The sequence below is a fragment of the Cupriavidus sp. IDO genome (genome assembly GCF_000812465.1).
Taxonomy (GTDB): Bacteria; Pseudomonadota; Gammaproteobacteria; order Burkholderiales; family Burkholderiaceae; genus Cupriavidus.
This window is the reverse complement of record NZ_JWMA01000027.1, coordinates 114712-172382: the sequence shown is the minus strand read 5'-3', so window position 1 is coordinate 172382 and position 57671 is coordinate 114712. Positions and strand designations below refer to the sequence as shown.

Annotated in this window: 48 protein-coding genes and 1 pseudogene (2 of these 49 only partly in view); 33 read left to right on the top strand and 16 right to left on the bottom strand. The window is 67.7% G+C overall.

The features are described 5' to 3' along the window. The 3 genes from RM96_RS09130 to RM96_RS09120 all read right to left on the bottom strand — a co-directional run. On the bottom strand, nt 1–320 hold the 5' portion of the coding sequence (locus RM96_RS09130) for a ribonuclease Z (protein ID WP_039009878.1). 688 nt of this gene lie to the left of the window's left edge; only the first 320 of its 1008 coding nucleotides appear in the window; its start codon is at nt 318–320; the stop codon falls past the left edge of the window. A 6-nt stretch (nt 321–326) separates the two neighbouring features. Continuing rightward, nucleotides 327–1508, bottom strand: a complete 1182-nt coding sequence (locus RM96_RS09125) for an FIST signal transduction protein (RefSeq protein WP_039009877.1) — start codon at nt 1506–1508, stop codon at nt 327–329. Between the two features lie 87 nt (nt 1509–1595). Continuing rightward, nucleotides 1596–1940 carry a hypothetical protein gene (locus RM96_RS09120; protein WP_039009875.1) on the bottom strand — a complete coding sequence of 115 codons (345 nt, stop codon included), beginning with the start codon at nt 1938–1940 and terminating at the stop codon, nt 1596–1598. A 209-nt stretch (nt 1941–2149) separates the two neighbouring features. Between RM96_RS09120 and RM96_RS09115 the strand changes: the two genes are divergently transcribed. The 8 genes from RM96_RS09115 to RM96_RS09080 all read left to right on the top strand — a co-directional run bounded on the left by RM96_RS09115 (nt 2150) and on the right by RM96_RS09080 (nt 12020). Further along, a complete protein-coding gene (locus tag RM96_RS09115) occupies nt 2150–3412 on the top strand; it encodes an ROK family protein (protein WP_039009873.1) in 1263 nt (420 codons plus the stop codon). Next, nucleotides 3399–4988: a sugar ABC transporter ATP-binding protein gene (locus RM96_RS09110; RefSeq protein WP_052279410.1), complete on the top strand. Its 1590-nt coding sequence runs from the start codon at nt 3399–3401 to the stop codon at nt 4986–4988. Before RM96_RS09115 ends, RM96_RS09110 begins: the two co-directional genes overlap by 14 nt. 77 nt (nt 4989–5065) lie before the next feature. After that, complete coding sequence (locus RM96_RS09105; RefSeq protein WP_039009869.1) at nt 5066–6097, top strand: ABC transporter permease subunit; 1032 nt, start codon at nt 5066–5068, stop codon at nt 6095–6097. Nucleotides 6098–6197: 100 nt separating this feature from the next. Next, entirely contained in the window at nt 6198–7106 is a 909-nt protein-coding gene (locus RM96_RS09100; RefSeq protein ID WP_052279421.1) for an ABC transporter substrate-binding protein, read from the top strand. 23 nt (nt 7107–7129) lie between these two features. Further along, nucleotides 7130–8614, top strand: coding sequence for a glucose-6-phosphate dehydrogenase (zwf, locus tag RM96_RS09095; RefSeq protein WP_039009865.1), 1485 nt, complete (start codon nt 7130–7132; stop codon nt 8612–8614). Between the two features lie 58 nt (nt 8615–8672). Continuing rightward, a complete protein-coding gene (gene pgi, locus RM96_RS09090; RefSeq protein ID WP_039009863.1) occupies nt 8673–10304 on the top strand; it encodes a glucose-6-phosphate isomerase in 1632 nt (543 codons plus the stop codon). Between the two features lie 37 nt (nt 10305–10341). Then, on the top strand, nt 10342–11037 hold the full coding sequence (gene pgl / locus RM96_RS09085) for a 6-phosphogluconolactonase (protein ID WP_039009861.1): 696 nt from the start codon (nt 10342–10344) through the stop codon (nt 11035–11037). Between the two features lie 44 nt (nt 11038–11081). After that, nucleotides 11082–12020: a carbohydrate kinase family protein gene (locus RM96_RS09080; RefSeq protein WP_039009859.1), complete on the top strand. Its 939-nt coding sequence runs from the start codon at nt 11082–11084 to the stop codon at nt 12018–12020. Nucleotides 12021–12045: 25 nt separating this feature from the next. Here the strand turns inward: RM96_RS09080 and RM96_RS09075 are convergent, their stop codons facing one another. Together RM96_RS09075 and RM96_RS09070 are read right to left on the bottom strand one after the other, a co-directional pair. Then, nucleotides 12046–13041: an HpcH/HpaI aldolase/citrate lyase family protein gene (locus RM96_RS09075; RefSeq protein WP_039009858.1), complete on the bottom strand. Its 996-nt coding sequence runs from the start codon at nt 13039–13041 to the stop codon at nt 12046–12048. Nucleotides 13042–13083: 42 nt separating this feature from the next. After that, entirely contained in the window at nt 13084–14097 is a 1014-nt protein-coding gene (locus RM96_RS09070) for a MaoC family dehydratase (protein WP_052279409.1), read from the bottom strand. Nucleotides 14098–14562: 465 nt separating this feature from the next. Between RM96_RS09070 and RM96_RS09065 the strand changes: the two genes are divergently transcribed. Then, nucleotides 14563–15213 (top strand): glutathione S-transferase family protein, encoded by a 651-nt coding sequence (locus RM96_RS09065; RefSeq protein ID WP_039009854.1) that lies wholly within the window; start codon nt 14563–14565, stop codon nt 15211–15213. A 71-nt stretch (nt 15214–15284) separates the two neighbouring features. On the opposite strand, the gene RM96_RS09060 is transcribed toward RM96_RS09065, so the two are convergent. Beyond that, on the bottom strand, nt 15285–15713 hold the full coding sequence (locus tag RM96_RS09060) for a DUF427 domain-containing protein (protein ID WP_039009968.1): 429 nt from the start codon (nt 15711–15713) through the stop codon (nt 15285–15287). Between the two features lie 185 nt (nt 15714–15898). On the opposite strand from RM96_RS09060, the gene RM96_RS09055 reads away from it, so the two are divergent. From RM96_RS09055 to gabD, 4 genes are all read left to right on the top strand, one after another. After that, a complete protein-coding gene (locus tag RM96_RS09055; protein ID WP_039009852.1) occupies nt 15899–17083 on the top strand; it encodes an AI-2E family transporter in 1185 nt (394 codons plus the stop codon). Nucleotides 17084–17237: 154 nt separating this feature from the next. Continuing rightward, nucleotides 17238–17453: a hypothetical protein gene (locus RM96_RS09050; protein WP_039009850.1), complete on the top strand. Its 216-nt coding sequence runs from the start codon at nt 17238–17240 to the stop codon at nt 17451–17453. A gap of 189 nt (nt 17454–17642) precedes the next feature. Beyond that, nucleotides 17643–17849: a DUF3079 domain-containing protein gene (locus RM96_RS09045; RefSeq protein ID WP_039009848.1), complete on the top strand. Its 207-nt coding sequence runs from the start codon at nt 17643–17645 to the stop codon at nt 17847–17849. Between the two features lie 93 nt (nt 17850–17942). Beyond that, nucleotides 17943–19391 (top strand): NADP-dependent succinate-semialdehyde dehydrogenase, encoded by a 1449-nt coding sequence (gene gabD / locus RM96_RS09040; protein WP_039009847.1) that lies wholly within the window; start codon nt 17943–17945, stop codon nt 19389–19391. 37 nt (nt 19392–19428) lie between these two features. Here gabD and RM96_RS09035 read toward each other — a convergent pair whose 3' ends face one another. The 4 genes from RM96_RS09035 to RM96_RS09020 all read right to left on the bottom strand — a co-directional run bounded on the left by RM96_RS09035 (nt 19429) and on the right by RM96_RS09020 (nt 22388). Beyond that, nucleotides 19429–20271 carry a hypothetical protein gene (locus RM96_RS09035; protein ID WP_152624071.1) on the bottom strand — a complete coding sequence of 281 codons (843 nt, stop codon included), beginning with the start codon at nt 20269–20271 and terminating at the stop codon, nt 19429–19431. A 139-nt stretch (nt 20272–20410) separates the two neighbouring features. Continuing rightward, nucleotides 20411–21082, bottom strand: coding sequence for a flagellar transcriptional regulator FlhC (gene flhC / locus RM96_RS09030; RefSeq protein WP_082016473.1), 672 nt, complete (start codon nt 21080–21082; stop codon nt 20411–20413). Next, entirely contained in the window at nt 21069–21383 is a 315-nt protein-coding gene (flhD, locus tag RM96_RS09025) for a flagellar transcriptional regulator FlhD (protein ID WP_039009845.1), read from the bottom strand. Before flhD ends, flhC begins: the two co-directional genes overlap by 14 nt. 75 nt (nt 21384–21458) lie before the next feature. Then, entirely contained in the window at nt 21459–22388 is a 930-nt protein-coding gene (locus tag RM96_RS09020) for a helix-turn-helix domain-containing protein (RefSeq protein ID WP_338011405.1), read from the bottom strand. Between the two features lie 382 nt (nt 22389–22770). Between RM96_RS09020 and RM96_RS09015 the strand changes: the two genes are divergently transcribed. Both RM96_RS09015 and RM96_RS09010 read left to right on the top strand, forming a co-directional pair. Further along, a complete protein-coding gene (locus tag RM96_RS09015; protein ID WP_052279407.1) occupies nt 22771–24717 on the top strand; it encodes a PAS domain-containing hybrid sensor histidine kinase/response regulator in 1947 nt (648 codons plus the stop codon). 175 nt (nt 24718–24892) lie between these two features. After that, nucleotides 24893–25873 (top strand): tripartite tricarboxylate transporter substrate binding protein, encoded by a 981-nt coding sequence (locus RM96_RS09010; protein WP_039009844.1) that lies wholly within the window; start codon nt 24893–24895, stop codon nt 25871–25873. A 14-nt stretch (nt 25874–25887) separates the two neighbouring features. Here RM96_RS09010 and RM96_RS09005 read toward each other — a convergent pair whose 3' ends face one another. Both RM96_RS09005 and RM96_RS09000 read right to left on the bottom strand, forming a co-directional pair. Then, on the bottom strand, nt 25888–26739 hold the full coding sequence (locus RM96_RS09005; protein ID WP_039009841.1) for an IclR family transcriptional regulator: 852 nt from the start codon (nt 26737–26739) through the stop codon (nt 25888–25890). Nucleotides 26740–26749: 10 nt separating this feature from the next. Next, nucleotides 26750–27544 (bottom strand): IclR family transcriptional regulator, encoded by a 795-nt coding sequence (locus tag RM96_RS09000; protein ID WP_152624070.1) that lies wholly within the window; start codon nt 27542–27544, stop codon nt 26750–26752. Nucleotides 27545–27842: 298 nt separating this feature from the next. On the opposite strand from RM96_RS09000, the gene RM96_RS08995 reads away from it, so the two are divergent. From RM96_RS08995 to RM96_RS08960, 8 genes and pseudogenes are all read left to right on the top strand, one after another. After that, complete coding sequence (locus RM96_RS08995) at nt 27843–28802, top strand: MBL fold metallo-hydrolase (protein WP_039009836.1); 960 nt, start codon at nt 27843–27845, stop codon at nt 28800–28802. 52 nt (nt 28803–28854) lie between these two features. Continuing rightward, nucleotides 28855–30576: an FAD-dependent oxidoreductase gene (locus RM96_RS08990; protein ID WP_039009835.1), complete on the top strand. Its 1722-nt coding sequence runs from the start codon at nt 28855–28857 to the stop codon at nt 30574–30576. A 38-nt stretch (nt 30577–30614) separates the two neighbouring features. Continuing rightward, entirely contained in the window at nt 30615–30830 is a 216-nt protein-coding gene (locus tag RM96_RS08985) for a DUF2783 domain-containing protein (protein WP_039009833.1), read from the top strand. 116 nt (nt 30831–30946) lie between these two features. Then, the gene (locus RM96_RS08980) at nt 30947–32287 is read left to right on the top strand and encodes an MFS transporter (RefSeq protein WP_039009832.1); all 1341 of its coding nucleotides are present in this window, start codon (nt 30947–30949) and stop codon (nt 32285–32287) included. Nucleotides 32288–32492: 205 nt separating this feature from the next. Next, entirely contained in the window at nt 32493–33881 is a 1389-nt protein-coding gene (locus RM96_RS08975) for a cytochrome-c peroxidase (RefSeq protein ID WP_082016472.1), read from the top strand. Between the two features lie 143 nt (nt 33882–34024). Beyond that, nucleotides 34025–35312: pseudogene (locus RM96_RS08970) on the top strand (porin). 11 nt (nt 35313–35323) lie between these two features. Beyond that, nucleotides 35324–35884 (top strand): FMN-binding protein, encoded by a 561-nt coding sequence (locus tag RM96_RS08965; RefSeq protein WP_039009830.1) that lies wholly within the window; start codon nt 35324–35326, stop codon nt 35882–35884. Nucleotides 35885–35895: 11 nt separating this feature from the next. Then, nucleotides 35896–36720 carry an FAD:protein FMN transferase gene (locus tag RM96_RS08960; protein ID WP_039009828.1) on the top strand — a complete coding sequence of 275 codons (825 nt, stop codon included), beginning with the start codon at nt 35896–35898 and terminating at the stop codon, nt 36718–36720. 445 nt (nt 36721–37165) lie between these two features. Here the strand turns inward: RM96_RS08960 and RM96_RS08955 are convergent, their stop codons facing one another. Next, nucleotides 37166–37474 carry a hypothetical protein gene (locus RM96_RS08955; protein ID WP_039009827.1) on the bottom strand — a complete coding sequence of 103 codons (309 nt, stop codon included), beginning with the start codon at nt 37472–37474 and terminating at the stop codon, nt 37166–37168. Between the two features lie 246 nt (nt 37475–37720). Between RM96_RS08955 and RM96_RS08950 the strand changes: the two genes are divergently transcribed. Next, nucleotides 37721–37942 (top strand): DUF2188 domain-containing protein, encoded by a 222-nt coding sequence (locus tag RM96_RS08950; RefSeq protein WP_039009825.1) that lies wholly within the window; start codon nt 37721–37723, stop codon nt 37940–37942. 44 nt (nt 37943–37986) lie between these two features. Here RM96_RS08950 and RM96_RS08945 read toward each other — a convergent pair whose 3' ends face one another. Next, the gene (locus tag RM96_RS08945) at nt 37987–38553 is read right to left on the bottom strand and encodes a BON domain-containing protein (protein ID WP_039009822.1); all 567 of its coding nucleotides are present in this window, start codon (nt 38551–38553) and stop codon (nt 37987–37989) included. A gap of 17 nt (nt 38554–38570) precedes the next feature. Next, nucleotides 38571–39677, bottom strand: a complete 1107-nt coding sequence (locus RM96_RS08940; RefSeq protein WP_238587176.1) for a flavodoxin family protein — start codon at nt 39675–39677, stop codon at nt 38571–38573. A gap of 111 nt (nt 39678–39788) precedes the next feature. Between RM96_RS08940 and RM96_RS08935 the strand changes: the two genes are divergently transcribed. From RM96_RS08935 to RM96_RS08925, 3 genes are all read left to right on the top strand, one after another. Beyond that, nucleotides 39789–40526 carry a DUF421 domain-containing protein gene (locus RM96_RS08935; protein ID WP_238587174.1) on the top strand — a complete coding sequence of 246 codons (738 nt, stop codon included), beginning with the start codon at nt 39789–39791 and terminating at the stop codon, nt 40524–40526. 171 nt (nt 40527–40697) lie between these two features. After that, on the top strand, nt 40698–41033 hold the full coding sequence (locus RM96_RS08930) for a hypothetical protein (RefSeq protein WP_039009819.1): 336 nt from the start codon (nt 40698–40700) through the stop codon (nt 41031–41033). Nucleotides 41034–41052: 19 nt separating this feature from the next. Further along, nucleotides 41053–41577, top strand: a complete 525-nt coding sequence (locus tag RM96_RS08925) for a hypothetical protein (RefSeq protein ID WP_052279405.1) — start codon at nt 41053–41055, stop codon at nt 41575–41577. Nucleotides 41578–41590: 13 nt separating this feature from the next. On the opposite strand, the gene RM96_RS08920 is transcribed toward RM96_RS08925, so the two are convergent. Further along, complete coding sequence (locus tag RM96_RS08920) at nt 41591–41896, bottom strand: hypothetical protein (protein ID WP_052279404.1); 306 nt, start codon at nt 41894–41896, stop codon at nt 41591–41593. Between the two features lie 345 nt (nt 41897–42241). On the opposite strand from RM96_RS08920, the gene RM96_RS08915 reads away from it, so the two are divergent. The 6 genes in view from RM96_RS08915 to RM96_RS08890 are tightly spaced (at most 23 nt apart) and all read left to right on the top strand, a layout consistent with a single transcriptional unit that may run on beyond the window. After that, nucleotides 42242–45637: an alpha-1,4-glucan--maltose-1-phosphate maltosyltransferase gene (locus RM96_RS08915; RefSeq protein WP_039009817.1), complete on the top strand. Its 3396-nt coding sequence runs from the start codon at nt 42242–42244 to the stop codon at nt 45635–45637. Nucleotides 45638–45648: 11 nt separating this feature from the next. Beyond that, nucleotides 45649–49011: a maltose alpha-D-glucosyltransferase gene (treS, locus tag RM96_RS08910; RefSeq protein WP_039009816.1), complete on the top strand. Its 3363-nt coding sequence runs from the start codon at nt 45649–45651 to the stop codon at nt 49009–49011. Next, nucleotides 49008–51260: a 1,4-alpha-glucan branching protein GlgB gene (gene glgB / locus RM96_RS08905; protein ID WP_039009815.1), complete on the top strand. Its 2253-nt coding sequence runs from the start codon at nt 49008–49010 to the stop codon at nt 51258–51260. The genes treS and glgB overlap by 4 nt, the downstream gene beginning before the upstream one ends. A gap of 2 nt (nt 51261–51262) precedes the next feature. Continuing rightward, the gene (glgX, locus tag RM96_RS08900; RefSeq protein ID WP_052279403.1) at nt 51263–53488 is read left to right on the top strand and encodes a glycogen debranching protein GlgX; all 2226 of its coding nucleotides are present in this window, start codon (nt 51263–51265) and stop codon (nt 53486–53488) included. Then, on the top strand, nt 53485–55701 hold the full coding sequence (gene malQ, locus RM96_RS08895; RefSeq protein ID WP_443112247.1) for a 4-alpha-glucanotransferase: 2217 nt from the start codon (nt 53485–53487) through the stop codon (nt 55699–55701). Before glgX ends, malQ begins: the two co-directional genes overlap by 4 nt. Before the next feature lie 23 nt (nt 55702–55724). Beyond that, a protein-coding gene (locus RM96_RS08890; RefSeq protein WP_039009812.1) for a glycogen/starch/alpha-glucan phosphorylase crosses the window boundary here: on the top strand, nt 55725–57671 show its 5' portion. The gene runs 591 nt beyond the window's last position; the window shows 1947 of its 2538 coding nt (coding positions 1–1947); its start codon is at nt 55725–55727; its stop codon lies beyond the right edge, outside the window.

Genomic DNA, 57671 nt, shown 5'->3' with positions numbered 1-57671 from the left:
ATGGCATAGCGATGCACCACGTTCCATGTATAGGCGCGCAGCTTGTGCTCGACCTGCGCCAGGAAATCAGGCCCGCCGACCAGCACGATGCTTGCCTTGCGCCCCAGCAGCACGCGCAGCAGGTGGTCGAAGCCCGAGAAATGATCCATGTGCGTGTGGGTGACAAACACATGGGACAAGCGCATCAGCTGGCCAGGCATCAGCGCGGAGATATCGCCGAGATCGAACAGCAGCGCGCGCCGCTCGTCGCGGAAACTCACGAACAAACCCGGGTCGCCGAAGGCGTCGTTGACGAGCCGGGCTTCCAGTTGGTCGTGCATGCTCGCTCAATGCTCGGTGAACACCGTCAGCACCCCCGTGTAGCCGTAGAGATGGTCCCTTGCGATCTCGCCGCCGGCAAAGAATCCGGCCAGCGGCAGCTCGCCCAGCACGCGGCGCACGATCTTCAGCTCGGCGTTTGGTGCGCCGAAATGCGGCCCGCCCCTGCCCGAGCAACTGACATAGAGCGCGCCAAGGGCCCGCCCATGGCCACCGCTATCGATCTCGGTGCGGATCTCCCTGGCGATGCGTTCCAGGTCGGCCCGCGCCGCAACAGGGTTGCGCATGCAGAAGGCCAGCCGCGTGCCGGGCTCGGCCACGTCTGCGAGCGCCAGCACGCGATGCTGTACGTCCAGCCCCAGCAGATGCCGTACCACGGTTTCCGAGCCGAATCGGCCTGGCAGCCTTGGCGCATCGTCGGTCCCCGAACTCAGGCCTGCCAGCGTTCCCGACAGGGCCTCCGCCATCTCTTCCACCGGCGCATCGCCCTGCACCCCCAGATCGTCCAGGACGCAGTCCAGGGCAGGCTTGCCGTCAAGCGTGAACAGAAGGTTGTGGTCGCTGCGTGTCACCGCGCGCAGCGGCCCGATCGGCTGGCAGCCTTGCGTGACTCGGGAAAGCACGTGGATATCGGGCCCGAACAGCACGCCGGACAGGCCGCCGGTGAAGACCCCGTCGGCAATATGCAGCGTCCGGTTGCGTGCCGACGACAGGCCGCCAAACAGGTAGCCGGTGGCGGTGCGCTCGCTCAGTTCATGCAGCAGCTCCTGCACGTCCGGCGTACTGCCCTCTGCATGCACCAGCGCGGTGTGGGGGATGAAGCTGGACGACGCCGACGGCAAGGGCTTTTGTCCTGAAAACAGCTGGAACGTGTCGCGTGGAAACGGCGCCGCCATCAACACCATCGCCGGCTCGTCAAAGTACTCGACGCCGCTGGCAGCGACCCCGACGCCGGCTGTCCCCACCCAGGACACGCCCGGCCAGTTCTGCTGCAGGGCGGCGAGTATGGCCTCGGCGGATGTCGCGTAGTAATCGCTGAGGTAGCACCAGCCAAGCGTGAGCGGCGCCGCGCCATCTTGCATCGCATGGCGCAGGACTTCCTGCGCTTCCAGGATGCGCTGGCAATGGTTCAGCGCTTCCTGCCAGTCGGCGTGGGCTGCGGCAGCCCGCACGAAGGATGAGTCTTGCATGATGGTTCCTCCGTGTTCAGGCCGGCTACAGGTTGGACATCGACCGGCAATGGGTGTTCAGGCGTCCGCCTTGCGCCTCCCGCGTGACTATTCGCGCCCGGTGAGCTGCCGCAGGAGCTTCTGGACGATCTCCTCGTGCAACTCCAGCGCCTCATGGAGGGTGGGCGATCCGTAGCTCTCGCTTCCTTCGTCCCCCATCCCGGTGACCCGTGTGACAAACAGCGGGGTATCGACCGGAGCCGCTTCGGAAACGCCGCGAAAGCGCGTGGTGACCGTGCCGCCCACCTCTTCCAGCAAGGTACGGCGAAAGACCAGGTCGTTTTCGGCCATCCAGCGCGACCACGCATCATGGTCAGAGACCTGAACCGGGTGGTTCTTCTTGTCGAGGATGTAGAAGCGGCTCCAGTGGCCAATGTCGGAATGGACTTTCATGGGGCGGTCCGGCGGACGACGTTGCTACGTTTCACGCTACTCGCCGGCGAGCTGCCGGGCAAGGTCAAACCGGTGCTGGTTGCAGGCGGCGGAAGCAGACTCCGGGTTTCCCCTTGGTTGAGTTCTTCGGTCATCTATTCTTTAATTCAACATGAATTAATTAATAGCGCCAGCCGTCAGAGGACTGGCGACCACCGGACGGAGACAAGATGACCGCATCCAAAGCGGGCCGTGGCGTGAATTCCGCCAGCCTGCGCCTCTACAACGAACGCGCGCTGTTGCTGGCGCTGCGCCGGGCCGGTGAAGCCTCCAAGGCAGACCTGGCGCGGATGGCGCAGCTCACCAACACCGCAGTCGGCAGCATTGTGCAGACGCTGACCGAGGAAGGCCTGATCCAGCCGTCCGGACGGCGCCTGGAAGGCCAGCGCGGCCAGCCCGCCAGCCTGATCCGGCTGCAGCCCAAAGGCGCCTTCGGCATCGGTGTGCGGCTGGACCGGGGCAGCATCGAGGCCGTCATGGTCGACTTTGCCGGCCATATCCTCGCCAGCCGCGCCCACCAGCTGGTCCTGCCCCACCCTGACCAGGCGCTGGAACTGGTCCGGCACGATATCGAAGAGATGCGCGCCCTGCTCGGCCCGGCCGAGCAAAAGCGGCTGCTCGGCATCGGCGTGGCCCAGCCATACAACCTGGGCGCCTGGCTGCGCGAGCTGGATGTGCAGGGCGAGGCCTTCCAGACGAGCTTCCGCGCCTGGGACCAGGCCGACTTCCCGGCGATGCTGGCTGCCGCGACCGATCTCCCGGTCTTCAGCGAGAACGATGGCACGGCGGCAGCCGTGGCCGAACTGTTCTACGGGCGGCATCACGCGCAGCACTTCCTGTATGTCTTCCTTGGCCCCGCCATTGGCGGCGGCGTGGTCCTCAACGGTGACTGCGTGCGCGGCGTGTCGGGCAATGCCGGCGATATCGCCATGATGCCGGTGCCGCCAAGCACCCTGGCTTCCGCTCCCGCCACCAACGGCAAGCGGCGCGACATCCTGATCTCGCGCGCCTCGCTCAACGCGCTCACGCGCCACCTGCGCCATCACGGTGTGGTGGTGAACGGTCATGCCGATCTCCAACGCCAGGTCGAACTGGGCCATCCGGCTGTCGAGGAATGGATCGACGACTGCGTCGACGCGCTGGCGCCTGCGCTGCAGTCGGCGCTGGCGGTGCTCGACGTGCCGCTGGTGATCTTCGATGCCGACATCGACGGCGGACTGGTTCCGGCGCTGATTGCCCGCTTGCAGCAGGCACTGAACGACAGCGCCCCCGAAGCGCGCGCTGCCGCCACGGTGGTGCGCGGCTGCTTCGGCGCCAATGCCGGCGCCGTGGGCGCCGCATCCCTGCCGATGTTCATGAACTTCTCGCCGCGCGCCGAGCTGCTCAAGGGCGCGTCGGCCATCGTTCCGGAGGCCAGCCATGCCATTGTCTGAAGCGTTGCACTCCCCGTCCCGCGTGCCCCACGGGGCCGTCCCGCCGCTGCTCGAGCTGCGCAATATCTCCAAGACCTTTCCCGGCGTGAAGGCGCTCAGCAACGTCCAGCTCACCGTCTACGCAGGCGAAGTCCATGCGCTGATGGGCGAGAACGGCGCGGGCAAGTCCACGCTGATGAAGATCCTCTCCGGCGCCTATATCGCCGACGATGGCGGCGAATGCCGCATCGCCAGCCAGCCGGTGGTCATCGACGGCCCGGCGGCGGCGCGTGCACATGGTGTCGCGGTGATCTACCAGGAGCTGAGCCTGGCGCCAAATTTGAGCGTGGCCGAGAACATCTACCTGGGACGCCACCTGCATCGCCACGGCATGGTCGACCGCGCCGAGATGTCGCGTGCCTGCGAGGCAACGCTGGCGCGGCTGGGCGCGGATTTCACGCCGGACACGCCGGTGCGCGCCCTGTCGATCGCGCAGCGCCAGCTGGTGGAGATTGCCCGCGCCGTGCATTTCGAGACCCGCATCCTGGTGATGGACGAGCCGACCACCCCGCTCTCCACCCGCGAGACCGACCGCCTGTTCGCGCTGATCCGCCAGCTGCGGGCCGAGGGCATGGCCATCATCTACATCAGCCACCGCATGGCGGAAATCGATGAACTGGCCGATCGCGTCACCGTGCTGCGCGACGGCTGCTTCGTCGGCACGCTGGAACGCGAGACCCTCACGCAGGCGGCGCTGGTGAAGATGATGGTCGGCCGCGACCTGTCCGGCTTCTATACCAAGACGCATGGCGAGGTCGAGCCCGGCGAGATCATGCTGTCGGTGCGCAATATGTCCGACGGCCGCCGCGTGCGGGAGTGCAGTTTCGACCTGCGCGCCGGCGAGGTGCTGGGCCTGGCTGGACTGGTAGGCGCCGGGCGGACCGAACTGGCCAGGCTGATCTTCGGCGCGGACGTCCGCAGCAACGGTGCGGTGTTCGTGGCCGGCGCGCCGCTGGCCATCACCAGCCCGCGGCAGGCCATCGATGCGGGCATCGCCTATCTGACCGAAGACCGCAAGCTGCAGGGCCTGTTCCTGGACCAGAGCGTGCACGAGAACATCAACCTGATCGTGGCGGCGCGCGACGCGCTGCGCGGCGGCCGGCTCAATCGCGGCAGCGGCCGGCGGCGCACGGCGGAGGCCATCCGTTCGCTTGGCATCCGCGTGGCGCACGCCCAGGTCAATGTGGGATCGCTGTCCGGCGGCAACCAGCAGAAGGTGATGCTGTCGCGCCTGCTGGAAACCAAACCCCGCGTGCTGATCCTGGATGAACCCACGCGCGGCGTCGATATCGGTGCCAAGGCCGAGATCTACCGGCTGATCAATGAACTGGCCCGGTCCGGCGTGGCGGTCCTGCTGATCTCCAGCGAACTGCCGGAAGTGGTTGGCCTGTGCGACCGTGTGCTGGTGATGCGCGAAGGCGAGCTGGTGGGCGAAGTGCCTGCCAGCGCCGATGCCGGCGCCACGCAGGAACGCATCATCGCGCTGGCAACCGGCGCAGACGGACAATCGCCCGGCCCCGCGGCCGTACTGCACTAACGTTGAATTCCCGTACAGACCGGCGAAGAACGGTCGAGCAGGGGCGGCACGCCGCCTCGCAGCGTCAGGAGACACTTATGCGCAATCCCCTTCATTCCCCGGTACACGCCGTCCCGGCTTCCACCCAGGCTACCGGCTCGCCGCTCGCACGCGCCTCAGGCCGCGCCACCACGCAGGAGCGCCTGCGGGCGCTCGGCATGCTGCCTGTGCTCGTACTACTGTGCCTGGGCTTCACCGTCCTGACCGACAACTTCGCCAGCCTGCAGAACCTGTCGATCATCGCGCAGCAGGCGTCGATCAACCTGGTGCTGGCCGCGGGCATGACCTTCGTCATCCTGACCGGCGGCATCGATCTCTCGGTGGGCTCGATCCTTTCGATCTCTGCGGTGGTGGCGATGCTGGTCTCGCTGATGCCGCAGCTGGCTGCGCTGAGCGTGCCGGCCGCGCTGTTGTGCGGGCTGCTGTTCGGGCTGCTGAACGGCGCGCTGATTGCCTTTATGAAGCTGCCGCCATTCATTGTCACGCTGGGCAGCCTGACTGCCGTGCGCGGGCTGGCCCGGCTGGTCGGCCACGACAGCACAATCTACAACCCGGAGATTTCCTTCGCCTTTATCGGCAACGGCGACCTGCTGGGGGTGCCCTGGCTGGTGGTGATCGCCTTTGCCGTGGTGGCGGTGTCGTGGGTGGTGCTGCGCCGTACCGTGCTCGGCCTGCAGATCTACGCGGTTGGCGGCAATGCCGAGGCAGCCCGCCTGTCCGGCATCAAGGTGTGGGTGGTGCTGCTCTTCGTCTACGCGGTGTCGGGCCTGCTGTCCGGGCTGGGCGGCGTGATGTCCGCGTCGCGCCTCTATGCGGCCAACGGGCTGCAACTGGGCCAGTCGTATGAGCTGGACGCGATTGCAGCCGTGATCCTCGGCGGCACCAGCTTCGTGGGCGGCGTGGGTTCGATTGCCGGCACACTGGTCGGCGCGCTGATTATCGCCGTGCTGTCCAACGGGCTGATCCTGCTTGGGGTCTCCGATATCTGGCAGTACATCATCAAGGGGCTGGTCATCATCGGCGCCGTTGCCCTCGACCGCTACCGCCAGAAGGGCTCGGCGCGCACCTGAGCGGCGACCGGACAGGAGAGATATCGTGATCAAGCCATTCCTGACCGCCCTGGCCGCAAGCGCGCTGGCTGTGCTGTGCGCGGTCCCGGCCGCGGCGCAAGTGCCGGCCCAGCCGGACGCGGCCTCCACACCCGCGCCGCACCGGCAGCTCAAGAAGGTCGGCGTGACGCTGGGCTCGCTCGGCAACCCGTACTTCGTCGCCCTGGCGCGGGGCGCCGAAGGCGCTGCCAGACAGGTCAATCCGCAGGTCAAGGTGACCGTGCTGTCGGCCGACTATGACCTCAACAAGCAGTTCTCGCATATCGATAGCTTTATCGTGGCCGGGGTCGACCTGATCCTGATCAACGCGGCCGATGCGCGCGCCATCGAACCGGCGGTGCGCAAGGCCAGGAAAGCCGGCATCGTGGTGGTGGCCGTCGACGTGGCCGCTGCCGGCGCGGATGCCACCGTGCAGACCGACAACACCCAAGCCGGAGAGCTGGCCTGCGGCTTTATCGCCGAGCAGCTCAAGGGCCGCGGCAACGTCATCATCCAGAATGGCCCGCCGGTGTCGGCCGTGCTTGACCGGGTCAGGGGCTGCAAGACGGTGCTGGCAAAGCACCCCGACATCCGGATTCTCTCGGACGACCAGGACGCCAAGGGCTCGCGCGAGGGCGGCCTGAATGTGATGCAGCTCTACCTGACCCGCTTTCCCAAAGTCGATGCGGTGTTCACCATCAACGACCCGCAGGCCGTCGGCGCCGACCTGGCCGCGCGCCAGCTGAACCGGCGCGGCATCCTGATCGCCTCGGTGGACGGCGCGCCCGATATCGAAGCGGCCCTCAAGGCCGACACGCTGGTGCAGGCCTCGGCCAGCCAGGACCCGTGGGCCATTGCCCGCACCGCCGTGCAACTGGGCGTAGGCATGATGAACGGCGAGCGCCCCGCCAACCCGACCGTGTTGCTGCCATCCACTCTCGTAACGCGGGCCAATGTCCGCAGCTACAAGGGCTGGGCGACTGCACGCTGAGACCCCTACCTCTTTCTGGTGACATGATGGACAGCCACAACACCGGCGCGCAGGCCCCGGAATTCGACTTCATACTGTTCGGCGCCACCGGCGATCTGGCGCGGCGCAAGCTGCTGCCGGCGCTGTTCGATGCCCACGCCGCCGGCTCGCTTCACCCGCGCGGCCGGATCATCGCGCTCGGCAGCCAGCCCATCGAGCACGAGGCGTACCTGGCCATGCTCGATGCGGAAGTGCTGCCGGCGCTGGCGGGCAATGCCGCCGCATCGGCATGGCAGGGTTTTCTCGACCGCATTGTTTACCTGCAGGTCGATGCCACCGTCGAGTCCGGCTTCGATGCGCTGGCCGAGCTGGTCAAGGCCCGCGCTGCGGCAGTGGTCGTGTTCTACCTGGCGACGGCGCCACACCTGTTCGTCACCATCTGCGAGCAGCTCGCGCGCGTCGGCCTGACCGGGCAGCGCAGCCGCATCGTGCTGGAAAAGCCGCTCGGCCACGACCTCGCCTCATCGGAAGCCATCAATGCCGAAGTAGCGCGGCATTTTGCCGAGGACCAGATCTACCGGATCGACCACTATCTGGGCAAGGAGTCGGTGCAGAACCTGATGGCCGTGCGCTTCGGCAACGTGCTGTTTGAGCCCCTGTGGCGGCGCGAATGGGTGCGCGACGTCCAGATCACCATTGCGGAAGAACTGGGCGTGGAGCGGCGCGGCAACTTCTACGACCGCATCGGCGCGCTGCGCGATATGGTGCAGAACCATCTGCTGCAACTGCTCTGCATGGTGGCGATGGAGCCGCCCACCAGCCTGTCGGAAGATGCGATCCGCGACGAAAAGCTCAAGATCCTCAAGGCGCTCAAGCCGATCCGGACGGAAGAAGTCGCTGAAAAGGTGGTGCGCGGCCAGTATTGCCGCGGCGCTGCCGGCGGCGATCCGGTGCCGGGTTATTCGAACGAGCCGGGCATCGCTCCTGACAGCCGTACCGAGACCTTTGTCGCCATCCGCGCCGAGATTGCCAACTGGCGCTGGGCGGGCGTGCCGTTCTACCTGCGCACCGGCAAGCGCATGCAGTCGCGCGTGGCGGAGATCGTCATTCATTTCAATGACGTGCCGTACTCGCTGTTCCCGCGTCCGCTGGGCGCCGCGCCCGGCAACCGGCTCGTGATCACGCTGCAGCCGGAAGAAAGCATCCGCCTGTACTTCCTGACCAAGCAGCCCGGCGACACGCAGGCCTTGCTGCCGGCGTCGCTCGACCTGCAACTGAACAGCGCGGCGCCGCGCGTGCGCCGCATCGGCGCCTATGAGCGGCTGCTGCTCGACGTGATCCGCGGCAGGCTGGGCCTGTTCGTTCGGCGCGACGAGCAGGCACAGGCCTGGCGCTGGGTCGCGCCGATCCTGAAGGCGTGGGAGAACACCACGGCGCCGCCCAAGCTGTACACCGCCGGCACATGGGGGCCGGCGGCCTCCAGCGCCCTGCTGTCGCGCGACGGCCTGGCGTGGCATGAAGAGATGTGATCCGGGCAACCGGCAAGAATCCGGCAAGAAACCGACCGACCGTAGCGGAGTACCCACGATGTCCACTTCCCTCCCCGCCTGGCAGGACCTGCGTGAACACGCCGCCACCCTGCGCGGCACCCATATGCGTGAATGGTTCGACGGCCCCGATGGCCAGGCGCGCTCCGACCGCTTTGTGGCCGAGGCCTGCGGGCTGACGCTCGACTACGCCAAGAACCGCATCACCGTGGAGACCCTCGCGCTGCTGTTCCAGTTGGCGGACCAGGCCGGCGTCAGCGAGCGGCGCGATGCCATGTTTGCCGGCGAGCCGGTGAACACCACCGAGCACCGCGCCGCCCTCCATATGGCGCTGCGCGCCTGGCCGGAAGACGGCTACCGGGCACTCGGCGTGCCGGTCGGCACCGATGTGGCCGCCGTGCTGGCGCAGGTGGAACGCTTCGCCAACGCGCTGCGCGGCGGCGCCTGGACCGGATTCGACGGGCGCGCCATCACGGATGTCGTCAACATCGGCATCGGCGGCTCGGACCTGGGCCCGCGCATGGTCTGCCGGGCGCTGGCCAGGCCCGGCGAGGCGGGGCCGCGCGTGCACTTCGTGGCCAATGTCGACGGCAGTGACCTGGCCCAGACACTGGCGCGGCTCGATGCCGCCACCACGCTCGTCATCGTCTGCTCCAAGACCTTCACCACGCTGGAGACCATGGCCAATGCGCACACCGCGCGCGACTGGTTCCTGCATCAGGGCGTGACGCAGGCGGGGCTGGCCCGGCATTTCGTGGCGGTGTCGACCAATCGCGAGGCGGTGGCTGCCTTCGGCATCGATCCCGCCAACATGTTCCCGTTCTGGGACTGGGTAGGCGGACGGTTCTCGCTATGGTCGTCGGTGGGGCTGTCGATTGCCGTGGCTGCCGGCTTCGACCGCTTCCGCGAGCTGCTGGATGGCGCGCGCACCATGGACCGGCACTTCGCCGGTGCGCCGCCGGAGCAGAACCTGCCGGTCATCCTGGGCCTGCTCGATGTCTGGTACCGCAGCTTCCTTGGCGCCGGCAGCCGCTGCGTGGCACCGTACTGCGAGCCGCTGGAACTGCTGCCCGCCTTCCTGCAACAACTGGAAATGGAAAGCAACGGCAAGTCGGTGCAACTCGACGGTGGCACCCTCGAAGCCGGGTCGGCGCCCGTGGTTTGGGGCACAACCGGCACCAACGGGCAGCACGCCTACTTCCAGATGATGCACCAGGGCTCGCAACTGGTGCCGGTGGACTTTATCGCCACGCTAGACCCGGTCAGCGACCTGCCCGGCCACCATACCAAGCTGCTTGCCAACTGCTTTGCGCAAGGCGAGGCGCTGCTGCGCGGCCGGACCGCCGACGAGGTTCGGGCCGAAGGCGTGCGGGACGAGGCACTGGTGCCGCACCTGGTATTCGAGGGCAACCGCCCCAGCAATACCCTGCTGCTGCAGCGGCTCGATCCGTTCCACCTCGGTGCCCTGCTTGCCTTGTCGGAGCACAGAACCTTTGTGCAGGGTGTACTCTGGAACATCAATTCCTTCGACCAGTGGGGCGTAGAGCTCGGCAAGAAGCTCGCCGCCCCGATCCAGCGTGAGCTGGAAGGCGCTCCGGCGCAGCCGCATGATGCTTCCACCGCCGCACTGATCCGCCGCGCGTGCCGGGCACAAGGCATGGTCGCAAGTTAGCCGAAGCCGTACCACGCCACCGCAGGGAGGTCACACCATGCGCCAGATCGAACTCAATGATGCCAATGCCCACGTTGGTGCGCTCGTGCGCGCCATCGCGTGCGAGCTCGAACGGACCCTTTCGGACAAGGGAGAGGTCTGCCTGGCCGTATCGGGCGGGCGCTCGCCCCTGCCGCTGTTCGCCGCCTTGCAGCAGCAGTCGCTGGAATGGGATCGCGTGAGTGTGACGCTGGTGGACGAGCGCATGGTGCCCTTCAGCCACGAAGACAGCAACGCCCGGCTGGTCTGCGACGCCTTGCTGCGCAACGCGGCGGCGCAAGCGGCATTCCTGCCGCCGGTGCCGCCGTACTGCGCGGAGATCGCCGATATCGATACCTCCGCCGTGGTGGCCGAACTCAATCGCACCTACCGGCAGCCGGACGTCGTCGTGCTCGGCATGGGGGAAGACGGGCACACGGCGTCACTGTTCGCCGATGCGCCGGAACTGCCTGCCGGGCTGTCGCTGAGCGAAGCGCCCGGCTATCTTGCCCTGAGTCCGCGCGCGGCCCCGCACAAGCGGGTCAGCCTGAATCTCAGCGCCTTGCTGGGCGCGCGCCGCGTGCTGCTGGGCTTCAGCGGCGCATGGAAAAAGCAGGTCTTCGACGCCGCCACGCTCGAACCCACGCCGGCACTGCCGGTCAGCTACCTGCTGCACCAGGACCGCACGCCGGTGGACGTCTACTGGGCGCCCTAGCCACGGCAAGAAGATCGCTTCCGAGAATAAAAGGAGACACACCGATGTCCATGCCCCTTCCACGCTATGTCGTGTTCGGAGAGGCCCTGACCGATATGGTCCGGCAGGCTGACGGCAGCTGGCTGGGCCTGCCCGGCGGCTCATGCTGGAACGTGGCCCGGGTCGGCGCCCGCCTGGGCGTTCCGACCGGGTTTGCCGGCGCGGTCAGCCAGGATCTGTTCGGCGACGACCTGGCGCGGGCAAGTGCCGAGGCCGGTCTGGATGGCCGCTTCCTGCAGCGGGTGGCGCGCTCGCCTTTCCTGGCATTCGTCGCGTCGAGGCATCCGCCACAGTATTTCTTTGTCGGCGACGACAGCGCCGACCTGCATTTCGATCCCGCCAGGCTGCCCGCCGGCTGGAGGCAGGCGGCGGAGGTGGTGCACTTCGGCTCCATCAGCCTGGTGCGCCAGCCCCTTGCCGCCAGGCTCTGCGAAGAAGCCACCCAGGCCGCGCGCGCCGGCAAGCGTATCGCTTTCGATCCGAACTTCCGCGATCTCATGCGCACGCCCGGCTACCAGGAAGTGCTTGCGCATATGCTGCAGCTCGCCACCTACGTCAAGATCTCCGACGAGGATCTGGCCGGGCTGTTCCCGTCGCAGGACACCAACGCCGCGCTGGCACAGGTGCTTGCCATGGCGCCGGACGCCACGGTGATGCTCACGCGCGGCGCGCAAGGCATGACCATGCTGAAGTCGGGCAACGTCATCGAGCAGGCCGCGCTGCGGGTGGAAGTCGTGGATACGGTCGGTTGCGGCGATGCCGCCATGGGCGGCTGGATGGCCGGCGTGCTGGCCGACCGCACGCTGGACCTCGCGACCCAGGCGCGGCTGGCCGCGGCGACGGCGGCCGTCGCCGCCACGCACGCCGGTGCGTATCCGCCGCTGCGGCATGAAGTTGAAGCGCTGGCGGATTCCCGGGCAGCCACGGAGCTCAACACCCTGTAGTGTGGCCCCCGGGTGAGCGCTCTCGTCAGGCTGCGAAGAAGCGCTTCTCGGCCTCCGCCGGCAGCGCCATGCCCGTGATCCTGGCTTTCTCCAGCACGCTCCAGAAGTAGCGGTAGGTTGCCCGGTCATGCCGCTCGCCCTTGTACTGGATCGGCCCCCATTCGACGTCCTGTGCCGCGACCAGGATGCCGGCCGCGTCTTCCACTTCGGTGAAGTCGGGCCGCATGGCGTTGACGATGGGCTGGATCTGCGCCGGGTAGATGCTCCACATGCGCAGGAAGCCGAACTCGTTGCGCGCGCGCGTGGCGTCGCCGGCGATGACTTCGGCGTCTTTCAGGTTCAGGCAGACGTTGTGTGCCGGCACGATGCCATTGGCAAGGGCGGCGGCCACCATGTCGGCCTTGGCGCGCGCCAGCAGCGCGTGTTCGAACTGGCCCGGGCTGCGCATGGCCGCCGCGGGAATCGCGCCGTGGTGGCCGCTGACAAAGTCCATCAGGCCGAAGTCCAGCACTTCGATATGGGGCAGCGCCGCGATCTGGAACACTTCGCGCAGCGCGCCGTGCGTTTCGACCAGCACGTGGACCGGCACCATGCCGCTCAGGCCTGCCTTGCGCGCGGCCTGGCCAATGTACTCGATCACCTCCGCCACCTGTTCATGGCTGGTGGCCTTCGGCACGGTGATATAGGCCAGACGATTGCCCGCTTCGCCCACGATGATGTCCACGTCCTGCCGCCACGCCGGGTGCGCGGGGTCGTGAATGCGGGCGCCGGCGCGGCCGAACTGGTTGCGGTCCGAGGCGATCATGCGCGCCACCATGGCGGCATGTTCGCGCTCCTGGCCGGCGGCGGCGCCGTCCTCGCAATTGCAGGTCACGTCAAAGACGGGGCCGTACTCGACTTGCAGGTCAAAGGCCTTGCCGATCAGCTTCTCGCTGCCGGCAAAGTGCTCGCACGCGGCCAGGACCGGGAAGGATTTTTCTCCGGCAAAGAGTGCGTCGCGCGGATGGGTCTTGGTGGTCATTCAGGTCTCCTGAAACGGATGGAATGGATGAGGTGACTGGAATCAGCGCGGTTGCCGCGGCATGGCGATGGTGTAGTCCAGGTCGAGCACCACGTTCGACGGATGGGCCGGCTTGCCCTCGCCCGCGGCGGGAAACACGATCGATGCCGCACTCGCGTTCTTGATGGCGATCATGCGCAGCCGCAGCGCGCCCACATGTTCAAGGCCCAGATCCACCTTCTCCAGCACCGTGGTGGCGCAGGCGATGGTGTCGCCGGCATGGGTGGGATTCACATGGCTGCCGCCGTTGATGGCCAGGATGGAAAGCCCGTTCTCGAGCCCGTCATAGGCCAGCGCCTTGCACAGCGAGATGATGTGGCCGCCGTAGACCAGGCGTTGCCCGCCCTTTGCCGCCATCGAAAAACCGTCGAAATGCGCCTTGGCGGTGTTCTGGTAGAGGCGCGTGGCAATGCTGTGGTCGCTGTCGTTGACGGTCATCGCGCCAGGGTGGTCGATGCGCTCGCCAACGGCATAGTCTTCCCACAGGTCCGACACGCCCGTCATTGCGCAGATCTCGCGGACGCGGGGCGTGCATTCGTGCCCTTGCAGGTGTGCGGCCGCCACCACCGGCACCGTTTCGGGGATGACTGCCTCGCCGCACGTTGCCGCGTGGTCGCGCTTGTGAACCATCACCCAGCGGATCCACGACAGGACCTCGCGGCCATGCTGGTTCCTGGCGGTCGAACGGACATAGACCATGCCGCTCTTGCGGTTTGAGTTTTCCTTGAGGCCGATCACCTCGCTCTCCACGCCGAGCGTGTCGCCAGGGTAGACGTGGGCCGTGAAGCGGACGTCCGCGTAGCCAAGGTTGGCCACGGCATTCAGCGAGATATCGGGAACGGTCTTGCCAAAGGCCGTGTTGAATACCAGCAGATCTTCCAGGGGGCGCCGGTCGAATCCGAGCTGCTTCGCGTTGGTCTCGGCGGTACCCAGCGCGGTACGGCTGCCGGTCAGCCCGATGTACAGGCTGCGGTCGCCTTCGGTCAGCGTGCGCGGCGTGGCATGGCGGATCTGCATCCCCACGCGAAAGTCCTCCGGTGTCAACTACCAGGCCACGTCGGCGCTCGGCCTCACGCTCGCCTACTACTATTCGGACATCAAGAAGGTCGCATTTACGCCGACCGCAACGCCCACGAGCGGCCGCAATATGTCGCAGCTGGCCTTGCTGGCCGACTACAACCTGTCCAAGCGCACCGATGTCTATGTTTCGACTGCCTGGTCGCATAACGGCGGCCTGAACTTCGACACAGCGCAGACGGCGTTTCCTCTACTCGTATCCGCTGATGGCCGGCCAGAAGGACATGTTCGGCGTCACGGTCGGGGGGCGGCACAGCTTCTGAGCGCCTGGCATCATCGGGCAGCAACGACAAGACGGACGCCACAGCGGCGTCCGTTTTTCGTTCTGCCGGCCCGAGGCGCTGCGTTGGTGCATAGTATTGAGGCCGGGGCCGCCCGGCCCGACAGTCAAGGAGACCGAATCCCATGAAGCTCTATGCCCATCCGTTTTCGTCCTATTGCCAGAAGGTACTGACCGCGCTCTACGAGAACCACACGCCGTTCGAGTTCCGCCTGCTCGGCGACGATCCGCAGGCCGCTGCCGAGCACGAAGCGCTATGGCCGCTCAGGCGCATGCCGGTGCTGGTGGACGAGGGCCGCACGGTCATCGAATCGAGCATCATCATCGAGTATCTCGGCATCCGCCATCCCGGACCCGTGCGGCTGATTCCCCATGACGCCGACGCAGCGCTCGAGGTACGCAAGATGGATCGCTTCTTCGACAACTACGTCATGGCGCCGATGCAGAAGATCGTGCTCAACAGCCTCCGGCCGGAAGCCGACCGCGACGCCTACGGCGTCAATGAAGCGCGCAGGCTGCTTGAATCGGCCTACCGCTGGCTGGAGAAGAACATGGACGGGCGCGACTGGGCCACGGGCGATGCCTTCAGCCTCGCGGATTGCGCCGCGGCGCCGTCATTGTTCTATGCGGACTGGAGCCACCCGATCGACGAGGCCTTTGCAAACGTGCGGGCCTACCGGCAGCGCCTGCTGGCGCGCCCCGCCTTTGCCAGGGCCATGGAGGAAGCGCGCCCGTATCGCCCGTTGTTTCCGCTGGGGGCGCCGGACCGGGACTGAGCCTTGCATGGCTCGTCCTGCGAACGGCGGTTGTGCACGCATTCGCGGTCCTGACGAGCCCCGGGGCCGTCTCACTCCTGTACCGGATCCTTGCGGATTTCGATCGCGTCGACCCGGTCGGGATAGAACGCGAGATGTCCCCGGATCGCCTCCACCGCCGGGTAAGGCGACTCGTACGTCCACACCGCGTTCACCGAACGTGCCCCGCCTGCCGGGATGCTGAAGTACGCACAGTCCCCCTTGTACGGGCAATAGGTGGCATGGTCGGTGCGCGCCAGCAGGGACATATCGACATCGTCGCGCGGGATGTACTGCACCGCCGGATAAGACGCCTCGCGCAGGGACAGCGCGTGGCGCGTGTCGGCCACGACGCGCCCGGCCACGGTCACCACGACACGCGCCGGGTTCGCTTCGATCGTGATCGGGTGGTCAGGTCCGGGAATCTTCACGGGTCGGGTGGTCATCGGTTCGCTCCTGTGCGGTCCGGGCAATGCCGGCATCATGCCACCGCGCGGGAATCCTTGCCGCGGCCGGCCGCAGGCCGGCAAGCCTGTGCCTTAATGCGCGCACGGCGTCCGCTGCCGTGCTTGTCTGACAGCAGAAGTCGGAACCGTCCGACAAGCCGCGGGCCATGCGGGAACTATCTTCAATGGCAAAGCAACGCAGCCCGCCCAGGCCCCATTCCATGTCCGCCATCCCCGACCCCGGAGCAGTGACGCTTGCGCCGCCAGAAGCAACGGCGTGCCCCGCGGCGCCCGACGCTTCCGCGCAGGCCGAGCCTGCCGTGGTGGCGCCGCCCGATCCCATGCGCCGCGCAAATCTTGCGCTCACGGTACTGGCGACGCTTTTTTCGCTCTACGCGCTGCATATCGCGCGGGACTTCATCGTGCCGGTCGTGCTCGCCATTGTCATCGCCTACCTGCTCGATCCGCTGGTCTCGGGCCTGCAGCGCTTCAATGTGCCGCGCGTGTTGGGGGCAACCCTGGTCATACTGATCCTTCTCACCGGCTTGCTGACCTGCGCCTACCTGTTGCAGGGGCAGGTCGAATCCATTGTCAACAGCCTCCCCGCGATGGCCAGCAAGCTGTCGCGCTCGGTCGGTGCGCTGCTCAGCGGCGACGATTCGATGTGGCAGAAGATCCATCGCGCCACCACCATCCTCGGCGGCACCGGGCAAGCACCGCCCGCCCGCGGCTCGCAGGTGGTGGTGGAGCGCCCGGTCGACCATTTCAACAACCTGGTGCTGGCCGGGTCGGTGAGCTTGCTGGTCATTGCCGGGCAGATCGTGGTGGTGCTGTTCCTGCTGTACTTCCTGCTGCTGTCCGGAGATACCTTCAAGCGCAAGTTCGTCAAGATGGCGGGCACCACCATCACCGAGAAGAAGATCAGCATCCATATGCTCGATGAGATCAACCGGACGATCCGGCGCTACATGGCGGTGCTGATGGGGACCAATGCCATCCTCGGGCTCTGCACCTGGCTGTTGCTGCGCTGGTTGCAGGTGGACAACGCCGGCAGCTGGGCCGTTGCCGCGGCCGCACTGCACCTGGTGCCCTATTTCGGCGCCATGCTGATTGCCATGTGCCTGGGGATGGTGGCTTTCATGCAGTTTGGCACGCTCGACATGGCCGCCGCGGCCGCCGGCGGCTCCATGCTGATCGCCACCCTGATCGGCTCGGTGGTCACTACCTGGATGAGCGGCCGCATGGCGAGAATGAACGCGGTCGCCATCTTCGTGGCGATGCTCCTGTTCACCTGGCTGTGGGGCGCCTGGGGCATGCTGCTGGCGATTCCGCTGATCACCATCGCCAAGGTGGTGGCTGACCACGTCGAAGGGCTGGAAATCGTAGCGGAGTACCTCGGGGACTGAGACATGGCTCCCGGCCGGTCCATGCGTGCTGCACGGCAACACTGGCCAAACACGCCATGAGCAAGCCCTGAAAGCCTCCTATACTGAAATAAATGCTGCAATACAGCATTCAATTTCCTGACGTTCCCGCGGAGTCACTTAAACGGAGCCAGCCATGTCACTGTGCGACCTTTGCATGGCACAGGTCGACCGTCCCGGCCATTTCCCGCCGCACGCCGGACTTGTCAAAGGTGCGACGATCCGCACCGCCACGGGCGGCAATGCCTTTGTCTATCGCTGCGAGTTCTGCGGTGAGGCGATGATGCTGTATGCCGCGGATGACGATACGCCAGACCGCTGGACGCCGCTCAAGGGCGAACCCGGCCGGTGAGCCTTGGACGCCACCGCTTTCCCTGCCCTCGACGCAGCGATATGCCCCCCCGCTTGATCTGCGACAAAAGAACAGCGCAGTCCGATCGTGCCGTCGCCGGAAGCGTGCGCCGGCGGCATCATAATTCAGCCAGGATCTGCCGCACTACTTGCACAACCCCGCACAACCCGCCGCGTGGCTACGTCATCCATGGCAAAGAAATTCCCCTTGTATCCAAGGCATCCCGAACGCGTGTGCTGGGGATGCGACAAATACTGTCCCGCCGATTCCATGGGTTGCGGCAACGGCTCCAGCCGGACCCAGCACCCGATTGAGCTGCTCGGCGATGACTGGCTCGAGTGCGGCGACTGGGGCATCGAGCCGGCCGCCGGGCAGGCCGGAGCCACGAGCACCTGAACTGGTTCCCCTAATGGTTCCGCTAATGGCCTCGCCTGCATGGGCTATTACAATGTCTTCATCTGCTCTCACCCGCCCCCGACGGAACCGATCATGCTGAATCTCCAAGACCCCTCCCTGCTGCGCCAGCAATGCTATGTCGACGGCCGCTGGATCGACGGCGAACGTCATATCGAAGTCACCAATCCGGCCACCGGCGAGCGCGTTGGCCAGGTGCCGCAACTCGGCGCCGGGCAAACGCGCCAGGCCATCGAGGCCGCCAGCCGCGCGCTGCCGGCATGGCGGGCGCGTACGGCAAAGGAGCGCTCCGCACTGCTGCGCAAATGGTTCGAACTGCTGATGGCCAACCAGGAAGACCTGGCCCGCATCATGACGGCCGAGCAGGGCAAGCCGATTGCGGAAGCGCGCGGCGAAATCGCCTATGCGGCCTCGTTCATCGAATGGTTCGCCGAAGAAGGCAAGCGCGTGTATGGCGAGACCATTCCGGCGCCGGTCAGCAGCCAGCGCATCGTGGTCACCAAGGAACCGATCGGGGTCTGCGCGGCCATCACGCCTTGGAACTTCCCGGCGGCAATGATCACGCGCAAGGCCGGCCCCGCGCTGGCCGCCGGCTGCACCATGGTGGTCAAGCCCGCTTCGCAGACGCCGCTGACCGCGCTGGCACTGGCGGTGCTGGCCGAACGTGCCGGCATCCCGGCCGGCGTGCTGTCGGTGGTGACCGGCTCGGCCAGTGCCATCGGCGGGGAGCTGAGCACCAATCCGCTGGTGCGCAAGCTCACCTTCACCGGCTCCACCGAAGTGGGCCGCCTGCTGATGGCGCAGACTGCGTCGACCATCAAGAAGGTGTCGATGGAACTTGGCGGCAATGCGCCCTTCATCGTCTTCGACGATGCCGACCTGGACGCCGCGGTGGAAGGCGCCATCGTCTCCAAGTACCGCAATGCCGGCCAGACCTGTGTCTGCGCCAACCGGCTGTATGTGCAAAGCAAGGTCTATGACGCCTTCGCGGAAAAGCTGGTTGCCGCCGTCAGCGCGCTGAAGGTCGGCAACGGCATGGACGATGGCGTGCGCATCGGGCCGCTGATCGACGACAAGGCCGTGGCGAAGGTCGAGGAACACATTGCGGACGCGCTGGGCAAAGGCGCGCGCGTGCTGCATGGCGGCCATCGCCATGCGTTGGGCCAGACCTTCTTCCAGCCGACGGTCTTGGCTGACGTCAGTCCCGCCATGCTGGTGGCGCGCGAAGAGACCTTTGGCCCGCTGGCACCGCTGTTCCGCTTCGAAACCGAGGACGAAGTCGTGGCCATGGCGAACGACACCGAGTTCGGCCTGGCCAGCTACTTCTACGCGCGCGACCTTGGCCGCGTGTGGCGGGTGTCCGAGCGGCTCGAGTACGGCATGGTCGGGGTCAACACCGGGCTGATCTCGAATGAAGTCGCGCCCTTCGGCGGCGTGAAGCAATCCGGCGTGGGCCGCGAAGGCTCGCACTACGGCATCGAGGACTACCTGGTCATCAAGTACACCTGCATGGCCGGCATCTGAGCAGGCACAAGGCGCGCCCGCCGGCGCGCCTTGTCTTTCAGCGTCTCGTCTTCGAATACGCGGCGCGGTCCGTCAGGTCGGACCAGCAGTCCGCACCCGGCCGGCAGGCCTTGCGGAACAGGTCGAGCTGGTGGTGGAAGCGCCGCATCTGCTCGAACTGGTAGCTTGCCCGCTCGTAGCTGTATCCGGTGCCGAACTCATACATCGCGCCGTCCGCCGCGCGTGACAGGCCTTCCAGGCACTGGGCCAGCGTACGGCCCTCCACGCTGCGGTGGCGGCGAAAGCGCCAGCTCAGCGTCTCCTGCCCGTCGCCGAGCAGGCTCTGGTTCAGGAAGCCCAGGCTGTCAGCCGCCTCCTGCGCGTCGTAGAGCGCCGACAGATAGGCGCAGACGACCGAGAGCCGCTGGTTCATTTCGCCACCGAGCAGCATCAGCTCCTTGGCCGACACCCGGAACCTGGCAGCCACGGCAGCCTCGCTCTCGCCCCGGCTTTCGTGCACGTAGGTAGCCAGCGGACGAACCCCCAGCGACAGGCTCGGCGGCAATACGCTGGTCGTCCGGCCCGCGAGCGCCCTCTGGACTTCACTGTCCAGAAGGCAGCAGGACTCGATGTCGGCTTCGATATAGAAGTCCAGGGATGCCTTGCGGCCGGGCCCGAGCGTTACGACGGTGCGCACCAGTTCCTGCCGGGCACGCGCCAGGACTTCCAGTCCGGCCTGCACGCACGGCTCGCACTCGCCGATGTGACCCAGCGCGCGGACGATGTCTTCCGTTTGCAGGGCGCCGGCAAACTCCTTGCGGCTGGCGGGGAACAGGAGCGAGCGCCTTCGCCCATTCGCGATGGCGGCAAACAATCCCCCCAGCACGTCCCGCTGACTCATAGCATTGCCCCTCATAAATCCTCCGAAATTTGGGACTGCAGCCGGGGCTTCCCCGGCCAGTCATCCACTGGTTGCGAGATGGCGTTTCCACGGATAACCGGTTCCCTGGGGGCGCGGAACCGGCGGCACAGCGCAACGGTCATGCCGGGGCCGCGATCGAAACGCCCATTGACTCCGGCGCCTGGCACATGGGTGCCGCCGCCGAAACCTGCCTTGCCGCTTCTGCGCCGCCCGCGGCGCGGGCGCCCCTGCACACCCGCGGCGGCGGTTCGCAAAGGCCACACAGAGATCCGATAGCCGGCGCATGGGCATGGGTGACGTAGCGCCCGCCGCAGCACGGACAGGCGGACAGTTGCAGCAGCCCGTCCTCCCTGAAGCGGACCAGGGTCCAGAAGCGCGTGAAGCTGAGCAGGCGCTCTTCGCCGCTCGCCGCGACCTGCTCGGCGTACACCCGATAGCTGCTCAGGACGGCCCGGATGCCCGCCAGTCCGCCTTCCGCGACCATGAAGTCGTAGCTGGAGAGCAGGTAGGACGCATGGGCGTTCGCTCTCCAGGCCACGAACCAGTCTGCGGAAAACGGCAGCATGCCCTTTGGCGGCGACGCGCTGCGCAGCTCCCTGTAGAGCCGGTACACGCGGTTGCGCGAGAGCGCGACCTCCGCCTCCACCACCTGCGGCCGGGCGCCGAGGCCGATCAGCTCGATGGCAAGCTGCGTATCGCTGGCATCCTGCAGCGCACTGCGGCCCGTGCCGGCCTGCCTGGCGGCACGCCGTGCAGAGTCCCGGATCTCCGTCATGTCAGCCACCTTCATGCGTCTGCGAGGCCATCACGATGGCGGTATGCATGTGCTGGAGCTCGTGGGCGGGCTCCTGTTCCGTCAGCGACGTCAGGAGACTGCCGTCGTCCAGGCGAAGCCGGCACAGGACGATGTTCGATCTGGCCAGCGTGACCAGCTGGGCCGGCGTCAGGGCCTGCAGCCTGCGCGCCACCTCCTTCTTCAGGCCGAGCCGGAACAACGCTTCGGCCTCGTTCTCGCGCATCAGGCGCTGCACCAACAAGAGGTACGAGAGATTCAGTTCCTTGATCTCGCGAATGATTTCATTGCTGTCCATGTCGTTGTCTCCGAGTTCCGGTCAATGGATATCCGCGCGCCATGCGCCGCATTGCGTGTCTCCCGGCGTCGCCTGCTACTTCGCGGCAACGCCGGCCGGCCGGGATCCCGCCGCACGGGGGGCCGTGCCCGGCCGCGCGTCCGCGGGCATCCGCAGGGCGCCCGCCTGCGCCGGCGCGGCCCTGACCGACACGGTTGGCCGGTCCGCTATGGCTTGCAGACCCTTGCTGTCCAGCAGTTCGATGCGCCGATGGCTGACCCGGATCAGCCCGCACTCGGCCAGCCGGGAGAACTGCCGGCTGACGGTCTCGAGCGTCAGCCCGATATAGCTGCCGATCTCTTCCCGGCTCATGCGCAGGATGAACTCGGTCGGGGAAAAGCCACGCGCCGACAGGCCCTCCGACAACCACAGCAGGAAACTGACGAGGCGCTCCTCGGCCGTCATCAGGGCCAGCAGGGTCTGGAGCGACCTGCCGCGCTGCGCTTCCTTGTTGAGCGCCCGGAACAGCTGCCGCGCCATCGCCGGCAGGGTCTCGGTCAGCGCCTTGTAGGCATCGATCGGAATCGCGCAGAGACTGGTGTCCTCCAGCGCCGTGGCATACGAGCCGTAGTGAGGCAGTGCCACGCTGTCCAGGCCGATGAGTTCGCCCGGAAAATGAAAGCCCACCACCTGGGTCCGGCCGTCTTCGGTCGTGACATGCGTCTTGACCGTGCCCACGCGAATGGCATAGAGCGACGTGACCGGATCGCCGATCAGGTAGAGCGGTTCGCCCTTGCGCAAGTGGACGCGTCTCTGCACCACGCCGTCCACCTTCTCCAGGTCGGCCTGCGTCATCTCTCCTGCCAGGCAGAGCCGTGCCAGCGGGCATTTCGAGCAGCACGGCACGGCATCGGACAGGGGGAGGCGATCATGGGTCTGCGTCATGGCTGCGTGCCCGAGGGAGTTCGCGTTGACAAGGGACAAGGCCTTCATCGGGCTCAGGGAAGACTTGGCGGTCGGGGGCATGGCGCTCACCTTGAGTTGGTCCGGTTGCACAGGCGGCAATCCGGCAGGAACAATGGCTTGCCCCGCTACTGATCCCGGATTTCCAGGCGAGCCGGGGCCGGGCACAGACAGCGGCCCGCGATTCAGGCCGGCGCTTCCGACCCTTCGGACAGCGCTGCAACCTGAGAGCATTCTTGTCGAGCGGCCTACCCGGAACAATCTGTAGATTCCGATTCGCGCGTGGGAAGCTTCCGGCCGATTGCGCGCGACTGCCTATGGCGCTTTCGTCACACCCCGCCACGGCGATTCGCCCGGCTCGCCAGCGTCCCGGCTCGCGGCCGAAACCTGGCTACATCGGGGGCTCCCGGCGTATCCTTTAAGGCAACACGCCCGCGGACCACCCATGAACAAACCCGCACCCAGCCCAGCCCGGCATCCGGAAAGCGACGCCCAATCATGGGCAGAGCCTGAAGCATCGGAAACGCATTTCCGCACGCTGGTCGACGCCATCCAGGACTACGCCATCTTCACCCTGGATGCGACCGGCCATGTGTCGAGCTGGAACCAGGGCGCGGCCCGCATCAAGGGCTACACGCGCGAGGAAATCCTCGGGCAGCACTTCTCCGTGTTCTATCCCGAAGAGGCCGTGGCCCGGCGCTGGCCCGACATCGAGCTGCAAGCCGCAACCGAGCAGGGGCGCTTCGAGGACGAAGGCTGGCGGGTCAGAAAGGACGGCTCGCGCTTCTGGGCCAATGTCATCATCACCGCGCTCAAGGACGCCAACGGCCAGCTGCGCGGCTTCGGCAAGGTCACGCGCGACATGACCGAGCAGCGCCGCACCGCCGAGGCGCTGCGCCAGAGCGAAGAAACGCTGCGCCTGCTGGTGCAGGGCGTGAAGGACTACGCCATCTTCCTGCTCGACCCGGCCGGCAATGTGATGAGCTGGAATGCCGGCGCGTCCTACATCAAGGGATATCGCCGCGACGAGATCATCGGCCGGCACTTCTCGGTGTTCTATCCTGCCGACGACATTGCGGCCGGCAAGCCGGAGCGCGAACTGGCCACCGCGCGTGCCAAAGGGCGCGTCGAGGACGAGGGCTGGCGCGTGCGCAAGGACGGCTCGATGTTCTGGGCAAACGTGACCATCACGGCCGTCTACGACGAAACCAAGGCACTGCGCGGCTTTGCCAAGGTCACGCGCGATATGAGCGAGCGCAAGCGCCGCGAAGAGCTGGAGCAATCGAGCCAGCGTATCAACGAGTTCCTTGCCACGCTCTCGCACGAGCTGCGCAATCCGCTGGCACCGGTACGCAATGCCGTCGCGCTGATGCACCGGCAGCCCGACGACATCAAGCTGGTGGAACGCAGCCTGGACCTGATCGACCGCCAGCTGGCACAGCTCACGCGCCTGGTCGACGACCTGCTCGATATCGGCCGCATCACCTCGGGACGGATTGCGCTGCGGCAGGCGCCCCTTGATTTTGCCGACATCATCGAGCTGGGGATCGAAGGCGCGCAGCCCGCGCTCGACGCCAGGAGCCAGACCGTCAGCGTTACCCTGCATGCCGGCCAGATCCACCTGTATGCCGACCGCACCCGGCTCGCGCAGGTAATGCAGAACCTGCTGCTGAACGCTTCGAAATTCTCGCCCCCGGAGTCCCGGATCACCATCTCCACGTCCGTCCATGGCCGGACCCTGGAAGTCCGGGTGACCGACCAGGGCCGCGGCATCGCCCCGCAGGCGCTCGACGACATCTTCCATCTGTTCGTGCAGGAAGACCGGCCGGGCACCAGCGTGCAAGGCGGCCTTGGCATCGGCCTGTCGCTGTGCCGCTCGCTGGTGGAACTGCATGGCGGGACCATATCCGCAGCCAGCCCCGGTCCCGGCCAGGGCAGCACCTTCACGGTACGGCTGCCACTACCCGCCAGCCGCGTGATGGCCGAACGCACCGACGATACGCCGGACACTGGCCAGGTCCGCAGCCTGCGCATCCTGCTGGTGGACGACAACCGCGATGCAGCCGACAGCCTGGCCATGCTGCTGGAACTGTCCGGGCACGAGGTGACCATCGCCTACGACGGCGCGGAGGCGCTCAATGTCACACCGCGCTGCCGTCCGCACCTTGCCCTGATCGACCTGGCGATGCCGGGCATGGACGGCTTCGAGGTCATTCGCGCCATGCGCACCCTGCCCGCCACCGCGCAGACGCGATTCGTGGCGCTCACCGGCTTCGCGCAACCCGCCGATCGCCAGCACACCCGCGATGCGGGATTCGACGCGCACCTGGTCAAGCCGGTCGAGCTGGACCGTCTGTTCAGCACCATCGCAAGCCTCAAGCCCGGCGACTAATGCCGCGCTGCCAAGCGGCGTGCAGGACATTGTCTGCACATTGCCGCTTGCACTCGCGGGCCACCACGCGCCCGAACACGCCCTTTGCCAAATCGAAACCCGGCGCCCCCGCCGCTGCGACACACTGACGCCGTTCCATCGCCATAGATACCAGACAACGCAAAGGAGACAAGCGATGACAGGTTGGTTCAGACGCGCAGCCTCGGGGCTGCTGTTTTCGCTGGCGGCCACGGCCGCCGGCACGGCACTTGCCGCCTATCCCGACAAGCCGGTCCGGCTGGTGGTGCCGTTCCCGCCGGGCGGCGCCACCGACCTGCTGGCGCGCGAGATCGGCAACGCGCTGTCGCAACGGCTCCGGCAGCCGGTCGTGATCGACAACCGCCCCGGCGCCGGCGGCAATATCGCAGCCATCGCCGTGGCACGGGCGCCGGCAGACGGCTACACCCTGCTGTTCGGCACCTTCGGCTCGCTGGCGGTGAACAAGAGCCTCTACGACAAGCCCGGCTATGACCCGCTGAAGGACTTTGCGCCGGTGGCTTCGGTGGCCTACCTGCCCAATGTGCTGGTGGTGCATCCGGACGTGCCCGCGCGCACCGTGCCCGAGCTGCTGGCGCTGGCGCGCCGCGAGCCCGGCAAGCTGACGTACGGCTCGTTCGGCAACGGATCGTCGTCGCACCTGGCCGGCGAGCTGTTCACGCACATGGCGGGCGTCAGCATCACGCATGTGCCTTACAAGGGAAGCGCGGCATCGATGACCGACCTGATCGGCGGGCGCCTGACCATGATGTTCGACAGTGTCTCCACGGCACTGCCCTATATCCGCGACGGCCGCGTGCGCGCGCTGGCGGTCACCACCCAGAAGCCTTCCGACCAGCTGCCCGGCGTGCCCACGCTGGCCAACGCCGGCGTGCCGGGCTACGAGTTGACCGCCTGGTTCGGCGTGGCGGCGCCCGCCGATACGCCGAAGGCCATCATCGACCGCCTCAACGCGGAGATTGTCGCGTCGCTCAGACAGCCGGAGCTGGCCAGCAAGCTTGCCAGCCAGGGCACGGTGCCGTTTCCGTCCACGCCCGCGCAGTTCGGCGCATATATCCGCGCGCAGTATGAGAAGTGGGATGGCCTGATCAAGTCGGCCAATATCCGGGTCGACCGCTGAGGCCGGCCCGCGCCTCAGCCCGGCGACTTCAGCGCGCCGAACCGCCATGACAGGCGCCGCGCTGCCTGCCGAAGGATATCGGCGACAGCGCCCGCCGTGCTGCTGTCAAAGCTGCCGGACGATCCCATCACGGCGATCACCAGCGCCAGGCTCCCGGTATGGTCGAACACCGGCGCGGCCAGCGTGTCGATGCCCGGCACCGGATGGCTCAGTGCGTTGTCGACCTGTGCCTCGCGCACGCGCGCGAGGCGGTCCGCGTAGGCCGGCGCCAGCGCGCCGCCTTTGCCGATCGCCTCGGACGCCGCAACGCCCGCCATCCGCAGCTCATCCCTGGCCAGCAGCCCTGCCAGCACATTCTCCGGCAGGTGCGCCGCCACCGTCCGCCCGATCGCGGTATGCACCAGCGACAGCACTGTGCCCACGCGCAGGCTCACATGCTGCGGCCGTGCGGATTCCTCCAGCCGCACCACGGTTGGCCCGAGCGGGCCCAGCACGGCCATGGCCACGCTCAGGCCGGTGGTGCCGGCCAGATCGATGATCTCGGGCTCTGCCTCGCGCGTGGGCGAAAGCCGTTGCAGCGCGATCAGGCCCAGCTCCAGGCTCAGCGGCCCGCACAGGTAGTTGCCGGCCGCGTCGCGTGCCAGCAATCCTGTCTTCTGCAAGCTCACCAGGTGCGGGAAGGCCTTGGCGGGCGGCATGTCCGCGGCCAGCGCCAGGTCGCGCAGCGCCAGGGGCCGCCCGGCCGCCACCAGCGCCGTCAGCAGCTGGCCGGTGCTGTCCAGCGACTGGATGCCGCGCTGCGGCTTGCCGCCTTCGACCTGGCGGTCATCCTCAGGAATGGGTTGGGATTTGCTGGCTCGGGTCATGCGGGCGCTCTCATTCATGGCCAAGGGTGCTGCCGATCGCCGCGGCGGTGGCAAGCAGGGCGCGCGCCACCGGGCCGCGCCAGCCAACGTCGATGGTTCCGGTCGAGCCCACCACCGTCAGCACCAGCCGCATTTCGCCGCTGGCGTCGAGCACCGGCACGCTCAGGCTGCTCACGGCCGGGCTTGGTGTGTCGATGCTGCGCTCGATGCCGCGCGTGCGGATGGCCTCGAGCACTGTCGCAAATGCGGCGGCATCCCCTTTCGTGCCGGAAGGCTGCTGCTGGCGCCACAGCGCCTGCCACGTTTCGGCCGGCCGGAATGCGCAGTACACCCGGCCGGTTGCCGTAGCGGCGAGCGCCATCACCGTGCCGACATGCAGGTTCACATGGAGCGGCGCGCTCGCCGGCACATAGCGCACGATGGTCGGGCCCTGCGGCCCGGCGATACTGATGGCCACGCTGAAGCCCGTGGCTTCGGCCAGCTCGTCCACGCGCGGTACGGCGGCGCGATAGGCCGGATCGTGGTCGAGGTGCAGCATGCCAAGCTGCAGCGACAGCGGCCCCGGCTCGTAGCGGCCGGACAGATGGTCGCGCTTGATCAGCCCGAGCCGCGTCAGGCTGACCAGATAGGCATGAGCCTGCGCCGGCGCCAGCTGCGCCGCGTCGGCCAGCTCGGCCAGCGTCAGCGGGCTGCGCGCCGCCGCCAGCGCCTGCAGGAAGCGGCCGCCGACCTCCACGCTCTGGATGCCGCGCTGTGCCTTGTCTTCGCCGCCTGCCTCCGCTGCCTTGCGCCCTGCCGTTGCCATCGCGTCTCCCATGCAAAAGCTCAGATATTAATCGAACGTCACCGGCAGGCAGTGCCGTCACACGGGTTTACCCGCGCGCCAGCGGCTCTTTGCGGGACGATTGCGACACCTCAATAAAATTAGTCATAGGCTAACAACTTAGCTATTGATTAATTTGCACGGCTTTCCTAAGATTGCACTACCCCGACACAAACGCAGTCGCAGCATCAACAAACGGGGCGAGACAATCCCTGCAATACCGTGCATCGTCACCGGTTGCCCTGGCATCTCGCCTCACCCACACAGAGGAATGACAAGCATGTCCAAGGCATTCGCATCGCAGGCCGACCTGGAAGCCAAGCAGGTCACGTTCACCCAGCTCTCCGAGAACGCCTGGGCCTACACGGCCGAAGGCGATCCGAACTCCGGCGTGATCATTGGCGACGACGGCGTGCTGATCGTCGATACCACCGCCACCCCGGCCATGGCGCAGGACCTGATTGCGAAAATCCGCTCGGTGACTGACAAGCCCATCAAGTATGTCGTGCTCTCGCACTACCACGCCGTGCGCGTGCTGGGCGCTTCAGCCTACTTCGCGGAAGGCGCGCAGCAGGTCATCGCCAGCCGCGGCACCTGGGAGATGATCGTCGAGCGCGGCGAGGCCGACATGAAGTCCGAGATCGAACGTTTCCCGCGCCTGTTCGCCGGTGTGGAGACCGTGCCCGGGCTGACCTGGCCGACGCTGGTGTTCGAGCAGGAAATCACGCTCTTCCTCGGCAAGCTGGAAGTGCGCATCGCCCATCTGGGTTCGGGCCATACCAAGGGCGACACCGTGGTCTGGCTGCCGTCGCAGAAGGTGCTGTTCTCCGGCGACCTGGTTGAGTACGACGCCGCCTGCTACTGCGGCGACGCGCAACTGGCCGAATGGCCGGCCACGCTCGATGCCTTGCAGGCCCTCAACCCCGAGAAGCTCGTGCCCGGCCGCGGCCCCGCGCTGGTCACGCCCGAAGAAGTGAAGCAGGGCATCGCCTACACCAAGGATTTCGTCACCACGCTGTTCCAGGCCGGCAAGGAAGCCGTGGCCGACAAGCTCGACCTGAAGGCTGCCATGGCCCACACCCGCACTGCCATGGACCCGAAGTTCGGCCAGGTCTTCATTTACGAGCATTGCCTGCCCTTCGATGTCTCGCGTGCCTATGACGAAGCCAGCGGCATCCGGCATCCGCGCATCTGGACCGCGCAGCGCGACAAGGAAATGTGGGCGGCGCTGCAGGCCTGAATTCACGACATCAAGACCAAACCAGACCGAGAGAGTGGACGGAGACATTGGCATGAGCATCGACTACCAGCACCTGTCGTTTGAGTACCAGCCCTGCGCCGAACAGCGCGCCGGGCAAGCGGGTGGCACGGTCCATCCTGTCATCGTCGTCGGCGCCGGGCCCATCGGCCTGGCTACCGCGATCGACCTGGCCCAGCAGGGCATAAGCGTTGTGCTGGTCGACGACGACTGCACGCTGTCAACCGGCTCGCGGGCAATCTGCTTCGCCAAGCGCACGCTGGACATCTTCGACCGCCTCGGCTGCGGCGAGCGCATGGTCGACAAGGGCGTGAGCTGGAATGTCGGCCGCGTGTTCCTGCGCGACGAACAGGTCTACAGCTTCGACCTGCTGCCCGAAAGCGGCCATCGCCGCCCGGCCTTCATCAACCTGCAGCAGTACTACGTCGAGGGCTTCCTGCTCGAACGCGCGCAGGCGCTGCCGAATATCCAGATCCGCTGGCAGCACAAGGTGGTCGGCGTCGAGCAGCGCCAGCCCGGCACGCCAGAGGCCAGCGTCGTGCTGACGGTGGAGACGCCCGAAGGCTGCTATCCGCTGGCGGGCCGCTATGTGGTCGCCGCCGACGGCTCGCGCAGCCCGGTGCGCAAGCTGCTGGGGCTCGACAGCAAGGGCCGCACCTTCAAGGACCGCTTTCTGATCGCCGATGTGAAGATGGAAGCGGACTTTCCCACGGAGCGCTGGTTCTGGTTCGACCCGCCCTTCCACCCCAACCAGTCCGTGCTGCTGCACCGCCAGCCCGACAATGTCTGGCGCATCGACTTCCAGCTCGGCTGGGATGCCGATCCGGTGCTGGAGAAAACGCCCGAACGCGTGATCCCGCGCGTGCAGGCCCTGCTCGGCCCGGATGCAAAGTTCGAACTGGAATGGGTCAGCGTCTATACCTTCTCGTGCCTGCGCATGGACAGCTTCCGCCATGGCAACGTGCTGTTTGCCGGCGATTCGGCGCATGGCGTGTCCCCGTTCGGCGCGCGCGGCGCCAACAGCGGCGTGCAGGATGCGGAGAACCTGGCATGGAAACTGGCGTTCGTGCTGCAGGGCCGTGCCGCCGACAGCCTGCTCGACACCTACGCCAGCGAGCGCGAATACGCCGCCGACGAGAACCTCCGCAACTCGACCCGCTCCACGGATTTCATCACGCCCAAGAGCGCGATCAGCCGTGTCTTCCGCGATGCCGTGCTGACGCTGTCCAAGCGTCACGCATTCGCACGCGGGCTGGTCAACAGCGGCCGGCTGTCTGTGCCCGCGGTGCTGCATGGCTCGCCGCTGAACTCCGGCGATAGCGATGGCGCTTTCAGCGGCACCATGGTGCCCGGCGCGGTCTGCGTCGATGCGCCGGTATCGGATGCTGCCGGCCCGGGCTGGCTGCTGCAGCATCTGGGCGGCACGTTCACTGCGCTGGTATTCGGCACCCCCGGCGGGCTCGATGCTGACAGCCGCGCCGCGCTGCAACGCCTGCAGGATGGCGACTTGCCGCTGCGCGTGGTGTTGATCAGCGATACGCAAGCCGCTGCCGGCAGCGCAGGCTGCCTGCGCGACGACGAAGGCCTGGCCGCGCAACGCTACGACGGAAGGCCCGGCACGCTGTACCTGATCCGCCCTGACCAGCACGTGTGCGCCCGCTGGCGCGGCATCGATGCCGCTGCCATCGAAGCAGCCCTGGCGCGCGCCACGGGCGCCCAGCTGCCGGCCACCGGCGCCGCGCTGCTCGCCGCGTAAGCCCGGCCGAACGGCCACACAGCAAACGAGACACCGCCATGCAAAGCCAAGCCCTGAACACCCAGCCCAACCTGTCCCGGCCCGATGATCTCTATGAAGCCCTGATCGACATGCACCGCGACCTGGACGAAGACCAGAGCCATGCGGCCAACGCGCAGCTGATCCTGCTGCTGGCCAACCATATCGGCAGCCAGGAGGTGCTGCTGGCTGCGATGGAAGCGGCGCGCGAGGGCGTCATCGCAACGGCGGCCTGATACCGGCCACCAAACCGCAACCGCAACCGCACCAGCCAGCTTCACCCCAAACCGGCTAACGCGCACAAGACGCCGCCACCCAGGGCCCCGCGGCCCATCCATCGGAGACAACACTCATGAGCAATCCTGCCTCAGGGGCGATTGCAGCCCCCGCTCACCCTGCGTTTGCCGAAAGCGACGAAAACGCGCTGTACCGCAAGATCTGGCTGCGCATCATTCCCTTCCTGTTCGTCTGCTATGTGGTGTCGTTCCTCGACCGCATCAACATCGGCTTCGCCCAGCTGCAGATGAAGCATGACCTCGGCTTCAGCGATGCCATGTACGGGCTCGGCGCTGCCGTCTTCTATATCGGCTACGTGCTGTGCGAGGTGCCGAGCAATATGCTGCTGGCCCGCTTCGGCGCGCGGCGCACCTTCACCCGCATCATGGTGCTGTGGGGACTGGCGTCGGTCGGCATGATGGCGGTGGCCTCGCCGGGCCAGTTCTATACGCTGCGCTTCCTGCTCGGCGTGTTCGAAGCCGGCTTCTTTCCCGGCATCGTGCTGTACCTGACCTACTGGTTCCCGGCCCGCCGCCGCGCCGCCGTGATGGCGATCTTCTTCGCCGGCGTGGCCGTTGCCGGCGTGCTGGGCGGGCTGGTATCCGGCTGGATCATGCGCGACATGGCCGGCGTGCTCGGCCTGCAAGGCTGGAAGTGGATGTTCGCGATCGAAGGCGCGCCGGCCATCGTGCTTGGCCTGGTGGCGGCGTTCTTCCTGGTTGACTCGCCGCGCCAGGCAAGCTGGCTGGACGACAGCGAGAAGGCCTTTATCGCCCGCGCCAGTGCGGACGAATCATCCGCGTCCGGCCATGCCGCCCACTCGCTGCAGGCCTTGCGCCAGGTCCTGCGCAATCCGCGCGTCTACCTGTTCGCCTTTATCTACTTCTCGCTGACCTGCGGCTCGCTCGCGCTGAGCTTCTGGATGCCGCTGATGATCCGGGACTTCGGCATTACCGACGTGGTATCGATCAGCCTTTACTCGGTGGTGCCCAACGCCGTCGGCGCCGTGGGCCTGATCCTGATCGCGCGCCATTCCGACCGCAAGGGCGAACGCCACCGCCACTTCGTGCTCTGCACCGCGGGCGGCGCGCTGGCGCTGGCGGCACTGACGCTGCACCTGCCGAGCCTTGCCGCGATGCTGGCGATCCTGTCCGTTGCCGCCGTCCTGATCTTCGCCGCGCTGCCGATCTTCTGGTCGCTGCCGCCGAGCCACCTGCCCGTCAGCGGCGCCGCGGCCGGCATCGCCTTTATCAGCAGCATCGGCATCACCAGCGGCATCGTCAGCCCCTGGGTCATCGGGCAGATCAAGATGCAGACCGGCAGCATGGACAACGCGCTGTACCTGCTCGCCGCGCTGCTGCTCGCCAGCGGGCTGGCGATGTGGGCAGGCGTGCCGCGAAAGCCCGCCCTGGGCTAAGCGCAAAGGCATGGATCCTGCCGAAACCGCTGCCGTATCGCGCAGCGGTTTCCGCGCGGCGGTTCGGATAATTCGGGAATCGCGCGCGCTCGCCTGCTCCTTTGACTTCCCTCAATCTTATTAATGCGAACAATTCGTATTCTGCGTCGATTCCAATGTGATCGTTACCGGCAGCGGGCACGCCCGCGCCGGCCGCAGAAAGTCGATGAAGCAGGATGTACCGGCAAACCAACGCAAATACCTCACGCAGAGCGCACGCGCCCTGATTGCCGCAGCACTGTCACTGGCAATGCTGGGCGCCTGCGGTGGCGGCGATACCTCGGCAAGCGATGAACCCGCTACGCTTTCCGCCATGGCCCAGGTCGGCCAGAAGCTCTTTGCCGATACCGCGCTCTCGGCTTCCGGCCAGCAGTCCTGCGCGACCTGCCATGTTCCTGGCCGCGCCTATGCCGCCGACGATGGCCTGCCGGTGCCGATGGGCGGCCCGGGCATGGATCTTCCCGGCCTGCGCAACGCCCCTTCGCTTGCCTATCTCCAGTTCACGCCTGCCTTCGGCTTCCAGTCCGACGGCACGCCGGTCGGCGGCTTCTTCCGCGACGGCCGCGCCGCATCGCTGGCAGACCAGGCCGAGATGCCTTTCCTCACGCCGTTCGAAATGGCCAACGCATCGGCCGACGAGGTGCTGGCGCGGCTGCTGACCCGGCCTTATCTCGACGAGTTCAAGGCCGTGTTCGGCCCGGACGCAGTCAGCGACGGCACCACGGCCCTGCACCATATCGGCCAGGCGCTCGCGCAATTCCAGCAAGAAGCCCCCTCCTTCCATCCGTTCTCGAGCAAGTACGACGCCTACCTCAATGGCCGCGCACCGCTGACGCCGCGTGAGCGCAATGGCCTGGCCCTGTTCAACAATCCCGCCAAGGGCAACTGCGCGGCCTGCCATGTGACCACGCCGGTCGGCGGCACGCCGGCGCTGTTCACCGATTTCACCTACGACAGCGTCGGCCTGCCGCGCAACTGGAATATCGCCGCCAATATCGACGGCAATGCGCTCGACTATGTGCCGCGCAACGGCACGTGGCTGGGCGAACCGTGGCACGACTACTTCGACCTCGGCCTGTGCGGCCCGCTGCGTACGGACCTGTCCACGCGTACCCGCCTGTGCGGCGCCTTCAAGGTGCCCACCTTGCGCAATATCGCGCTGACCGCGCCGTACTTCCACAACGGCGTGTTCGATACGCTGGAAGAGGCGGTCGGCTGGTACATCACGCGCGACACCCTGCCCGCGCGCTGGTACGTCAAGGCCGACGGCACGCCCGACATCCCGTACAACGACCTACCCGTGATTGACGTCGCCAGCATCAACGTGACCGAAGTCCCGTACATCCCCGCGCTGGCGCCAACCCTCACCAACAGCGAGATCGCCGATGTGGTGCGCTTCCTGTGCACCCTGACCGACGGCTTCGACCCCGACCACCCGTCGGCCTACCCGATGCCGTCGCAATGCGAATCCACTGAAGCCAGCGTGACGGCCATGCTCGCCGGGCCGGCCCGGCACATCCCGCGCCGCGCTGCTGCACAGACGCCATCCAACTGAAAGGGAACGATATAAGGAGAAACCTGGTTGCCGCCGCCTGCCTGGCCGCGGCGGGAGGACCTGCGCTGGCCGCGTCCGCCGCAGCGGCTGGCCCCGGCCCCAGCACGGCCACTGTGCAGCAGTTGCAGCGCAAGATCGAAGACATGTCCGGCCAGCTCGATGCCATGAAGGCCGAGCTGAATGCCATGCAGTCGCAGAACGCCGCGCTGGAGAGCAAGCAGCAGGCGCAGGCCGCGCAGCAGGCCGAGCAGGCCACGCAGGTGTCTCAGTTGCAGGCCACGCAGGGCAAGCCCTCGCCGCTGGACAACCTGAGCGTATCGGGCTACGGCGAACTGGGTTATTCCCGGCCCAGCCGCAATACGGGCGACACACGCGCCGATCTCGGGCGCGCGGTGTTCGGGCTTGGCTACCGGTTCGACGACAAGACGCGCGAACGCTTCGGAGTTCGAGCTCGAGCACGCCATCACGTCTTCCGACGATGCTGGCGAATTTGAAGTGGAGCAGTTCTATGTCGACCATATGTTCACCGACAAGATCGGTGGCACGGCCGGCCTGTTCCTGATGCCGGTTGGCCTGCTCAACGAACACCACGAGCCGACCTCCTACTACGGCGTGCACCGCAATTTCGTCGAGACGCTGATCATCCCGTCGACCTGGCGCGAAGGCGGCCTTGCGGTGCATGGCAATACGGATATCGGGCTGGACTGGAACGTCGGCGTGACCACCGGGCTGGACCTGTCGAAGTGGAATTTCACGCCGGAGACCGCGCCGTACAACTCGGCTCTGGACCTGCAGAACAACGGCATCGGCCCGATGCAGGCCAGCCACCAGGAACTGAGCCTGGCTAATGCAAAGAACCTGTCGCAGTACGTATCGCTGAACTATCGGGGCGTGCCAGGACTGCTGCTGGGCGGATCGGTCTTCACCGGCAATGCCAACCCGGCCGCAGGCGCCGGCAACCAGCGCGCCACGCTGTGGGAAACGCACGGCCGCTGGACGCCCGGCAAATGGGATCTGTCGGCGCTGTACGCGCGCGGCACCATCAGCAATACCGCACAGGCCAACGCGCAGTTCCCGGGCACGCCCAACCCGATGCCCGCGGCCTTCTACGGCTGGTATCTCCAGGGCGCCTACACCGCCTGGCAAAGCGGCAAATCGCGCGCCGTGCCCTTTGTCCGCTTCGAGCGCTACAACATGGGCGAGAAGTACGAGGGCATCGCGCCCGGCTTCTCGCCGCAGCCCAGCCAGCCGCTTCCGGTCAATGAAGCCGGCACGGTGTTCGGCTTCTGGCCACGGCCCTATGACACGGTGTGGACGGCGGGCCTGAACTACTACCTGAATCCCAACGTGGTCTTCAAGGTGGACTACCAGTGGTTCCGCGAGAACCGCGATTTCAACCGGCTCGACCTCGGGCTGGGGATCACCTTCTGACGGCGCGCGCGATGCGGTACCGGAGTCTCCCTTCCCTGCTCGTCTGCGCGGCCGCCGCGGCATCCGCCGGCGTGGTCGTCACGGCCGTGCACGCTGCCGCATACCTGAGCGTGGCGCAGGCGCAGTCCGAGCTGTTTCCGCGGGCAGGCGAGTTCCGGCCGATAGTGCCCGCGCTCGAAGCAAAACAACTGCAGCAGCTGGCAGAGCGTGCCGGCGGTCCGGCGCGCATGGGCGCATGGCGCGTCTGGCAGGCGCGGCGCGGCAATGAGGTGCTCGGCCATGTGGTCACCGATGCCGTGCTCGGCAAGTTCGAACTGATCGACTATGCAGTGGCCCTGGACCCCACCGGCAAGATCCTCGGCGTGGAAATCCTTGCCTATCGCGAGAGCCACGGCTACGAGGTCCGCAACAAGCCGTGGCGCAGCCAGTTCACCGGCAAGACCGCGGCGTCGCCGCTGCGCAGCGGCGACGATATCGCCATCATCAGCGGCGCCACGCTGTCGTGTACGCATCTGGCCGACGGCATCCGCCGCATCGCCGTGATGGCGCAGCTGGCGCTGTCCGGACGCTGAGCGCGAAAGGCATGCCGCACCGCGCATCGCCCGCCTGCCGCCGTGCCCGGCCATGGCTCGGAACGATGGTGGAAATCCACGCGCGCGCCGCCACCACCATGCAGGCCGAAGCCGCGGTGCACGCCGCGTTTGCCGAGATCGGCCAGATTCACCGGCTGATGAGCCGGCATGATCCCGACAGCGATGTCAGCCGCTTCAACCGCGCGCCGGTTGGCGTGCCGGTCCCGGTCGATGCACGCACCCTCGCCGTGCTGGCCTGCGCCGCAGCGCTGCATGCCGCCAGCGACGGGGCTTTCGATTGCGAGCGGCGACCGGCCTTGAAAGAGGGGATCACCGGCCCCGGCGTGGCATGGCAGATCGATGGCAATGCCGTGCGCAAGCATCGTCCCGTTCAGCTTGACCTCGGGGGCATTGCCAAGGGCTATGCGGTAGACCGGGCCATCGCGGCGATGCTGTCCGCGGGCGTGGAAAACGCTGTCGTCAATGCCGGCGGCGACCTGCGTCATGCCGGGGCCATGCCGGTAGCAGTCTGCCTTCGCGACCCGGGCGCGCCGGCGCGCACCGCCCTGACATGGACGCTCGACAATGCGGCGCTGGCCAGCTCGGTTGCCGGCGGACTCTTCCCGGCGGCTGGCGAGCCGTCCCGCATCGCCGTCCGGCGCGGTGAACCCGCCGTGCCTCGCACCGCGGGCGCGACAATCCTCGCCGCCGACTGCATGCTGGCCGTCGCGCTCACCAAGGTCGTGCTGGTCTGCCGCGCGCCGGTGCATCCGTTGCTGGCAGCGCACGGCGCGCGCACGCTGCTCTATCGGGACGGCAACAGTGCGAACGCCTGAGCGCATACGCAGCGGCATCGCGGCCCGTCCCGGCGATCATCGTTGCGGCCTGTCGAGGGCTTGCCGGCTCGGCCTGTATGGCGTGTGGGCAGTATTGCTCGCCACGGCCTTGCTATGGCACGGATGGCAGACGCTCGCCGATGCGCCCGAAGCGCTGGCGGGCTGGCTGGCGTGGAGCCTGAAACTGCATGGCGCGGCCGCGTTCGCGGCGCTCCTTCTGCTGGGTGCAGCCTGGCCCGCGCATATCCGTCAGGCATGGATGCGCGGTGGCAACCGCCTTGCGGGCGGCATATTCAGCGTGGCAGCCGGCCTGTTGGTCGTGACCGGCTATGGCTCTACTACTTCAACGGTGAAACCTTGCGCCACCTGGCCCTGGTCAGCCATTGGGGCTGCGGACTTGCCGTCGGGCTGCTGTTCTGGTGGCACCGGCGGCCCGCACACCCCGTCAGTGCGAATGCCCGCACGGAATGACCGACGCAATCTCTTCGCGCATCACCTCGACGACGTCGTCGATCTCAAGCCCTTCCGCCGTCACCAGCACATCCTGCCCACGCCCGATCGCGTAGACCACGCCGCGCCAGCGTCCGGGCTCCAGCGCTTCGCACAACCGGATGTTGAATTCCGTATCCTGGTCCTGGCTGTACACCGTCACCAGATCTCCCACCTGCGGCGCCTGCATGCCGTCCCCATCGAACGGCCGCGCAATCACCGTCACCGGGGACTGGGTAAGCCCCCTGGCAAATCTTGCACGCATGGCAGCTCCTCTTGCTTTGTCGACTCTCAGCTCAGAACCCATCCGCCATGAAGAAGGGGCGCGCTTTTTCCATTGTGGAATGGGTTCTAAGACAGGGTAGGCAAACGAGCAGGCAAATAACCAGTTTTTTTGCCGGCAAGTGGGTCATGCTGCGCTTCGGCTGTCAGACAGCACCGGATTGACGCGGGCCGCCAGCGCGCCACAATGGAAGTACGAATAGCCGGATTGTGCAGACAGGAGACGGACATGAGCAGCAACCTACACGTCGTGCCCCACCAGGACGGCTGGGATGTCATACGCGAAGGTGCCCGCTACGCGGAATCCCACCACGCCACGCAGGAAGAGGCCATTACCGCAGGCACCGCCCAGGCGCAGCGTGAGAAGATCGAGTTGCTGATCCACGGCCGCGACGGCCAGATCCGCGTGCGCAACAGCTACGGTTACGATCCCAGGGCCATAGCCGGCTGACGCCCGGGGCGCAGCGCGCCGCCATTGCAGCGGCGCGCTTGCGTTTACGCTTGCCGCGTCCGCGGCACGCGCAAGCGGTTCAGCAAGTCCTTCACGCCGTAGACGTCATCGGCAATATCCTCGACGCGGTACTTCTGTTGCCGGTCCGGCACGCTGCCGGCAAGGGTCACCACCCCGGCCTCCACCGTCACCTCCACCTCGCTGACATCGAGCTTCCCGCTACGCATGAGGCGCTCGCAGATATCCTCGCGAATGCGCTCGTCCGGGCGCTGGTACCCCTTCGGACCGACCACGCGCGGGCGCTGGCCTCCGGCAGCCCGCTGGCGCGAGGCGCGCTCGTTGTAGCCGGTGAATTGCCGCCAGGCCGGCCCGGCTGCGTCGGCCGCCGGCTGCCGCCCGTACGGCCGGCCCTCGTCCTCATCCTCGGGCAGCCAGTCGGCGCCCGACTGTCGGCCCTGGCGGCCGCCGGGTTCGGCGGGATCCACCGGCTGGTCATAGTCGTCGATGCCATAGCCGCCGATATAGTGGCTGCGAAGGTCGCGTTCCTGCTTGCCCGGCGGTTCGTCGTGCCAGCCCCGGCCCGGGCGGCGGGTCCAGTCGTCTCGGTTCATGGTCTGTCTCCGCATGTCTACTTCCGGCGCGGCGGTATCAGCCCCCGGTCCGGCGGCTGCAGTGCGCCAGCGCGCAACTGCCTGACGGCCTGCGCAACCGCTGCCGCCACGTTCTCCACTTCGCGCTGCACGCCCGCGTCCTTGTCCAGTTCGGCATGGCTACCCGCATAGGGCCTGTAGTAGCCGATATAGCGGTCAAGCCGCGCCTGCTGGCCCGCCTCGATCAGCCCCATCCAGTCGAGCCAGTCGGACAGCGCGCGCCGCACGCCCTCCACGCCTGCCACGTCGCCGTGCACGGCGACGCCGTAGGCGCGTCCGGCGAGATGCTTCGGGTAGTCCCAGCCCGCCAGCTCCAGCGCCTTGGCACGCACCGGATCCTTGCCGTGTGTGCTGGTCGGGTCCGGATTGCCCCCGTCCGCGCATACCAGCCTGTCCATCATCAGCTTGAGCGGGCTGGTCACCTGGTACCAGTAGACCGGCGTGACGATCATCACGCCATGGCTGCCGACCCAGCGCGGATACAGCTCGTTCATCCAGTCGTTGACCTGCCCGAGTGCGTGGTTGGGATAGCAGCTGCAAGGCCAGTGGCACAGCGGCATCGCCGTGGACACGCAAGCCTTGCAAGGATGGATGTGGCGGTCCGGATCGGACGCGAGCAGGCTCAGGTCCAGCAGGCCGACCTCCATCCCCTCGCGCGACAGCCTCTCGCGGGCGATCTGCGCGAGCCGCCACGATTTGGACATCTCGCCCGGGCAGGTGTAGTCGTTGCGCGCCGCGGCGCAGACCAGCAGCACGCGCGACGGGGTATCCGGCTGTGACTGCTTGCGCGCGGCCTCGGCCACCGCATGACTGGCGGCCCGCCATTCATCCGATAACGAATAGTCGGGGTCGGCAAAGCCCGCCCCCGCCTTGTGCGTGACGGGGCTCTTGCGTCCCTCGGCGTATGCCATCCATGCGATCGCCTCCAGCCTGGCCAGCGCCGCGTCTTCCGCGCGGAAGGCAGGATCGGCATAGCGCGCGAAGTAGCGCTCACGGAAGGCTGCGCGCGTCATCGGCACGGTCACCTGGCCCTTGCGGACGTCTTCGGGATCTTCCGGCCCGGGCGGCAGTGGTGACACAGGCATGGCCTCTCCTTTGCTCACGGGGCAGTTCATCCGGACCATGCAAGATGAGCGCCCGCCCGCACCTGTGCCGCACGCCGGTCATGGCCGTCGCCGGGCGCGGTCGGCGACGGCATGAATTACAAGCCCCGGCAGCCGCTTGCGTGTAGTTTTTGCGTGACAGGCACCGGCTCGCCGCCAACTCCCGCCTGTACGCCCGGCAGCGCTGGCACGGAACCTGCCGAGGGCGCAGCATTGGCATACTCGCTCGCGGCCATGAACGGACTGGCGGACCTGCTGCACAACCTGATCGGGCAAGGCGACCAGCTTGCCTGGTGGCAGGCCGCGATCCGCGCCGCCATCGTCTTCGCCGCCACCTGGGCCATGCTGCGCCTGGCGGGGCGCCGGGCTTTCGCCCAACGTAACTCGTTCGACCTGTGCGTGATGTTGCTGCTGGGCGCGGTGCTGTCGCGTGCCGTGGTGGGCGCAACGCCGATCTCCGTGGCACTGGCGGCCTCGCTTGCCCTGGTATTGCTGCATCGCCTCGTCGGCTGGTTGTCCGCGCGGTCTCCGGGCTTCGACCGCGCTATGGGCGGCCGCCCGCTGGAACTGATGGATCACGGCGAACTGGACCAGGAGCGCGTGGGCCGCGCACTGATCACGCAGGAAGACCTGCGGTCAAACCTGCGCGCCACCCTCCAGGCGGAGACGCTCGCGGGCGTGAGCCGTGTCGTGCTGGAACGCGACGGCAAGCTGACTTTCGTGCGGGAAACACAGGGAAAACACCCCAGCCGCGTGGCATCGGCACGGCATTTGCACGGGTACGAGGGCGGCGCGAACGGAGGAGCCATTCCCCATGCAGACTCCCGCTAGTGGATGCCCTATGACCGCCCGCTTCCTGCTGCGCCACGGCCCGCATCTGGCCACCACGGAATCTTGCAACGCCGGACAGATCGCCTCACGGGTTGCCGAAGTACCAGGCTGCGGAGCGTAATCCGGGCCTTGCGCCCCCTGAAGTCTGGGCGTGAAACATAGGAGACAACCATGAAACACACCCTGGCCAGCGCGGCCCTGGTTCTTGGCACCGCATTCGGCCTGCCCGCCTTCGCGCAGCAGGCCCCCGCTTCGCCGAACGCGCCGAATCCGAGCGCGCAGCCGGGCGACAGCGCCGGCACCACCCGCAACGCACCTGCCACCGGCGATATGGGCGCAATGAGTGACTCGGACCACAAGGCAATGTCCAAGAGCAAATCCGCCAAGCAGCCCTCGTCGCCCGCACGCCACAAGAAGCCGCGCGAACAGGGCGCGCCGCCGGCACCCACCGCGGACGCGCCGTCCGGCCCGAAGGGCGATTCGCCGGACCCGGCGCCGAAGTACTGAAGTCAGCACGGATGCAGTGATGGATGCGCTTACCACCCGCCTCGCACGGCTGAGCCGGCACGCGCAACTGTGTGCCCGGGCGCTGGACGCTGCTGCCGCGTCGGCCGCCGACCCGCAGTTGCGCGCAATGCTGTCGCGCCGGGCCGAGATCCAGCACGCCGCGGCGGCTGACCTTGCGTACCGGGCCAGCGCCTGCATGGAGTCGCACCAGGGCTATCCGGGCACGGTCGGTGACGATGAAGCGCAGCACAAGGTTGCCGCGCATGTGGTCGAGAGAGTGGCGCTCGACAACGACACGGTGACGCACGCCGTGCGCGGCGAATCGTCCTTGCTGCGCAGCGCCGCACGCCATGCCGGCCGCGCCGCGGCAGCCTACGGCGCCATCCTGCGCGAAGCCATTCCCGATCCGGAACTCAGGCTGCTGCTCGTGCACCACTACCGCAACGCCATCGAACTGCAGCGGCAGCTGGGGCAGCGCGCGGTGGAACTGACGCCGCCGGCTCGGGAGAGCCGGCGAAGCGGCGCGGCCGCGAGACGTCCGTGATGCTGGCGTGCCGTCATGCCGGCCTGTCGGTGCGGGCAGCATCGGCCCGCACACCTTGCGCCACCCTGTCGCGTGAGGCCGCGCGCCAGGCCTTGCGTGCCTCGCGCATGCCGCGCACGTTCATTGCCACCAGTGCCACTTGCAGAAGCACCAGCGCATAGGCGCCGCCGTGCCAGCCCCACGCAATCCACAAGGCATTGCTGAGCAGGAACACCCAGAAGCCGGCGCGGCGCATCGCGATGGACCGTGACCCCACCAGCCAGGTGGCGGCAACGGTGATGACCATGGCCGGCCACTGCATTGCATCCAGCAGATCCATCCAGCGCCCTCCTCGAGGCTCACGTCCGCTACCCTGAAACGATACGGCAAGAAGCGTACCGGATCGCTCCCATGGCAAAGCGTACTGATAAGCACGGGAAGGCCCGCTGGGGCGACGCGCATTTTTTCCATCGGTACTCGCGCCGGCTGTAATTTTTACATCCCGCAGCGGATGCGCCACATTGCCCGGCCACGCGTGCGCCCTTGCCCTGACTCGCGTCGGCCAGTATCCGTCGCGCCTTGCGCGTGGCTGGCACGCGCTTCGCATCACCGGGAAAACCCCGCATGCCGACAGGCAGGCGGTACTGTTTTTTGCAAACAGACCGAGTCACGCCAAGGACACCACGTGCGGATCTGCCAGATTGACCAGAGTGCTTCACCCGATGCCCACCACGAGACCCTGCTGCGGGCGGCCGCGCTGGGCTTCGATCACGTGCTGCTGAGCGGCTGGGCCATACCGGCCGGCGGCGCTGCCGACACCAGCCAGGACCCTGAAGCTTCCCACCTGCATTCGCTGGGGGGCCTGCTTGCCGCCTGCCGCAAGCATGGCATCGCCCCGCTGCTGGATATATCGCTGGACCGCTACCATGCCAACGGCGCCGACATCGACCAGGGCTGGATCGACCACGCCGCACCGGCCTTCGCGCCTCACGATACCGACACCCATCTGCCGGGCAGTCGCCTGCGCTGGCACGATCGCGCCGTTGCGCAGGCGCTGGTGCAATGGTGGGCCACGCAGTTGCGGCTGGCCACGGCTGCCGGGGTGGCGGGCTTTTGCTGCCGCGCGCCGGCGCGGGTAGCCGGCCGGCACTGGGGCGAACTGACCCGCGCGATGCGCGACCAGGCGAGACTGGCAAAGGACGGCACGGCGCCGCTGTTCCTCGCCTGGACGCCTGGCCTGTCGCCCGCGCAGCTCGACGATCTGGCCCAGGGCCAGTTCGACGGCGCCTTCTGCTCGCTGCCGTGGTGGGACTATCGCAGCGCGTGGCTGACCGAAGAAATCGAGCGGCTGCGCCGCTTCGGGCGGGTGCTGGCGGCGCCGGCGCTGACGCCCGCGAGCCAGGACGCGCTGGCCGCGCGCCGCGCGCTGTGGACGGCGGCGGCCATTGGCGATGGCATCCTGGTGCCCGCCGGCTTCGAGACTGGCGGCGCGCATGCGCCGGATCCGCTTGCCGCAGACGAGGGGGCGCGCGAAGGCGCGCCGTATGACCTCACCCACGAACTGCTCGAAGCCAACACCTGGCTGGCTGCCCGCGATCCCGCGCCGGCCCTGTCGGTGCGGCTGCTGAGCGGCCCCGATGCGCCGCTTACCGTGCTGGCACGCCTGCCGGCGCCGGATTGCGATGCCGATGGCGACGGTGCGCAGCAGGATCCCGCGCTGGCCGTGGTGGTCAACCCGTGTCCGCAACAACCCGGCACGCTCGGTGCCGACCGCGTGCTGAGCACGCTGCCCCGGCCAGCCGCGCGGCTCGAAGCCTCGGTGGGCGGCCCCGGCGGATCGCTCGAGGCAGATACCGCGCTCGACGCCCTCGGCACCATCACGCTGGCCCCTGCCGATATCCGCCTGTACGAAGCCGTGCCGGCACCGCTCGCGCTGAAGGCATCGGCGCCGGGCCAGGGCGCGCGCGAGCCGCGCGCGGTGGAAGCCATCAGCGCGACCGGGCTCGGCGGCGTGGTGGCGGCGCTGGAATCCCCGCGCATTGCCATCGAGCAGGTCGCGCCTGCCTGCGATGCAGGCCGCTTTGCCGTGCGCCGGCTGGTGGGCGAGCGGGTCGAAGTCACCGCCGATATCTGGATGGACGGGCACGACAAGATCGCCGCGGAGGTGCTGTGGCGCGCGCCGGGGCAGACGCACTGGCAGTCCGAACCGATGCATCACGTCATCAACGACATCTGGCAGGGGAGTTTCCCGCTGGTCGCGCTGGGCCGCCATGAGTTCACCGTCGAGGCCTGGCGCGACGGCTTTGCCAGCTGGCTCGACGAGGTCGGCAAGAAGCGCGCCGCCGGCGTCCATGTCAGGCTGGAAACCGAGGAAGGCGCGCGCCTGGTGGCCGATGCGCTGATGCCGGCAAAGGGAGACGCGCCCCCGCCCGACAGCACGCTGAGCGCCATCGTCGACGAACTGACGGCCGCCGCCGGCGACGATGCCGCGCGGCTAGCGATCCTGCTGTCGCCGCGCACCGCTGCCGCGATGCACGCCGCCATGCAGACGCCCGCGGGGCGCCCGTTCGCCACGCGCCATCCGGTATGGATGCCGGTGGAAGCCGAGCGGCTGGCCAGCCGCTTTGCCAGCTGGTACGAACTCTTCCCGCGTTCGGAGAGCGGTGACGAATCCCGCCACGGCACCTTCGACGATGTCATCGCGCGGCTGCCGGCAATCCGTGCAATGGGCTTCGACGTGCTGTACTTCCCGCCCATCCACCCGATCGGCCAGACCCATCGCAAGGGCCGCAACAACAGCCTGCGCGCCGAGCCGGAGGACCCGGGCAGCCCCTACGCGATCGGCGCGACGGAAGGCGGCCACGATGCTATCCACCCCGAACTGGGCAATGTGGAGGATTTCCGGCGGCTGCGCGAGGCCGCCGCGGCGCAGGGCCTGGAACTGGCGCTGGACTTTGCGATCCAGTGCTCGCTGGACCATCCGTGGCTGAAGCAGCATCCGGAGTGGTTCTCGCACCGGCCGGACGGCTCGCTGCGCTATGCCGAGAACCCGCCCAAGAAATACGAGGACATCGTCAACGTCGACTTCTACGCCGCCGCACCCGCCGCGGCAGCGCTGTGGCAGGCGCTGCGCGATGTGGGGATGTACTGGGCCGGGCAAGGCGTGCGCATCTTCCGCGTGGACAACCCGCACACCAAGCCGCTGCCGTTCTGGGAATGGATGATCGCCGACGTGCGCTCGCACTACCCCGACGCGATCTTCCTGGCCGAGGCCTTTACGCGGCCCAAGATGATGGCGCGCCTGGCCAAGCTGGGATTCAGCCAGTCGTACACGTATTTCACCTGGCGCAACACCAAGGCCGAGCTGACCGAATACCTGACCGAGCTCACGCAGAGCCCGCTGCGCGACTACTTCCGCCCGCATTTCTTCGTCAACACGCCCGATATCAACCCGTACTTCCTGCATGACGGCGGCCGCCCGGCCTTCCTGATCCGGGCCGCGCTGGCGACGTTGCTGTCCGGCCTGTGGGGCATGTACAGCGGCTTCGAGCTGTGCGAGGCCGCGCCGCTCGTGCTCCACGGCAAGGTGCGCGAGGAATACCTGGACTCCGAGAAGTACCAGCTGCGCGTGCGCGACTGGCATCAGCCCGGCAATATCGTGGCCGAGATCTCGCGGCTGAACCAGATCCGCGCCGGCCACCCGGCACTGCAGAATCACCTCGGCCTGCGCTTTTACCATGCCGGCAATGACGCGGTGCTCTGGTTTGCCCGCTTCCTGCCCGGCACGGACTACCTGTTCGGCGATGACGTACTGCTGGTCGCCATCAACCTTGACCCGCGCGCCGCGCATGAAGCCGATATCGAAGTCCCGCTGTGGGAATGGGGCCTGCCCGACCATGCCGGACTCGCCGCGCACGACCTGATGCACGGCCATCGCTTCGAGGTGCGCGGCAAGCACCAGCGCATCCGTCTGGACCCGGCGCAGCTGCCGTTCTCGGTGTGGCACGTCACGCCGCTCGAGCGGCCCGTCCCACGCGCCGGCAGCCCGCGGCACGCGGGCACCGACCCGCACGGCGCATAGCGGAGAGACGCATGAAACGCCTCACGGAACCCGGTCACGCCGCCCTGCTCAATGCCGACCCGCTGTGGTACAAGGACGCCGTCATCTACCAGCTGCACATCAAGTCCTTCTACGATGCCAACGGCGACGGCGTGGGCGACTTTGCCGGCCTGCTGGCCAAGCTCGACTACCTGGTCGACCTGGGTGTGGATACCATCTGGCTGCTGCCGTTCTACCCGTCGCCGCGCCGCGACGACGGCTACGACATCGCGGATTACCGCAACGTGCACCCCGACTACGGCACCCTATCGGAAGCGCGCCGCTTCGTCGCCGCGGCCCACGCGCGCGGGCTGCGCGTGATCACCGAGCTGGTCATCAACCATACCTCCGACCAGCACCCGTGGTTCCAGCGCGCGCGCAAGGCCAAGGCCGGTTCGGCAGCACGCAGGTACTACGTCTGGTCCGACCATGACCAGGCCTACGCCGGCACCCGCATCATCTTCTGCGATACCGAGAAATCCAACTGGAGCTGGGACCCGGTGGCCGGCGCTTACTTCTGGCACCGCTTCTACTCGCACCAGCCCGACCTCAACTTCGACAATCCGCAGGTGATGAACGAGGTGCTGTCGGTGATGCGCTTCTGGCTAGATATCGGCGTGGACGGGCTGCGCCTCGACGCGGTCCCCTACCTGGTGGAGCGCGAGGGCACCAGCAACGAGAACCTGCCCGAGACCCACGCCGCCATCCGCCATATCCGCGCGCACCTGGACGCCCGCTATCGCGGCCGCGTGCTGCTGGCGGAGGCCAATATGTGGCCGGAAGACGCCCAGCAGTACTTCGGCCGCAACGAGCCCGAAACGGAGGGGGACGAATGCCACATGGCCTTCCACTTCCCGCTGATGCCGCGCATGTATATGGCCATCGCGCGCGAAGACCGCTTCCCGATCACCGACATCATGCGGCAGACGCCGGAGCTGCCGCCCAACTGCCAGTGGGCGATCTTCCTGCGCAACCACGACGAGCTGACGCTGGAAATGGTCACCAGCAGCGAGCGCGACTACCTGTGGGAGGTCTATGCCTCCGATCGCCGCGCGCGCATCAACCTCGGCATCCGCCGCCGGCTGGCACCGCTGATGGAGCGCGACCGCCGCCGCATCGAGCTGATGAACAGCCTGCTGTTCTCTATGCCGGGCACGCCGGTGATCTACTACGGCGACGAGATCGGCATGGGCGACAACATCCACCTGGGCGACCGCGACGGCGTGCGCACGCCCATGCAATGGTCGCCCGACCGCAATGGGGGCTTTTCGCACGCCGACCCCGAGCGGCTGGTGCTGCCGCCGCTGCAAGGGCCGCTGTATGGTTATGAAGCGGTCAACGTGGAGGCGCAGGCGCGCGACCCGCATTCGCAACTGAACTGGATGCGCCGCATGCTGGCGCTGCGGCGCAAGCATCGCGCCTTCGGCCGCGGCACGCTGCGCTTCCTGTTTCCCGGCAACCGCAAGATCCTCGCCTACCTGCGCGAATACGAGGGCGAGCACATCATGTGTGTCGCCAACCTGTCGCGCGCGCCGCAGGCGGTGGAGCTGGACCTGTCCGCCTTCAACGGCCGCGTGCCGGTGGAGATGATGGGCGCCACGCCCTTCCCGGCGATCGGCCAGCTGACCTACCTGCTCACGCTTCCGCCTTATGGCTTCTACTGGTTCGTGCTGAGCGACGAGGCGGAGCCACCGTCCTGGCACGTCGAAGCGCCTGAACAGATGCCGGACCAGATCACGCTGGTGATGCAGAACATCGGCCGCCCCGAGCTGACCGAGGCGTCGCGCCGCATCATGGCCGCCGAGGTGCTGCCGCACTACATCAGCCGCCGCCGCTGGTTCGGCGGCAAGCACGAGGGCATCGAACGCGTATCGATGGCCTACCTGCTGCCGTTTGCCCGCGGCATCGCCGGCGAAGAGGTTTACCTCGGCGAGGTGGAAGTCACCCTGCCCGGGCGCACCGAGCGCTACCAGTTGCCGGTGGGACTGCTGTGGGACCGCGAAAGCGCCGACGGGGTTTCGCAGCTGGTGCAGGGGCTGTCGATGGCGCGCGTGCGCCAGGGTAGCCGCATCGGGCTGGCCACGGACGGCTTCGTGCTCGAGCCCTTCGCGCGCGAGGTGGTGCAGGCGCTGCGCAACGGCGCCGAGATGCGCGGACCGCATGACACCATCCGCTTTATTGCCGAGCCAGGGCTGGCCGCGGTGCATCCCGAACAGGAGACCATCCAGTGGCTGTCGGCGGAACAGTCCAACAGCTCGCTGACCTACAACAACACCGCCGTGCTCAAGCTGGTGCGCCGCGTCTCGGGCGGCCTGCATCCGGAGGCCGAGATGACGCGCTACCTGACCAGCCAGGGCTATGCGCATTCGCCACCGCTGCTGGGCGAGGTGGTACGCACCGGCGAGGACGGCACCCCGCATACGCTGATGCTGCTGCAGGGCTACATCCTCAACCAGGGCAACGGCTGGGACTGGACGCTGGACTACCTTGGCCGCAGCATCGACGATGCCCTGCCGGCAACGGAAAGCGAAGACGACTTTGCCGAGGCGATGAGCGGCTATGCCGCGCAGGCAGGCACGCTTGGCCGCCGGCTGGCCGAGTTGCACGCGGTGCTGGCACGGCCCGCGGATGATCCTGCGTTTGACCCGGAACCGGCCACCGAAGCCGAATCGCGGCAATGGGCCGCCCAGGCCGTGAACATCCTGCAGCACGCCATGACATTGCTGGAGCAGCGCGCCGGCGCGGCCGCGCAATCGCCGCAGCCCACCTACCACGAGGACGTGGAGACCCTGCTGGCCCTGCGCGGGCACCTGCCGGCGCTGGCCGAACGGCTGGCGGCGGCCGCGCCAGGCAGCCTGCAGACACGCATTCACGGCGATTTCCACCTCGGCCAGGTGCTGATCGCGCAGAACGATACCTACCTGGTGGACTTCGAAGGCGAACCGGGCCAGCCGCTGGCCTGGCGCCGGCGCAAGACCTCGCCGCTGCGCGACGTGGCCGGCCTGCTGCGCTCGCTGGATTACGCCGCGGCCACCGTCGGCACCGACCGGCAGGAACGCACCCATGCCGCCCTGCCGCCGGCTCTGACCGAACGTCGTGCCGCGCTGCTCGAGCAGTTCCGCGAGAAGGCAAGCGAAGCCTTCCTCGACTGCTACCGGCAGCATATGGAAGCCTCGCCCCGGCCCTGGGTGCAGCCCGGCCAGTTCCAGCCGCTGCTCGACCTGTTCCTGCTGGAGCGCGCCGCCTATGAAGTCAGCTATGAAGCCGCCAACCGCGCGGCGTGGATCGACCTGCCCACCAGCGGACTGGCGCGGCTGGTGCGCACGCTGCTGGCGCCTGACCAGGAGTCGCCATGAACGGTGCAGACACCAGCGCGCGCGCGGGCCACGGCGCACCCGTCGCACAGGCCGATCTCGATGCGCTGATGGCGGCCCGGCATGCCGATCCGTTTGCCGTGCTCGGGCCGCATCCCGACGCTGAGGGCGTGGTGGTGCGTGCTTGCCTGCCCGGAGCTGTTTCGGTCGAGCTGGCCGACCCCGACGGGCAGCCGCTTGCCACCCTCGCACCCGCGCACCCTGGCGGCATCTTCGCCGGGCGGCTTGACAAGCTGCCGGGCAACTACCGCCTGCGCATCCGCTGGCCGGACGGCAGCGAGCAGTTCAGCGCCGATCCCTACGCATTTGGCCTGCTGCTCGGCGAACTGGACCTGCACCTGATCGCCGAAGGCCGCCATTTCGAGCTGGGCGCCTGCCTGGGCGCGCAGTGGCGCAAGGTCGACGGCGTGGAGGGCGTGCGCTTCGCGGTGTGGGCGCCCAACGCGCAGCGCGTCTCGGTGATCGGGGACTTCAACGGCTGGCATCCGGCCCGCCATCCCATGCGGCTGCGGCACCCGAGCGGCATCTGGGAACTGTTCGTGCCGGCCGCGCTGGGCGCACAGCCGGGCGCGCGCTACAAGTTCGACCTGCTTGACCCGCACGGCGCGGAATTGCCCGACAAGGCCGACCCGCTGGCACTGGCCACCGAGGCGCCGCCCGCGACGGCATCGGTGGTCGCGGCGCCAGGCGCCTCCGCGCCGCCGTTCGACTGGCACGATGCGGCCTGGCTTCGCCAGCGCGAAGGCGCCGATCCCTATCGCGCGCCGATGTCTGTCTACGAGATCCACGCCGGCTCCTGGCTGCGCGCGGCCAACAATACCGCGCGTGGCTGGGACATTCTTGCCGAGCGCCTCATCCCGTATGTGCGCGAGCTGGGCTTTACCCATATCGAGCTGCTGCCGGTTACCGAGCATCCGTTTGGCGGCTCATGGGGCTACCAGCCGCTGTCGCTCTACGCCCCGACCGCGCGGCTGGGGCCGCCGCAGGCATTCGCCCGCTTCATCGACCGCTGTCACCAGAACGGCATCGGCGTGATCCTGGACTGGGTGCCGGCGCACTTCCCCACCGACCCGCACGGGCTGGCAAGATTCGACGGCACGGCGCTGTATGAGCACGAAGACCCGCGCGAGGGCTTCCACCAGGACTGGAACACACTGATCTACAACCTCGGGCGCAACGAGGTGCGCGGCTTCCTGCTGGCCGGGGCGCTGCACTGGCTCGAGCATTTCCACGCCGACGGCCTGCGCGTCGATGCGGTGGCCTCCATGCTCTATCGCGACTACAGCCGCGAGCCGGGCCAGTGGGTGCCCAACCGGTTTGGCGGGCGCGAGAACCTCGAGGCCGTGGACTTCCTGCGCGAACTCAATACGGTGGTGCACGAGCGCTGTCCCGGCGCGCTGACCATCGCCGAGGAGTCCACCGCGTGGCCCGGGGTCACCGCCAGCGTGGCGAGCGGCGGACTGGGCTTCGACTTCAAGTGGAATATGGGCTGGATGCACGACACCTTGCGCTACCTCTCGCACGAACCGGTCCATCGCGCCTGGCATCACCAGGACATGACCTTCGGGCTGGTCTATGCGTGGTCAGAGGTCTTCGTACTGCCGCTGTCGCATGACGAGGTGGTGCACGGCAAGGGCTCGATGATCGGCAAGAGCCCCGGAGACGAGTGGCAACGCTTTGCCGGGCTGCGCGCCTACTATGGCTTCATGTGGACCCACCCTGGCAAGAAGCTGCTGTTCATGGGCGGAGAATTGGCCCAGTGGCAGGAGTGGAACCACGACAGCGAACTGGACTGGCCGCTGCTCGACCAGCCCATGCATCGCGGCATGCACACGCTGATCCGCGACCTCAACCACCTCTATCGCGAACTGCCTGCATTGCATGCGATGGATCACCGGCCCGAAGGCTTCCAGTGGGTGGTGGGCGACGACAACCACAACAGCGTGTTCGCGTGGCTGCGCCGCGCGGCGCCGGACAGCCACGAGGTGGTGCTGGTGGTGGTGAACATGACGCCGGTGCCGCGCCATGAATACCGGGTTGGCGTGCCGTTTGCCGGCCGCTGGGAAGAATGCCTGAATACCGATGCCGCCTGCTACGGCGGCAGCAATGTCGGCAACGGCGGCGCGGTGATGGCGGCCGATGTGCCTTCGCACGGGCAGGCGGCCTCGCTGGTGCTGACGCTGCCGCCGCTGTCCACGCTCGTGCTGCGCTATGCCGGAACCCATGACTGACCATGCCGCGTCAACTCACCGAACGCCTCCTGCCCGGCAAACCCTATCCGCTCGGCGCCCACTGGGACGGGCTTGGCGTGAATTTCGCGGTGTTCTCGGCCAATGCGTCGCGCATCGACGTGTGCCTGTTCTCCTCCAACGGCCGCAAGGAACTGGCGCGCCTGCCGCTGCCGGAATGCACCGACGAGATCTGGCACGGCTATCTGCCCAACGCGTCGCTCGGCACGCTCTACGGCTTTCGGGCCTTTGGCCCGTATGATCCGGCGCGCGGGCATCGCTTCAACCCGCACAAGCTCCTGCTCGATCCCTACGCCCGCCATCTGAGCGGCCCGGTGCGCTGGTCCGACGCCCTGTTCGGCTACCGCCTGCAAAGCGCACGCGGCGACCTCACGCCAGACCGCCGCGACAGCGCGGCCAACATGCCCAAGGGCGTGGTCGTGGACGAAAGCTTCCACTGGGGCGACGACCGCCTGCCGGGCGTGCCGTGGCCCGACACCGTCATCTACGAGGCCCACCTGCGCGGGCTGTCGATGCTGCGCGAAGGCCTGTTGCCGCACCTGCGCGGCACCTTTGCCGCGCTGTGCGATCCGCGCTTTATCGACCACCTGCTGCGGCTGGGCATTACCACCGTCGAACTGCTGCCCGTGCATGCCATCCTGCAGGACCGCTTCCTGCTCGAGCGCGGCCTGCGCAACTACTGGGGCTACAACACGCTGGCCTACCTGGCGCCGGAGCCCGCCTATCTGGGCACCAGCCAGCTCCAGGAATTCAAGGTCGCGATGCGCCGGCTGCATGCGGCCGGCATAGAAGTCATTCTCGACGTGGTCTACAACCACACCTGCGAAGGCAACGAACTGGGGCCCACGGTCTCGTGGCGCGGCCTGGACAACGCCAGCTACTACCGCCTGATGCCCGGCGATGAGCGCCACTACGTCAACGACACCGGCTGCGGCAACACGCTCAACCTGGCCCATCCGCGCGTGCTGCAGATGGTGATGGATTCGCTGCGCTACTGGGCGCAGTGCTTCCATATCGATGGCTTCCGCTTCGACCTCGGCACGACGCTGGGGCGCGAGGGCAATGGCTTTGATCCCGGTGCCGGCTTTTTCGACGCACTGCTGCAGGACCCGGTGCTCAGCCGCGTCAAGCTGATCTCCGAGCCGTGGGACCTGGGCCTGGGCGGGTACCAGCTGGGCAACCATCCGCCCGGCTTTGCCGAGTGGAACGACAAGTTCCGCGACAGCGTGCGGCGCTTCTGGCGCGGCGATGCGGGCCAGCGCGGCGAACTTGCCGCGCGGCTGGCCGGTTCGGCCGACCTCTTCGACCGCCGCCACCGCCAGCCGTGGGCCAGCATCAACTTCATTACCGCGCATGACGGCTTTACGCTCGCCGACCTGGTCAGCTACAGCACCAAGCACAACGAGGCCAACGGCGAAGACAACCGCGACGGCACCGACGACAACGCCAGCGCCAACTGGAGCCCCGACGGCAGCGTGGAGGGCCCCACCGACGATCCCGCCATCCTGGCGCGGCGCGCGCGCGTGGCGCAGGCGATGATGGCGACGCTGCTGCTGGCGCAGGGCACGCCCATGCTGACCGCCGGCGACGAATGGGGCCGCAGCCAGCAAGGCAACAACAACGCCTATTGCCAGGACAACGCGCTGTCGTGGCTGGACTGGGAGCAGGCGCAGGTCGCGGCGGCACAGCCGATGCAGCAGATGGTGCGCCGGCTGCTGGCGCTGCGCCGCCGCCTGCACGCCCTCACCGCGAACCGTTTCGCGCACGCCCGCCACGAGCCCGCGCCCGGCATTGTCGACATCGCCTGGTTCGATACCGATGGCAAGCCGCCCGCGCCCGAGCAGTGGGCCAATCCCGAGGTCCGCACGCTGGCGCTGCGCCGCGCTGCCGCGCCGCCCGGCGAAACGTGGCAGCCGGACGTGCCCGGCAGCCCCGCCGGCGACGCCGGCCAGGTGCAGGTGACCTTGCTGCTGCTGAATGCCAGCAATGCGGACGTGGTTTTCCATTTGCCCGAGCCGGTGCTTGAATGGCAATTGTTGTTCGACAGCAGCCGCCCGGACGCGCCGGAAGGTGCCGGCGGGCAGGCAGGCGGCGTGGCAATCCAGGCAGTGCCCGCGAACTCGCTGGTGCTGCTCGCCGCACAGGCCGATCCAGCACACGCAGCCACTGCCGCGCACGAAGCCGGTCACGACCAGGAGCCCCTGACATGATGCACAAGCCGGCATCCGCCGAGATGGCACGCAAGGCCCCCACGCCGCTGCAGCTGCTAGCGATCCGTGCCGGCCTGCAGCCGCGCTGGCTGGACGCATGGAGCCAGCCCCGGGATGTGCCGGAAGACGCCTTGCGCCGTGTGCTGGACGGCCTTGGCCTGCCCTGTGCCACTACTGGCCAGTGCGAGGCATCGCGCGCCTGGCTGGCTGCCGATGACGCCACACAGGAGTTGCCGCCCCTGCTGACCGCCGAGCGCGGCGAGACCCTGGTGGTGCCGCTGGCGCACACGGTCGGCCAGCGCCCCTACCGGCTGGAGCTGGAAGACGGCGCCCTGGTCACCGGCACCGCCGTGCGGCGCGACGACGGCGCGATGGAGTTGCCGCCGGTGGACGTGTGCGGCTACCACCACCTGCGCATCGGCGAGACTTCTGCAACCGTCGCGGTGGCACCACCGCGCTGCTACGGCGTGGCCGACGCGCTGCGCCATGCCGGCCGTGCACAGCAGGCCGCGCGCCCGTGGGGCCTGTCCGTGCAGCTTTATGCCCTGCGGCGCGGCATGCCAACCGGCATGGGCGACCTGACCGCGCTGGCCGAGTGCTGCGCGAGCGCCGCACGCCAGCAGGCGGATGCCGTCGCCATCAACCCGGTGCATGCCGGCTTTGCCGCGCTGCCCGACCGCTACAGCCCCTACGCGCCGTCCAGCCGACTGCTGCTCAATCCGCTCTACGCCGATCCGGCAGCGGTGTTTGGCCAGGCCGCTGTCGACCAGGCCCTCGGCGCCCTGGGCGCCACCGGAACGCTGGCGGCACTGGAAGCGCGCGAGGAGATAGACTGGATCGCGCTCTCAACGCTGCGCTACCAGGTGCTGCGCTGGCTCTGGCAGCATCGCGACCGGCTGCTCTCGTCCGGCCAACTGCAGGCCTGCGAAGCGTTCCGTGCGCGCGGCGGCAACGCGCTGCACGCCCACGCCTGCTATGAAGCCATCCAGGCCAGCCGCCTTGCCGACGCCACCAACGGCATGAATGCCGGTTGCGCCACCGACTGGCGCTGCTGGCCGGTCACGCTGCGCTCGCCGGGGGATGCCGCCGTGACCGCATTTGCCAGCGCCCACGCCAACGAGATCGGCTACTACGCCTTCCTCCAATGGCTGGCCGCGGAGGGCCTGGCCGGCGCCCAGCGTACCGCGCGCGAAGCCGGCATGGCCATTGGCGTGATTGCCGACCTGGCGGTGGGCACCGATCCGGGCGGCAGCCACGCGTGGTCGCGCCAGCAGGAAATCCTGGCCGGCTTTCATGCGGGCGCGCCACCTGACATCTACAACCCGCTGGGGCAGGACTGGGGGGTGGCGGTGTTCTCCCCGCGCGGCCTGCGCCAGCACGGCTACGCGGCCTTTATCGAAATGCTGCGCGCCAACCTGGCGCACGCCGGCGGCCTGCGCATCGACCACGCGCTGGGGCTGGCACGCATGTGGCTGGTACCGGCGGGCGCCGCGGCGACGGAAGGCGCATATCTCACCTATCCGCTGCAGGCGCTGCTGCGCCTGATCGCGCTGGAGTCGTGGCGGCATCGCGCCATCATCATCGGCGAGAACCTCGGCACCGTCCCGGCGGACCTGAATGCCACGCTGGCTGCGCGCGGTGTGCTCGGGATCGATGTGCTGTGGTTCGAGCGCGCCACGGACGAGGAAGCCGCAGTGGATAGCCCGACCGCAGTTCCGCCAGGCCCGCCCGCCTTCCTGCCGCCCGCGGAATGGCCCGCCAATGCTGTCGCCACCACCAGCACGCATGACCTGCCCACCGTGGCCGGATGGTGGGCCGGGCGCGACCTGGACTGGCGCGGCCGGCTCGGCCTGTTCCCGCCCGGGGAAACGCCCGCCGCGGCGCACGCCTCGCGCGCGCTGGAACGGACCGCGCTGTGGCAGGCGCTGAGCGAGGCCGGCCTCGCGAGCGGCGCCGAGCCCGGGCCCGACCATGCGCCGCTGGATGCCGTGCTGGCATGGCTCAGCCGCGCCGGCACGCCGCTGCGCCTGCTGCCGGTGGAAGACCTGCTGGGCACCGTCGAACAGACCAACCTGCCCGGCACCACCAGCGGCCACCCCAACTGGCTGCGCCGGCTGGATGCCGATGTCCGCCACTTGTTCGATACCCCCGCCGCACGGGCGCGCGCCGACGCCGTACGCACCGGCCGTACCGGCCCTTCGCGCCCACGCTGAACACCGTCCGCAGGAGGAACCCGATGAAGGAAGCCCCTCGGCCAGAACACGCCGACGACACCCGCACCGCCCTGTCCAGCGCCACCATCCGGCGCGCCTTCCTGGACCACGTGTTCCACACGCAGGGCAAGCTGCCCGGCCATGCCAGCCAGAACGACCTCTACCAGGCGCTGGCCCATACCGTGCGCGACCGCCTGGTGCAGCGCTGGATCAGCACCGCCGAGGCCTATCTCGGCCAGCCGTCGCGCACCGTGGCCTATCTCTCCGCCGAGTTCCTGATGGGACCGCATCTGGGCAATAACCTGGTTAACCTCGGCATCTTCGACGAAGTGCGGGCCGCCATGGCCGCGCTCGGGCTCGACCTGGACCAGATCCTGGCGCAGGAGGACGAGCCCGGCCTGGGCAACGGCGGCCTGGGCCGGCTGGCGGCGTGCTTCATGGATTCGCTCGCGACGCTGGAGATACCGGCGCTGGGCTACGGCATCCGCTACGAATACGGCATCTTCCAGCAGACCATCATCGACGGCATGCAGGTGGAAAAGACCGACACCTGGCTGCGCAACGGCAATCCGTGGGAGATCCAGCGTTCCGAATGGGCCGTGCAGGTGCGCCTGGGCGGCCATAGCGAGCACTACACCGACGACCGCGGCCACTACCGCGTGCGCTGGGTGCCCGCCAAGACCGTGGTCGGCGTGCCCTTCGATTCGCCGATACTCGGCTACCGCGTCAACACCGTCAACACGCTGCGGCTGTGGCGCGCCGAGGCCACCGAGGCGTTCGACTTCCACACCTTCAACCGCGGCGACTACCTTGGCGCGGTCAGCAAGAAAGTCACCTCCGAGAACCTGACCAAGGTGCTCTACCCCAACGACGAGACCCAGCAGGGCAAGGAACTGCGTCTCGAGCAGCAGTACTTCTTCGTTGCCTGTTCGCTGCAGGACATGCTGCGCCTGCTTGCGGCCGACGGCATGCCGGTGACGCGCTTTCACGAGAAATTCGCCGTGCAGCTCAATGACACCCATCCGGCCGTGGGCATCGCCGAGCTGATGCGGCTGCTGGTGGACGAACACGACCTGCCGTGGGACGAGGCCTGGGACATCACGCGGCGCGCCTTCGCCTATACCAACCACACGCTTTTGCCCGAGGCGCTGGAGCAATGGCCGCTGCCCCTGTTCGGCCGCGTGCTGCCGCGCCATCTGGAGATCATCTTCGAGATCAACGCGCGCTTCCTGGACGAGGTACGGATCCGCTTCTTTGGCGATGAATCGCGGCTGGCGCGGCTCTCACTGATCGACGAGCGCGGCGAGCGCCACGTGCGCATGGCCAACCTGGCCTGCCTCGGCAGCCACGCCATCAACGGCGTGGCCGAGCTGCATTCGCGCCTGATGCGGGAAGACGTGCTGAAGGACATCTACGCCATGTGGCCGGAGAAATTCACCAGCATCACCAACGGCGTCACGCCGCGCCGCTGGCTGGCGCTGTCCAACCCGCGCCTTACGCGACTGGTGACGCAGGCCATCGGCGACGGCTGGATCGCGGACCTGGACCGGCTCCACGCACTGGAGCCCTTTGCGGAGGACGCAGGGTTCCGCCAGGAATGGCAGCGTGCACGCCGGGAAAACAAGCTGGAGCTGGTCACGCTGATCCGCGACGCCACCGGCGTGACGGTCGACCCCGACTCCATGTTCGACGTGATGGTCAAGCGCATCCACGAGTACAAGCGCCAGCATCTGGCGGTGCTGCACATCATCGCGCTCTATCACCGCATCAAGTCCGATCCGCACGCCGAGATCGTGCCTCGCACCTTCCTCTTTGCCGGCAAGGCCGCACCCGGTTACCACTACGCCAAGCTGATGATCCGCTTTATCACGTCGGTGGCAGACGTGGTCAACCGCGACCCGCAGGTGCGCGACCGGCTGAAGGTGGTCTTCCTGCCCAACTTCAACGTGAGCTACGGGCAGCGCATCTAC

What these genes read in the sequence shown, in the direction of transcription:
- RM96_RS09125 (WP_039009877.1), bottom strand. Translation starts at nt 1,508, where the DNA reads ATGCAAGACTCATCCTTCGTGCGGGCTGCCGCAGCCCACGCCGACTGG.
- RM96_RS09120 (WP_039009875.1), bottom strand. Translation starts at nt 1,940, where the DNA reads ATGAAAGTCCATTCCGACATTGGCCACTGGAGCCGCTTCTACATCCTC.
- RM96_RS09115 (WP_039009873.1), top strand. Translation starts at nt 2,150, where the DNA reads ATGACCGCATCCAAAGCGGGCCGTGGCGTGAATTCCGCCAGCCTGCGC.
- RM96_RS09110 (WP_052279410.1), top strand. Translation starts at nt 3,399, where the DNA reads ATGCCATTGTCTGAAGCGTTGCACTCCCCGTCCCGCGTGCCCCACGGG.
- RM96_RS09105 (WP_039009869.1), top strand. Translation starts at nt 5,066, where the DNA reads ATGCGCAATCCCCTTCATTCCCCGGTACACGCCGTCCCGGCTTCCACC.
- zwf (WP_039009865.1), top strand. Translation starts at nt 7,130, where the DNA reads ATGATGGACAGCCACAACACCGGCGCGCAGGCCCCGGAATTCGACTTC.
- pgi (WP_039009863.1), top strand. Translation starts at nt 8,673, where the DNA reads ATGTCCACTTCCCTCCCCGCCTGGCAGGACCTGCGTGAACACGCCGCC.
- pgl (WP_039009861.1), top strand. Translation starts at nt 10,342, where the DNA reads ATGCGCCAGATCGAACTCAATGATGCCAATGCCCACGTTGGTGCGCTC.
- RM96_RS09080 (WP_039009859.1), top strand. Translation starts at nt 11,082, where the DNA reads ATGTCCATGCCCCTTCCACGCTATGTCGTGTTCGGAGAGGCCCTGACC.
- RM96_RS09075 (WP_039009858.1), bottom strand. Translation starts at nt 13,041, where the DNA reads ATGACCACCAAGACCCATCCGCGCGACGCACTCTTTGCCGGAGAAAAA.
- RM96_RS09070 (WP_052279409.1), bottom strand. Translation starts at nt 14,097, where the DNA reads ATGCAGATCCGCCATGCCACGCCGCGCACGCTGACCGAAGGCGACCGC.
- RM96_RS09065 (WP_039009854.1), top strand. Translation starts at nt 14,563, where the DNA reads ATGAAGCTCTATGCCCATCCGTTTTCGTCCTATTGCCAGAAGGTACTG.
- RM96_RS09060 (WP_039009968.1), bottom strand. Translation starts at nt 15,713, where the DNA reads ATGCCGGCATTGCCCGGACCGCACAGGAGCGAACCGATGACCACCCGA.
- RM96_RS09055 (WP_039009852.1), top strand. Translation starts at nt 15,899, where the DNA reads ATGTCCGCCATCCCCGACCCCGGAGCAGTGACGCTTGCGCCGCCAGAA.
- RM96_RS09050 (WP_039009850.1), top strand. Translation starts at nt 17,238, where the DNA reads ATGTCACTGTGCGACCTTTGCATGGCACAGGTCGACCGTCCCGGCCAT.
- RM96_RS09045 (WP_039009848.1), top strand. Translation starts at nt 17,643, where the DNA reads ATGGCAAAGAAATTCCCCTTGTATCCAAGGCATCCCGAACGCGTGTGC.
- gabD (WP_039009847.1), top strand. Translation starts at nt 17,943, where the DNA reads ATGCTGAATCTCCAAGACCCCTCCCTGCTGCGCCAGCAATGCTATGTC.
- RM96_RS09035 (WP_152624071.1), bottom strand. Translation starts at nt 20,271, where the DNA reads ATGAGTCAGCGGGACGTGCTGGGGGGATTGTTTGCCGCCATCGCGAAT.
- flhC (WP_082016473.1), bottom strand. Translation starts at nt 21,082, where the DNA reads ATGAAGGTGGCTGACATGACGGAGATCCGGGACTCTGCACGGCGTGCC.
- flhD (WP_039009845.1), bottom strand. Translation starts at nt 21,383, where the DNA reads ATGGACAGCAATGAAATCATTCGCGAGATCAAGGAACTGAATCTCTCG.
- RM96_RS09020 (WP_338011405.1), bottom strand. Translation starts at nt 22,388, where the DNA reads ATGCCCCCGACCGCCAAGTCTTCCCTGAGCCCGATGAAGGCCTTGTCC.
- RM96_RS09015 (WP_052279407.1), top strand. Translation starts at nt 22,771, where the DNA reads ATGAACAAACCCGCACCCAGCCCAGCCCGGCATCCGGAAAGCGACGCC.
- RM96_RS09010 (WP_039009844.1), top strand. Translation starts at nt 24,893, where the DNA reads ATGACAGGTTGGTTCAGACGCGCAGCCTCGGGGCTGCTGTTTTCGCTG.
- RM96_RS09005 (WP_039009841.1), bottom strand. Translation starts at nt 26,739, where the DNA reads ATGACCCGAGCCAGCAAATCCCAACCCATTCCTGAGGATGACCGCCAG.
- RM96_RS09000 (WP_152624070.1), bottom strand. Translation starts at nt 27,544, where the DNA reads ATGGCAACGGCAGGGCGCAAGGCAGCGGAGGCAGGCGGCGAAGACAAG.
- RM96_RS08995 (WP_039009836.1), top strand. Translation starts at nt 27,843, where the DNA reads ATGTCCAAGGCATTCGCATCGCAGGCCGACCTGGAAGCCAAGCAGGTC.
- RM96_RS08990 (WP_039009835.1), top strand. Translation starts at nt 28,855, where the DNA reads ATGAGCATCGACTACCAGCACCTGTCGTTTGAGTACCAGCCCTGCGCC.
- RM96_RS08985 (WP_039009833.1), top strand. Translation starts at nt 30,615, where the DNA reads ATGCAAAGCCAAGCCCTGAACACCCAGCCCAACCTGTCCCGGCCCGAT.
- RM96_RS08980 (WP_039009832.1), top strand. Translation starts at nt 30,947, where the DNA reads ATGAGCAATCCTGCCTCAGGGGCGATTGCAGCCCCCGCTCACCCTGCG.
- RM96_RS08975 (WP_082016472.1), top strand. Translation starts at nt 32,493, where the DNA reads ATGAAGCAGGATGTACCGGCAAACCAACGCAAATACCTCACGCAGAGC.
- RM96_RS08965 (WP_039009830.1), top strand. Translation starts at nt 35,324, where the DNA reads ATGCGGTACCGGAGTCTCCCTTCCCTGCTCGTCTGCGCGGCCGCCGCG.
- RM96_RS08960 (WP_039009828.1), top strand. Translation starts at nt 35,896, where the DNA reads ATGCCGCACCGCGCATCGCCCGCCTGCCGCCGTGCCCGGCCATGGCTC.
- RM96_RS08955 (WP_039009827.1), bottom strand. Translation starts at nt 37,474, where the DNA reads ATGCGTGCAAGATTTGCCAGGGGGCTTACCCAGTCCCCGGTGACGGTG.
- RM96_RS08950 (WP_039009825.1), top strand. Translation starts at nt 37,721, where the DNA reads ATGAGCAGCAACCTACACGTCGTGCCCCACCAGGACGGCTGGGATGTC.
- RM96_RS08945 (WP_039009822.1), bottom strand. Translation starts at nt 38,553, where the DNA reads ATGAACCGAGACGACTGGACCCGCCGCCCGGGCCGGGGCTGGCACGAC.
- RM96_RS08940 (WP_238587176.1), bottom strand. Translation starts at nt 39,677, where the DNA reads ATGCCTGTGTCACCACTGCCGCCCGGGCCGGAAGATCCCGAAGACGTC.
- RM96_RS08935 (WP_238587174.1), top strand. Translation starts at nt 39,789, where the DNA reads ATGAATTACAAGCCCCGGCAGCCGCTTGCGTGTAGTTTTTGCGTGACA.
- RM96_RS08930 (WP_039009819.1), top strand. Translation starts at nt 40,698, where the DNA reads ATGAAACACACCCTGGCCAGCGCGGCCCTGGTTCTTGGCACCGCATTC.
- RM96_RS08925 (WP_052279405.1), top strand. Translation starts at nt 41,053, where the DNA reads ATGGATGCGCTTACCACCCGCCTCGCACGGCTGAGCCGGCACGCGCAA.
- RM96_RS08920 (WP_052279404.1), bottom strand. Translation starts at nt 41,896, where the DNA reads ATGGATCTGCTGGATGCAATGCAGTGGCCGGCCATGGTCATCACCGTT.
- treS (WP_039009816.1), top strand. Translation starts at nt 45,649, where the DNA reads ATGAAACGCCTCACGGAACCCGGTCACGCCGCCCTGCTCAATGCCGAC.
- glgB (WP_039009815.1), top strand. Translation starts at nt 49,008, where the DNA reads ATGAACGGTGCAGACACCAGCGCGCGCGCGGGCCACGGCGCACCCGTC.
- glgX (WP_052279403.1), top strand. Translation starts at nt 51,263, where the DNA reads ATGCCGCGTCAACTCACCGAACGCCTCCTGCCCGGCAAACCCTATCCG.
- malQ (WP_443112247.1), top strand. Translation starts at nt 53,485, where the DNA reads ATGATGCACAAGCCGGCATCCGCCGAGATGGCACGCAAGGCCCCCACG.